Source organism: Pseudomonas sp. A214, assembly GCF_900156295.1.
Lineage (GTDB): Bacteria > Pseudomonadota > Gammaproteobacteria > Pseudomonadales > Pseudomonadaceae > Aquipseudomonas > Aquipseudomonas rhizophila.
Genome location: NZ_LT707062.1, coordinates 2,010,178 through 2,067,848 on the forward strand (window position 1 = coordinate 2,010,178; position 57,671 = coordinate 2,067,848).

At 61.0% G+C, this 57,671-nt stretch carries 41 protein-coding genes (2 of these 41 only partly in view); 19 read left to right on the top strand and 22 right to left on the bottom strand.

Annotated elements, in window-relative coordinates; translation table 11 throughout:
• Positions 1 to 245: the beginning of a GGDEF/EAL domain-containing response regulator gene (locus tag BW979_RS09070; RefSeq protein ID WP_047230400.1), read on the bottom strand. It extends 2,047 nt beyond the left edge of the window; the window shows 245 of its 2,292 coding nt (coding positions 1-245); it begins with the start codon at positions 243 to 245; its stop codon lies off the left edge, out of view.
• A 229-nt stretch (positions 246 to 474) separates the two neighbouring features.
• Here BW979_RS09070 and BW979_RS09075 point away from each other — a divergent pair, with 229 nt between their 5' ends.
• From BW979_RS09075 to BW979_RS09090, 4 genes are all read left to right on the top strand, one after another.
• Positions 475 to 1,839 carry an HD domain-containing phosphohydrolase gene (locus tag BW979_RS09075; protein ID WP_047230399.1) on the top strand — a complete coding sequence of 455 codons (1,365 nt, stop codon included), beginning with the start codon at positions 475 to 477 and terminating at the stop codon, positions 1,837 to 1,839.
• Positions 1,840 to 2,003: 164 nt separating this feature from the next.
• A complete protein-coding gene (locus BW979_RS09080; RefSeq protein ID WP_047230398.1) occupies positions 2,004 to 2,420 on the top strand; it encodes an NUDIX hydrolase in 417 nt (138 codons plus the stop codon).
• Positions 2,421 to 2,444: 24 nt separating this feature from the next.
• Positions 2,445 to 3,083: a LysE family translocator gene (locus BW979_RS09085; protein WP_076383650.1), complete on the top strand. Its 639-nt coding sequence runs from the start codon at positions 2,445 to 2,447 to the stop codon at positions 3,081 to 3,083.
• A gap of 2 nt (positions 3,084 to 3,085) precedes the next feature.
• Complete coding sequence (locus BW979_RS09090) at positions 3,086 to 3,628, top strand: GNAT family N-acetyltransferase (RefSeq protein ID WP_076383651.1); 543 nt, start codon at positions 3,086 to 3,088, stop codon at positions 3,626 to 3,628.
• 7 nt (positions 3,629 to 3,635) lie between these two features.
• Here the strand turns inward: BW979_RS09090 and BW979_RS09095 are convergent, their stop codons facing one another.
• Together BW979_RS09095 and metR are read right to left on the bottom strand one after the other, a co-directional pair.
• On the bottom strand, positions 3,636 to 4,883 hold the full coding sequence (locus BW979_RS09095) for a hypothetical protein (protein ID WP_076383652.1): 1,248 nt from the start codon (positions 4,881 to 4,883) through the stop codon (positions 3,636 to 3,638).
• A gap of 150 nt (positions 4,884 to 5,033) precedes the next feature.
• Entirely contained in the window at positions 5,034 to 5,951 is a 918-nt protein-coding gene (gene metR, locus BW979_RS09100) for a transcriptional regulator MetR (RefSeq protein ID WP_047230407.1), read from the bottom strand.
• A 107-nt stretch (positions 5,952 to 6,058) separates the two neighbouring features.
• On the opposite strand from metR, the gene metE reads away from it, so the two are divergent.
• Positions 6,059 to 8,371, top strand: coding sequence for a 5-methyltetrahydropteroyltriglutamate--homocysteine S-methyltransferase (gene metE / locus BW979_RS09105; protein ID WP_076383653.1), 2,313 nt, complete (start codon positions 6,059 to 6,061; stop codon positions 8,369 to 8,371).
• Positions 8,372 to 8,581: 210 nt separating this feature from the next.
• A complete protein-coding gene (locus tag BW979_RS09110) occupies positions 8,582 to 9,601 on the top strand; it encodes an alpha/beta fold hydrolase (protein WP_076383654.1) in 1,020 nt (339 codons plus the stop codon).
• Between the two features lie 178 nt (positions 9,602 to 9,779).
• Here the strand turns inward: BW979_RS09110 and BW979_RS09115 are convergent, their stop codons facing one another.
• Entirely contained in the window at positions 9,780 to 10,661 is an 882-nt protein-coding gene (locus BW979_RS09115; RefSeq protein WP_076383655.1) for a LysR substrate-binding domain-containing protein, read from the bottom strand.
• Between the two features lie 115 nt (positions 10,662 to 10,776).
• Here BW979_RS09115 and BW979_RS09120 point away from each other — a divergent pair, with 115 nt between their 5' ends.
• Together BW979_RS09120 and BW979_RS09125 are read left to right on the top strand one after the other, a co-directional pair.
• Entirely contained in the window at positions 10,777 to 12,414 is a 1,638-nt protein-coding gene (locus BW979_RS09120) for a 5-guanidino-2-oxopentanoate decarboxylase (RefSeq protein WP_076383656.1), read from the top strand.
• A complete protein-coding gene (locus BW979_RS09125) occupies positions 12,411 to 13,859 on the top strand; it encodes an aldehyde dehydrogenase family protein (protein WP_076383657.1) in 1,449 nt (482 codons plus the stop codon). Before BW979_RS09120 ends, BW979_RS09125 begins: the two co-directional genes overlap by 4 nt.
• 153 nt (positions 13,860 to 14,012) lie before the next feature.
• On the opposite strand, the gene BW979_RS09130 is transcribed toward BW979_RS09125, so the two are convergent.
• A complete protein-coding gene (locus BW979_RS09130; RefSeq protein ID WP_047230390.1) occupies positions 14,013 to 14,942 on the bottom strand; it encodes an AraC family transcriptional regulator in 930 nt (309 codons plus the stop codon).
• 326 nt (positions 14,943 to 15,268) lie between these two features.
• On the opposite strand from BW979_RS09130, the gene BW979_RS09135 reads away from it, so the two are divergent.
• Both BW979_RS09135 and BW979_RS09140 read left to right on the top strand, forming a co-directional pair.
• Positions 15,269 to 15,622 carry a putative quinol monooxygenase gene (locus tag BW979_RS09135; protein ID WP_047230389.1) on the top strand — a complete coding sequence of 118 codons (354 nt, stop codon included), beginning with the start codon at positions 15,269 to 15,271 and terminating at the stop codon, positions 15,620 to 15,622.
• 41 nt (positions 15,623 to 15,663) lie between these two features.
• Positions 15,664 to 15,909, top strand: coding sequence for a hypothetical protein (locus tag BW979_RS09140; RefSeq protein ID WP_047230388.1), 246 nt, complete (start codon positions 15,664 to 15,666; stop codon positions 15,907 to 15,909).
• Between the two features lie 117 nt (positions 15,910 to 16,026).
• Here the strand turns inward: BW979_RS09140 and BW979_RS09145 are convergent, their stop codons facing one another.
• The 7 genes from BW979_RS09145 to BW979_RS09175 form a co-directional block, all read right to left on the bottom strand.
• Entirely contained in the window at positions 16,027 to 16,647 is a 621-nt protein-coding gene (locus BW979_RS09145; RefSeq protein WP_076383658.1) for a flavin reductase family protein, read from the bottom strand.
• Positions 16,648 to 16,986: 339 nt separating this feature from the next.
• Entirely contained in the window at positions 16,987 to 17,475 is a 489-nt protein-coding gene (locus tag BW979_RS09150) for a heme utilization protein (protein WP_076383659.1), read from the bottom strand.
• 302 nt (positions 17,476 to 17,777) lie between these two features.
• Positions 17,778 to 19,097, bottom strand: coding sequence for an MFS transporter (locus BW979_RS09155; protein ID WP_047227120.1), 1,320 nt, complete (start codon positions 19,095 to 19,097; stop codon positions 17,778 to 17,780).
• Between the two features lie 297 nt (positions 19,098 to 19,394).
• On the bottom strand, positions 19,395 to 20,540 hold the full coding sequence (locus BW979_RS09160; RefSeq protein ID WP_076383660.1) for a CfaE/CblD family pilus tip adhesin: 1,146 nt from the start codon (positions 20,538 to 20,540) through the stop codon (positions 19,395 to 19,397).
• On the bottom strand, positions 20,537 to 23,224 hold the full coding sequence (locus BW979_RS09165) for a TcfC E-set like domain-containing protein (RefSeq protein WP_076383661.1): 2,688 nt from the start codon (positions 23,222 to 23,224) through the stop codon (positions 20,537 to 20,539). The genes BW979_RS09160 and BW979_RS09165 overlap by 4 nt, the downstream gene beginning before the upstream one ends.
• Before the next feature lie 65 nt (positions 23,225 to 23,289).
• Entirely contained in the window at positions 23,290 to 23,787 is a 498-nt protein-coding gene (locus BW979_RS09170; protein ID WP_047227118.1) for a CS1 type fimbrial major subunit, read from the bottom strand.
• A gap of 88 nt (positions 23,788 to 23,875) precedes the next feature.
• Complete coding sequence (locus BW979_RS09175) at positions 23,876 to 24,631, bottom strand: fimbrial protein TcfA (protein ID WP_076383662.1); 756 nt, start codon at positions 24,629 to 24,631, stop codon at positions 23,876 to 23,878.
• Positions 24,632 to 24,965: 334 nt separating this feature from the next.
• On the opposite strand from BW979_RS09175, the gene BW979_RS09180 reads away from it, so the two are divergent.
• The gene (locus BW979_RS09180; RefSeq protein ID WP_155417167.1) at positions 24,966 to 25,295 is read left to right on the top strand and encodes a hypothetical protein; all 330 of its coding nucleotides are present in this window, start codon (positions 24,966 to 24,968) and stop codon (positions 25,293 to 25,295) included.
• A gap of 118 nt (positions 25,296 to 25,413) precedes the next feature.
• Here BW979_RS09180 and BW979_RS09185 read toward each other — a convergent pair whose 3' ends face one another.
• The 6 genes from BW979_RS09185 to BW979_RS09210 form a co-directional block, all read right to left on the bottom strand.
• Positions 25,414 to 26,754, bottom strand: coding sequence for a sigma-54-dependent transcriptional regulator (locus BW979_RS09185; RefSeq protein WP_076383663.1), 1,341 nt, complete (start codon positions 26,752 to 26,754; stop codon positions 25,414 to 25,416).
• Entirely contained in the window at positions 26,747 to 28,513 is a 1,767-nt protein-coding gene (locus BW979_RS09190) for a sensor histidine kinase (protein WP_076383664.1), read from the bottom strand. Before BW979_RS09190 ends, BW979_RS09185 begins: the two co-directional genes overlap by 8 nt.
• 77 nt (positions 28,514 to 28,590) lie before the next feature.
• Positions 28,591 to 31,404 carry an RHS repeat-associated core domain-containing protein gene (locus tag BW979_RS09195; protein ID WP_076383665.1) on the bottom strand — a complete coding sequence of 938 codons (2,814 nt, stop codon included), beginning with the start codon at positions 31,402 to 31,404 and terminating at the stop codon, positions 28,591 to 28,593.
• 69 nt (positions 31,405 to 31,473) lie between these two features.
• Complete coding sequence (locus BW979_RS09200) at positions 31,474 to 34,281, bottom strand: RHS repeat domain-containing protein (protein WP_076383666.1); 2,808 nt, start codon at positions 34,279 to 34,281, stop codon at positions 31,474 to 31,476.
• A 3-nt stretch (positions 34,282 to 34,284) separates the two neighbouring features.
• A complete protein-coding gene (locus tag BW979_RS09205; protein ID WP_076383667.1) occupies positions 34,285 to 38,742 on the bottom strand; it encodes a SpvB/TcaC N-terminal domain-containing protein in 4,458 nt (1,485 codons plus the stop codon).
• 564 nt (positions 38,743 to 39,306) lie between these two features.
• A complete protein-coding gene (locus BW979_RS09210) occupies positions 39,307 to 40,830 on the bottom strand; it encodes a fumarate hydratase (protein ID WP_047227110.1) in 1,524 nt (507 codons plus the stop codon).
• A gap of 467 nt (positions 40,831 to 41,297) precedes the next feature.
• Between BW979_RS09210 and BW979_RS09215 the strand changes: the two genes are divergently transcribed.
• Genes BW979_RS09215 through BW979_RS09225 form a run of 3 tightly spaced genes read left to right on the top strand, consistent with a single transcriptional unit; the run spans position 41,298 to position 44,110 of the window.
• On the top strand, positions 41,298 to 42,404 hold the full coding sequence (locus BW979_RS09215) for a GGDEF domain-containing protein (RefSeq protein WP_047227128.1): 1,107 nt from the start codon (positions 41,298 to 41,300) through the stop codon (positions 42,402 to 42,404).
• Positions 42,397 to 43,332, top strand: a complete 936-nt coding sequence (locus BW979_RS09220; protein WP_076383668.1) for an iron-sulfur-binding ferredoxin reductase — start codon at positions 42,397 to 42,399, stop codon at positions 43,330 to 43,332. The genes BW979_RS09215 and BW979_RS09220 overlap by 8 nt, the downstream gene beginning before the upstream one ends.
• Positions 43,333 to 43,360: 28 nt before the next feature.
• Positions 43,361 to 44,110 (top strand): enoyl-CoA hydratase-related protein, encoded by a 750-nt coding sequence (locus tag BW979_RS09225; protein ID WP_076383669.1) that lies wholly within the window; start codon positions 43,361 to 43,363, stop codon positions 44,108 to 44,110.
• Between the two features lie 211 nt (positions 44,111 to 44,321).
• On the opposite strand, the gene pyk is transcribed toward BW979_RS09225, so the two are convergent.
• The gene (gene pyk / locus BW979_RS09230) at positions 44,322 to 45,773 is read right to left on the bottom strand and encodes a pyruvate kinase (RefSeq protein WP_047227107.1); all 1,452 of its coding nucleotides are present in this window, start codon (positions 45,771 to 45,773) and stop codon (positions 44,322 to 44,324) included.
• 355 nt (positions 45,774 to 46,128) lie between these two features.
• Here pyk and BW979_RS09235 point away from each other — a divergent pair, with 355 nt between their 5' ends.
• Positions 46,129 to 46,503 (top strand): tetratricopeptide repeat protein, encoded by a 375-nt coding sequence (locus BW979_RS09235; RefSeq protein ID WP_047227106.1) that lies wholly within the window; start codon positions 46,129 to 46,131, stop codon positions 46,501 to 46,503.
• Between the two features lie 294 nt (positions 46,504 to 46,797).
• A complete protein-coding gene (locus BW979_RS09240; RefSeq protein WP_047227105.1) occupies positions 46,798 to 47,157 on the top strand; it encodes a PilZ domain-containing protein in 360 nt (119 codons plus the stop codon).
• 233 nt (positions 47,158 to 47,390) lie between these two features.
• Here BW979_RS09240 and BW979_RS09245 read toward each other — a convergent pair whose 3' ends face one another.
• Positions 47,391 to 47,756: a DUF6124 family protein gene (locus BW979_RS09245; RefSeq protein WP_076383670.1), complete on the bottom strand. Its 366-nt coding sequence runs from the start codon at positions 47,754 to 47,756 to the stop codon at positions 47,391 to 47,393.
• A gap of 383 nt (positions 47,757 to 48,139) precedes the next feature.
• On the opposite strand from BW979_RS09245, the gene BW979_RS27775 reads away from it, so the two are divergent.
• Complete coding sequence (locus BW979_RS27775; RefSeq protein WP_231990613.1) at positions 48,140 to 51,406, top strand: hypothetical protein; 3,267 nt, start codon at positions 48,140 to 48,142, stop codon at positions 51,404 to 51,406.
• A 52-nt stretch (positions 51,407 to 51,458) separates the two neighbouring features.
• On the opposite strand, the gene BW979_RS09255 is transcribed toward BW979_RS27775, so the two are convergent.
• Entirely contained in the window at positions 51,459 to 52,826 is a 1,368-nt protein-coding gene (locus BW979_RS09255; RefSeq protein ID WP_231990620.1) for a Fic family protein, read from the bottom strand.
• 125 nt (positions 52,827 to 52,951) lie between these two features.
• Positions 52,952 to 53,317, bottom strand: coding sequence for a DUF6124 family protein (locus BW979_RS09260; protein WP_076383671.1), 366 nt, complete (start codon positions 53,315 to 53,317; stop codon positions 52,952 to 52,954).
• Positions 53,318 to 54,205: 888 nt separating this feature from the next.
• Between BW979_RS09260 and BW979_RS09265 the strand changes: the two genes are divergently transcribed.
• The gene (locus BW979_RS09265; protein WP_231990614.1) at positions 54,206 to 56,581 is read left to right on the top strand and encodes a hypothetical protein; all 2,376 of its coding nucleotides are present in this window, start codon (positions 54,206 to 54,208) and stop codon (positions 56,579 to 56,581) included.
• A 132-nt stretch (positions 56,582 to 56,713) separates the two neighbouring features.
• Positions 56,714 to 57,671, top strand: partial view of a Tc toxin subunit A gene (locus BW979_RS09270; protein ID WP_076383673.1) — the 5' end (the start) only. It continues 2,675 nt past the right edge of the window; 958 of the gene's 3,633 nt are visible here — the first part of the coding sequence; its start codon is at positions 56,714 to 56,716; its stop codon lies beyond the right edge, outside the window.

The window sequence follows — 57,671 nt, forward strand, 5'->3', positions numbered from 1 at the left end:
GGTTTGCCCTCGGCCAAGGCAGATTCGACCTTATTCAGGGCTTCCATGCCCTGGAAGGCCGAATCGAGCACGAAACTCTGGCTGGCAACCGCCACAGGCGCGCCGAACAGGGCTGCTTCAGCGCTGCTCAGGCTGTCCTCGGGGATAGCATGGGGGCTGAGGATCTTACGAAAATCCTCGTGGATCGTCGGAGTGTCATCGACGATCAGGATCCGCCGGTTGGCCCTTTCCGTCGGCAGGCTCATGGCCGTGCACCGTCGCGATGCTGACTGTTGAACCGTGGATACATCTGATATCCCTTCCGTTGGCATGAGTATTCTGGCCTGTACTTGGCCCTTCATGGTCTACAGCATAGCTGTCTCATTGAGATGCGCTCGGCCGGTCAAGGCAAAATCGTGTCTAAATTCACGCAATCTACTAGCCTCTAATTCGGGGGTAGCGTAGAACAGGTGTCGTTAACAGGAGGGGGGTCCAATGGAAGATCAATCGCAGGATGTACCGGTCAGGAAGCCGACGGTACTGTTGGTCGATGATGAAGAGTCGATTCTCAATAGCCTGCGTCGGTTATTGCGCAGCCAGCCGTACGAAATCCTGCTGGCTGACAGTGGCGCCAAAGCCCTGGAAATCCTCAAGGAGCGGCCGGTCGACCTGGTCATGACCGATGCCCGCATGCCCAACATGGACGGCGCCACTTTGTTGGCGCAGATTCGCAAGCTTTATCCGTCGACCTTGCGCATCCTGCTCACCGGTTATGCCGATGTGGACATGATGACCAAGGCCATCAACGAGGGGCAGTTGTATCGCTACCTCAGCAAACCCTGGAACGACGAGGAACTGGTGCAGGCCCTGCGTCAGGCCCTGGCGCACCAGCACTCCGAAAGCGAGCGCCAGCGCCTCGAAGCGCTGAACCGCGAACAGAACGAACAGCTGCGGATACTCAACACCACCCTGGAAAAACGCGTGGCGTCGCGCACCGCCGAGCTGCAGCAGACCGCCGACATGCTCGACCTGGCCTATGACGAGCTCAAGCGCAGCTATGTGACCGGCACCGAAGTGTTTTCGCTGATCGCCAACCTGCGCCTGCCCAAGGCCAAGCAGACCAACCGGCAGATCATCGAGCTGATCCGGGTCTACAGCAGGCTGCACTTTCTGGACGAGTCCACCGACCGCGACCTGACCATGGCCGCGGCGCTCTACAACATCGGCAAACTGAGCTGGACCGACAACATGATGGTCACGCCCGCCGACATGCTGCACCACACCGAGCTTGATCTCTACCGGGCCTATCCGAAGCAGAGCGAGTCGCTGCTGATGACCCTGGACCCGATGAAAGACGCCGCGCGCATCATCCTCCATCACCAGGAACGTTGGGACGGCAGCGGTTTTCCCGACCATCTGCGAGGCGAGGCCATTCCGTTCGGCTCGCGGCTGTTGAAACTGGCGGTGGACTTCATCGAACTGCAGCGCGGGTTGATCCTGGAGCGGCAGATGAACAGCGACGAGGCGCTGGTCTACATCCGCAAATACGCCGGCAAACTGTACGACCCGGGCATGGTGGAGGACTTCATCAAGGCGTGCGGTGAATACCTGGACGACGTGACCTTGTCGGATCCGACGGTGCAGGTCATGACAACCCGCGACCTGACGGCCGGCATGATCCTGGCGCGCAACCTCAACGCCGACAACGGCATGCTGTTGCTCAACGCCGGCAAGGTGCTGAGCGCGCCTCTGGTGGAAAAGCTCATTGCTTTCGAAGCGATGGAAGGGGCGCGCTACAGCGTGTTCGTCAAAATCCCCGAAGAGGCAGACCCTTCTGTGCCGAAGCCGATGTTGGGGTGATGCAGATCTGACTGAGAGTACAGTCATCCTGTGGGAGCGAGCTTGGCTCCCACAAAAACTGCTCCCACAGTGGTTTTGTGTGGCGTCTGAAGGCGGCGCCGGGCTTTGCTCCCGTCGCTGCGCTCTGTACCCTTGCGAGCATTTTCTGCCCAGGGCATTTCATCATGACCACTCCCATCATCCGCATCGCCGCCGCTCTGTTGATCGGACCGGACGGCCGGACCTTACTGGTGCGCAAGCGCGGCACCCAGGCCTTCATGCAGCCGGGCGGCAAGATCGAGGCCCATGAGCAACCGGTCCAGGCCCTGGCCCGTGAGCTGGACGAAGAGCTTGGGCTGACGATTGATCCGGCACAGGCCCGTTACCTGGGGGCGTTCAGTGCCCCGGCCGCCAACGAGCCGGGTTTTGTCGTGCAGGCTGACGTTTTTTTACTGAGCATCGATGCACCGGTTTCTCCCGCCGCCGAGATTGAAGAAGTGCGCTGGATCGACCCGGCCAGTGACAGCGATCTGCTGCTGGCGCCGTTGACAGGCGAGGTGATCCTGCCGTTTTATCGAGCCAGCCTTCTCGAGACGTGCTGACCCCAGACTCAAGGACTGACGCCCATGATTCCATTGCCGGACCTGCTGATTTTCGCCGCCGCCGCGTTGCTGATGGTGCTCACGCCCGGCCCGAACATGATCTACCTGATTTCCCGTTCGATCTGCCAGGGCCGCAAAGCCGGCGTCACCTCCCTGCTGGGGGTGGTGGCGGGCTTCTTCGTGCACATGTTTGCCGCGGCGGCGGGGCTGACGGCGGTGTTCCTGGCGGTGCCCATGGCCTATGAGGTGTTGAAATGGGCCGGCGCGCTGTACCTGTTGTGGCTGGCCTGGCAGGCAGTCAAGCCCGGCGCACGTTCGCCGTTCCAGGCCCAGCAACTGCCGGCGGACTCGACGCGCAAGCTGATCACCATGGGGTTCCTCACCAGTGCCCTGAATCCAAAGATTGCAGTGTTTTACCTGTCGGTGTTCCCGCAGTTCATCAGTCCGGAACACGGCTCGTTGTTCATCCAGAGCATCATCCTCGGGCTGACCCAGATCAGCGTCAGTTTCAGCGTCAACCTGCTGATTGCCTTGTTCGCCGCCGGCATTGCCTCCTGGTTCGTCCATAACCCCACCTGGTTGGCGGCGCAGCGCTACTTCATGGGGTTTGTGCTCGGCGCGCTGGCGTTGCGCCTGATGCTTGAACAGCGCAGGACGGCGTGAGCATGTGGATTGAGCGTTTGGATGCCAATCACGCCTTGGCCTACCGCGAGCTGATGCTTGAAGCCTACGATCGCCATCCGCAGGCGTTCACTTCCAGTGTGCGGGAGCGGGCGCTGATGCCGTTGAGTTGGTGGGAAGGGCGGTTGACCGGCAAGCTTGATGTGGTGCTGGGTGCGTTCGAAGCAGGAACATTGGCCGGCATCGTTGGCCTGGCTTTCGAACCGAGGGAAAAGGCCCGCCACAAGGCAACACTGTTTGGCATGTATGTGTCGGCCGAATTTCGTCAGCGCGGCTTGGGTTATGAGCTGGTACAAGCTGTACTGGCCGAAGCGCAAAGCCACCCTGCACTGAAACTCATCCAGCTCACCGTTACCGCCGGCAATGAGGCCGCCTTCAAGTTGTACCAGCGCTGCGGTTTCATCCAGTTCGGGCTTGAACCTTTAGCGGTGCGGGTGGGCGAGGATTATTTCGACAAAATCCACATGTGGCGCCAGATATCGATGCCTGAGATCAAGGGCGAAGAGGTCGATTCGCCCTTGTCCTGATAATTGGTCAAGGGTATTTGATCTCTGGCCGTGGACCGGTATAAACGGGCAAATCGGATTCCTCCGCAGGCGCGCTCATGCTTCCTGCTCCACTGTTCAAGCGCACGATTCTTATGTTTCGTATGCCGAAATCGTTGCCGTTACCGCTATCCTGGTCATTGTTTATATACATTCGTACCATCCCTCGTTCGGTGATGGTGAACTCGATTGAAAACAGGTACCAGACTCCATCCTTGGGGACATGACGGGGCACGCCACGCCATTGCGGCATGCCGGTGTCAGGGTAAAGGATCGGGTTGACCAGCCCTGGAATGTGGCTGCTGTCGGCAACATGGGTTCCTTCGAACGTGAATTGGTATTGTCCGGGAATGAAAAGGAAATCCTGATAGAGGATGACCCCGGCGAAGCCGTATGGGGCGCCTTGATCGGTGAAGTTGAAAAACGCGTTTACTGATTGATGGTTCATGACGTGCGGGCGGATAGATCCGGAACGAGCCGCCAGATAGGGAATCCAGCCGTTATAGGAGTCCGCCAGTGAAGTGTAGTGATCCTCCCATTCCACCGGTGCCGTGCCGATGATGATGGAGCTCGTCGTCGATATATTGCTGTTGCGCAACTGATCGACAATCCGGGCACTCACCGGATGGGTGCCGTCGCCGATCTGCTGAAGGTCGGCGGCCGACAACGTGTAAGTGATCGGGTTGGCAGGATGGACATAGGGGATTGTTTTACTCCAAGTCCCCACGGTCAGTGTCACCTCATCAAATTCGCGTGGGTAGCTGCGGGTTAAAGTAAATGTGCCTGGCTGTGCCGGGCTGACGCTGGCCGGATGGCTGACCGTGATCCCGGATGGCGGGTAATGGAACAGCAGGTCCAGGATCGGGGTCGAGTCTTCGTGATTCTGGCTGACCCGGGTCACTCGGTAAAACAGTGTATTGCCGCCGTTCACCAGCCACCCCCATGGCAACTCCATGTCTATGCGGTCGTTCTCCTCGCCTGCCTTGATGACCTTGATCACGGATGTCGGTTTGCCATTGACCCACAGCTCGACAGAATCACCGATATCCATTGGTTCAGAGAGTATCGTCACCGGATCAATCACCATGTACAGGCTGATGGATGGCGAATGAATGGTCAGGGGAATGCCGCCGTGGTAGGCGCCGGTCGGCAGCACGGGTGTCTTCCATCCGGGAATGTACATGGGCAGCAGCTCAAGAGCTGCGTCGGCCTGCGATGAGTTGCGCACGCTGTCCATCTTTCTCCTCGCTACGGTGCCTGAACTGACTCGGGGCTGGCACCATCAGAGCGCGAAAGGAGAAGGGTGTCACCTGTCAGACCTGACAGGTGAGTGTGATATTCAGACAGTTGGTCATTTTGCACACCGAATGAAAAAACACGCTGTGCTTCAGCGCACGGCACTGACGCCGTCGAGGGTCGAAAACGAAGTGTCCTTGGCCGTCAGCAGAAAGTCGCGCATGTAGGGCGCATCGAGCATGTCGGTGCGCACGGCGGCATACAGCGTGGCGAACAAACCTTTCTCTCCCAGTCGCTTGGCCTTCACGTAGCCCCGCGAGCTGTATTCATGCAGTGCCCAATGGGGCATGCCGCAGACGCCACGACCGCTGGCCACCAGTTGCATCATCATCACCGTCAGTTCAGACGTGCGCACCTGGGCCGGTTCGATGTCGGCCGGCTCCAGGAAACGGGTGAAGATGTCCAGGCGATCGCGCTCCACCGGGTAGGTGATCAGGGTTTCGCTGACCAGGTCTTCCGGCACGATGTAGGGTTTGTTCGCCAGTCGGTGCTGGTTGGCCACGGCGAGCATCGCTTCGTAGGTGAACAGCGGCACGTAGGTGATGCCCGCCAGTTCCAGCGGGTCGGAGGTCACCACCAGGTCCAGGTCGCCCCGGGCCAGGGCCGGCAGTGGGGCGAAGGCGAAGCCCGAGGCCAGGTCCAGCTCGACTTCCGGCCAGGCGTCGCGGAACTGGTCGATGGTGGGCATCAGCCACTGAAAGCAACTGTGGCACTCGATGGCCATGTGCAAGCGCCCGGCGGTGCCTCCGGCCAACCGACCGATGTCCCGCTCGGCGCTGCGCAGCAACGGCAGGGTGGCGTCGGCCAGTTGCAGCAGGCGCAGGCCGGCACTGGTGAAACGCACCGGTTTGGTCTTGCGCACGAATAGCTGCATGCCCAGGCGTTCTTCCAGTTCCTTGAACTGGTGGGAAAGGGCGGACTGGGTCAGGTGCAGGCGTTCGGCGGCTTCGACCAGGCTATCGGCTTCGCGCAGGGCGTGCAGGGTCTTGAGGTGGCGGATTTCAAGCACCGTGGGCTCCATGAGTAAAACTCGTGATCAACACGAAAAGGTTGAGTTTGTCTCATGTGGGGCTGGCTGTCGACAATGGCGCCATCTTTTACAGGAGGACACACACCATGGCCCTGGCCCACACCTTAGGTTTTCCCCGCATCGGCGCCGACCGCGAACTGAAAAAAGCCCTCGAAGCCTACTGGAAGGGCGACCTGGCACCGGCCGCGCTGCAAGCGGTGGGCCGTGAACTGCGGGCCCGGCACTGGCAACTGCAGAAAGAGGCCGGCATCGACCTGCTGCCGGTCGGTGATTTCGCCTGGTACGACCAGGTGCTCAGCCACACTTTGACCCTGGGTGCCGTCCCGTCGCGATTCCACAACACCCTCGACGCCCAGGCCAAGCCGACCCTCGACACCCTGTTCGCCATGGCCCGAGGCGCCACCGCTGCCTGCTGCGGAGCTGATCACGGGCAAGCCCAATACGCTCAGGAACTGACCAAGTGGTTCGACACCAACTACCACTATCTGGTCCCGGAGTTTTCCGCCGACCAGCGCTTCGCCCTGAGTTGGGAGCAATTGTTCGAGGAAGTGGACGAGGCCCATGCCCTGGGACATCGGGTCAAACCGGTGATCATCGGCCCTTTGACGTATCTGTGGCTGGGCAAGGCCAAGGGCGAGGACTTCGACAAGCTCGACCTGCTTGAACGTCTGTTGCCGGTCTACGGTGAAATCCTCAATCGCCTCAAGGCCCAGGGCGTGGAATGGGTACAGATCGACGAGCCGATCCTCACTCTCGACCTGCCCCTGGCCTGGAAAAGCGCGTTCGAGCGGGCCTATCACATCCTTCAGTATTCGCCGCTGAAAAAGCTGGTGGCGACCTATTTCAGTGGTCTGGAAGACAACCTCGGCCTGGCGGTGAGCCTGCCGGTGGACGGTTTGCACATCGACGCGGTACGGGCGCCGGAACAACTGGGCCAGGTGCTCGATCGCCTGCCGACCTACAAAATCCTGTCGGTGGGGCTGGTCAATGGTCGCAATGTCTGGCGCTGTGAACTGGAACAGGCGCTGGCGCAATTGCAGCCGGCCCAGGAGCGTTTTGGCGACAACCTCTGGGTCAGCACCTCTTGCTCACTGTTGCACAGCCCCGTGGACCTGGAGCGTGAAGACCGACTGGACCCTGAACTCAAGAGCTGGCTGGCCTTTGCCGTGCAGAAATGCGGTGAAGTGGCGGTACTGCGCGATGCGCTCAACGACCCCCAGGCACCCGGTGTGCAACACGCCTTGGCCGACAGCCGCGACGTGCATGCTCGTCGTGCCGGCTCGACACGCATTCACAAAGCCGAGGTTCAGGCCCGCCTCGCCGCGATAGGGCCACAGGACAGCCAGCGGCGCTCGCCGTTTGCCCAGCGCATGGAGCAGCAGCGCGCCCGGCTGAAACTGCCGGCCTTTCCCACCACCACCATCGGTTCCTTCCCGCAGACTCCGGCGATTCGCCTGGCGCGCCAGGCCTACAAGCAAGGCAAGCTGTCGGTCAACGATTATCAGGACGCCATGCACACTGAGATCCGCCATGCCGTGCAGATCCAGGAACGCCTGGGCCTGGATGTGCTGGTACATGGCGAAGCCGAACGCAACGACATGGTGGAATATTTCGCCGAACAACTGGACGGCTATGCCTTCACCCGTTTCGGCTGGGTCCAGAGCTACGGTTCGCGTTGTGTGAAGCCGGCAATCATCTACGGCGACATCAGCCGGCCGAAAGCGATGACCGTCGACTGGATCCGCTACGCCCAGAGCCTGACCGACAAGGTGATGAAGGGCATGCTCACCGGCCCCGTGACCATGCTGATGTGGTCGTTCCCTCGCGAGGACGTCTCGCGTCAGGTCCAGGCGCAACAACTGGCCCTGGCCCTGCGTGACGAAGTGCAGGACCTGGAAAAGGCCGGGATCAAAATCGTGCAGATCGACGAGGCCGCCTTCCGCGAAGGCTTGCCTCTGCGACGCGGGCAATGGCAGGCGTACCTGGACTGGGCCGTGGAGGCCTTCCGCTTGAGCGCATCGGGTGTAAGCGACGAAACCCAGATCCACACCCACATGTGCTACAGCGAATTCAATGATGTGATCAAGGCCATCGCCGACATGGACGCCGATGTCATCACTATTGAAACCTCGCGTTCGGACATGGAGTTGCTGGAGGCTTTCGAAGCGTTCGAGTATCCCAACGATATCGGCCCGGGTGTCTACGACATCCACTCGCCACGGGTGCCGGACACGGCCGAGATGGTGGCGTTGATGAGCAAGGCGGTGAAGCGGATTGCGGCGGACCGGCTGTGGGTCAACCCCGATTGCGGCCTGAAGACCCGGGCGTGGCCGGAGACAGAGGCGGCGCTGGTGAACATGGTGGCGGCGGCGCGGCAGTTGCGCAGTCAGTTGGCCTGAAGCCCGAATACTCTTACAGGCATGCACCTGACCTGTGGCGAGGGGATAAATCCCCTCGCCACAGGGGGAGTGCTCTGCTTTGCTTCATTTGACCGGGTGGAGCGACCATTTGGCAATCTTCATCAAACTGTCACGCAACTGTGGCAGCGCGCTTGAACAAACTTCATCAGACTCGCGCTCTACTGGGGTTCTGCGTTTTGGTGTTTCTTCATGCGTGTATTTATCTTTCTGGCCGCGTTGTTGTTCGGCCTGCCGTCGATTGCGGCTTCTCGATGTGATGTCAACGTTGCGACCCAACGGGTCGATCTGGATCAGGTCAGTCTGGCGTACCAGAGCATCGGCCGTGCCTCCGACCCGGTGTTGTTGCTGGTGATGGGCTTGGGCGGGCAGTTGATACATTGGCCGGACGAGGTGGTGGCGGCCCTGTGCGAGCAGGGCTTTCGGGTGATTCGCTACGACAACCGCGACGTGGGCTTGTCCGCCTGGCGTCAGGCGCCCGGCAGCGCCAACCTGGCCTTTGAAGCCTTGCGCTACAAGCTGGGCCTGCCCGTGGCCGCTCCCTACACCTTGACCGACATGGCCGACGACGGCTTGGGGTTGATGGACGCGTTGCAGGTGCAAAGCTTTCACGTACTGGGGGTGAGCATGGGCGGGATGATCGCCCAGCACATGGCGGCCATGGCGCCGCAGCGGGTGGAGAGCCTGACTCTGATCATGACCAGCTCGGGTGCCGAAGGCCTGCCGGCACCCAGCGAAACCCTGGTGCAGCTGTTGTCCCGGCGCAGTGCGCCGAATCGTGAAGTGGCCCTGGAACAACAGGCCGATCTGCTGGCCGCCCTGGGCAGTCCGATGGTGGTGGATGATCGTCAAGCACTGTTGCATCAGGCCGCCCAGGCCTATGACCGGGCCTTCAACCCCGAAGGCGTGCAACGCCAGATCATGGCGATCATGGCCGAGCCGAGCCGGGTGGCGCTGCTCAATCAACTGCGCGTGCCGACCCTGGTGGTTCACGGCACCGCCGACCCGTTGTTGCCGGTGATGCACGGTGTGCACCTGGCGGCGCACATCCGTGGCAGCCGCCTGAAGCTGATACCGGGCCTGGCCCACCGGTTTCAAGAAGCGTTCAAGGAACCGTTGCTGGGGGCGGTGTTGCCCTACTTGCAGCAGCATCGCGAAGACACCTCGCATTGGGCGCAGATCGAGCCGGTGCAGGTGCCGAATCTGCTGTAGCTTTTCCCGTGATAAGGGGACTGATCTGTGGCGAGGGGATTTATCCCCGCTGGGTTGCGAAGCGACCCCAAAACTGGCGCCTCGGTATGTCAGGCTGATCATGTTCGATTGCTTGGGGCCTGCTGCGCAGTCCAGCGGGGATAAATCCCCTCGCCACAGGGGGCTTGCGGTGAAACAGCTAGCGCGTCTGCGCCTGCTCCACCAACCACTCCATCAGCGCCTGCAACTGCTCCGACGCTCCGGGCTTGCGCGGATACACCAGGTGATAGGCCAACCCGGTCCTGACCTTCAGTTCGAAGGGCATCACCAGTCGCCCGGCGTTCAGGTCGTCGCCGATCAGCGACCAGTCGCCAATCGCCACGCCCGTGCTTTGGGAGGCCAGGGACATCGCCAGGTCCAGGGTTTCGAAATGCTGGCCTTTGCTGACGTTGCTCAGTTGCACCTGCGCAGCCTCCAGCCAAGCGTTCCAGTCGCGCTCGTCACTGGTGGGATGAAGCAGCAGATGGTGTTGCAGGTCGGCGGGTGAGCGCAGCGGCACCGGACCTTCAAGCAGTGGACGCGAACACACCGGTGTCAGTTGTTCGTCGAACAAGTGCAGGCTCGTCAATGAAGGCGCGGGCGGCGGCCCATAGACCACCGCGGCGTCGAAGGTTTCGCGCTGGAAATCCACGCCGTGGCGGACGGTGGTGGTCAACTCCACCGGTATGTCCGGTCGTACCTTTTGCCATTGCAGCAAACGCGGCATCAGCCAGCGCAGCACGCAGGTCGGCGCCTTGAGTCGCACGCTCTGGCGTTTCTCGCCGATCTGCTCCACCGCTTCCGCGATCAGGCCGAACACCTGTTGCGCCCGTGGCAACCACGCCTGTCCCTGCGGCGTCAGGCTCAGGCCCCGTGCCTGACGCAGGAACAGCGCGTAACCCAAATGCTCCTCCAGCCCGGCGATCTGCCGGCTCACCGCGCCCTGGGTGATGTGCAACTGTTCCGCCGCCCGGGTGAAGTTGCAGCACTGGGCGGTGATCAGAAACGTGTGCAGCGCCGGGAGCGGAGGAAGTCGTTTCATTTGGAATCGAGCCATGATGTAGGGACATGGCTAGTATGACTTTTTATCCATTGTTGCGGCTATGGCCTGGCCGTTCCAATAACGCCATTCCCCGAAAACAAGAAGGTCAGTGGCAATGGCGACGTGCGGCGAAGTATTGGTCAAGTTACTCGAAGGTTATGGCGTGGAGCAGGTGTTCGGGATTCCCGGCGTGCACACCGTCGAGTTGTATCGTGGGCTGGCCCGTTCCAGCATCCGCCATGTGACGCCGCGTCACGAACAGGGCGCCGGCTTCATGGCCGATGGTTACGCCCGCGTCAGCGGCAAGCCCGGTGTGTGCTTCATCATCACCGGCCCCGGCATGACCAACATCACCACCGCCATGGGCCAGGCCTACGCCGATTCGATCCCGATGCTGGTGATCTCCAGCGTGCAGTCCCGCAGCCAGTTGGGCGGCGGGCGCGGCAAACTCCATGAACTGCCGAACCAGAGCGCGTTGGTGAGTGGCGTGGCGGCGTTTTCCCACACGCTGATGTCCGCCGCCGAGTTGCCGGGAGTGCTGGCCCGGGCTTTCGCCTTGTTCCAGGCCGGTCGCCCGCGGCCGGTGCACATTGAAATTCCGTTGGACGTTCTGGTCGAAGACGCCGATGCCTTGCTCGCCACAAGGCCAGTGAACATCAGCCGTGCCGGGGCCGCGCCGAGTGCCGTGGCGCAGATGTCGGCGATGCTGGCGAAGGCCCGCCGGCCGCTGATCCTGGCCGGTGGCGGCGCCATTGATGCCGCCCGCGAACTGACCGAACTGGCTGAATGCCTCGGCGCCCCCGTGGCATTGACCATCAACGCCAAAGGCTTGTTGCCGTCGCGTCATCCTCTGCTGATCGGTTCCACGCAAAGCCTGGTGGCCACCCGCGCACTGGTGGCCGAGGCCGACGTGGTGCTGGCCATCGGCACGGAGTTGGCCGAGACCGACTACGACATCACCTTCGCCGGCGGCTTCGAAATCCCCGGTGCATTGCTGCGCATCGACATCGACCCGGACCAGACCGTGCGCAACTACCCGCCGCACCTGGCGCTGGTGGCCGATGCCCGCAGCGCTAGCCAGGCCTTGCTCGATGGGTTGAAGCAACAATCCCTGACCCAGCGCAACAGCGATTGGGGCCAGGTGCGTGCCGCGCGGTTACGGGCGGATCTGGACCGGGACTGGGACGTCGCGACCCGCGCGCAGACCTTGTTCATCGACACGGTTTTGCAGGCCTTGCCCGACGCGGTATTCGTCGGTGACTCCACACAACCGGTGTACACCGGCAACCTGACCTTCAACCCGGAACATCCACGTCGCTGGTTCAATGCTTCCACCGGCTACGGCACCCTCGGCTATGCCTTGCCGGCGGCCATCGGCGCCTGGCTCGGCGGCATCGATTCGGGTAAGGGGCGCCCGCCCGTGGTGTGCCTGATCGGTGATGGCGGCTTGCAGTTCACCCTGCCGGAGCTGGCCAGCGCCGTGGAAGCAGGCGTGCCAGTGATCGTGCTGCTGTGGAATAACCAGGGTTACGAAGAGATCAAGAAATACATGGTCAACCGCGCCATTGAACCGGTGGGCGTGGACATCTACACCCCGGATTTCATTGGCGTGGCCAAGGCCCTGGGCTGCTTTGCACAGGCGGTCGACGGCGTGGCGCCATTGCGCGCCGCATTGCTGGAGGCCCACGACCGCCAGGGTCCGACCCTGATCGAAATCGATCAGGCGCGCTGGATGGTGGGGGTGGCCCAATGAATTTCCCCACCACCCAGGACGGCCTGTACATCAACGGCCAATGGTCATCGGGCGATCAGCATTTGCGGGTGATCAACCCGGTCACCGAGGCGCTGCTGACCACGGTCAATGGCGGCGATGAGCGCGCCGTCGATCAGGCCTTGAACGCGGCGACCCAGGCTTTGGCGCAATGGTCGAACACCACCGGCGCCGAGCGCGGGGCGCTTCTGCGCCGTATCGCCGCCGGCGTGCGGGCTGCTCGTGAGCGCTTGATGCATCTGCAATCGAGCAATAACGGCAAACCCCTGTTCGAAGCGGCCATCGATGTCGACGACGTGGTCGCCACCTTCGAGTATTACGCCGAACTGGCCGAAGGGCTGGACGCCCGGCAGGACAGCCCACTGGCATTGCCCAGCGATGACTTCAGGGCACGCCTGCGCCGCGAACCCTGCGGTGTGGTGGGCTTGATCGTGCCGTGGAATTTCCCGATGGTCACCACCGCCTGGAAGCTCGCCCCGGCCTTGGCTGCCGGCTGTTGTGTGGTGCTCAAACCTTCGGAGGTGACACCGCTGCCGGAGTTGGAACTGGCGTCGATCATCGCCGAGTGCGGCTTACCCCACGGCGTGTTCAACCTGATCTGCGGCACGGGGCTGGCCGTGGGCGCGCCGCTGGCGACAGATCCGCGCGTGGCGAAGATTTCCTTTACCGGCAGCAATGCGGTGGGGGTGCAGGTGATGCAACGGGCGGCGGAAACGGTGAAGGGCGTGAGCCTGGAATTGGGTGGCAAGTCGTCGCTGCTGGTGCTGGCCGACGCTGATCTGGAGCTGGCGGTGGAGCTGGCCTGTGGTGGCGGTTTCTTCAACGCCGGACAAATGTGCTCGGCCACCAGTCGCGTGCTGGTCGCCGATGAGCTGGCCGACGAGTTCCTGCAACGGCTCAAGACTCGCGCCGAAGCGATTCGCGTGGCTGACCCGTTTGACCCTGACGTGGAGATGGGCGCGCTGGTCAACCAGGCGCAATACCAACGCGTGCTTGGGCATATCGACCGGGGCTTGAGCGCCGGGGCGACGCTGGTGTGCGGCGGACAACGCCCCGCGCATTTGCCGCGCGGCTATTTTCTACAGCCGACAGTCTTCACCGACGTGCCGGTGGACAGCGAGCTGTGGTGCGAAGAAATCTTCGGGCCGGTGCTGTGTGTGCGCCGTTTCACCTCCCTGGAGCAAGCGATTGCCCTGGCCAATGACAGCCGTTTCGGCCTGGTGGCCAGTGTCGTCAGTCGCGATACCGAAGTTGCCGAACAGGTGGCCAATGCACTGCAGGCGGGACTGGTGTGGATCAACGCCCCCCAAGTGATCTTTCCCCAGGCGGCGTGGGGCGGTTACAAGCAGAGCAGCATGGGCCGCGAGTTGGGGCCTTGGGGGCTGGCGGCGTTTCAGGAGATCAAGCATGTGGTGCGGGCGGTTTGAGCGCTAGAAGTGGGCTGTCTTTACTGGCCCCATCGCGAGCAGGCTCGCTCCCACAGTTGATCTGGGTGAACGGAGAATTTGTGTTCAACACAGAGCCCTTGTGGGAGCGAGCCTGCTCGCGATGAGGCCGGCACAGCCAACCCAAAAATCAGCTCAGACGGTCATCCGCAACCGCGCCAGATCCCGCAGCGGCGGCGCGCCGAACAGGCGGCTGTACTCGCGGCTGAACTGCGAAGGGCTTTCATACCCCACCCGATACCCCGCCGCCGAAGCTTCCAGCCCTTCGGCCAGCATCAGTCGCCGGGCTTCCTGAAGGCGCAGTTGTTTCTGGTATTGCAGCGGGCTCATGGCCGTCATGGCCTTGAAGCGGTGATGCAGGGTCGAGACGCTGAGGTTCACTTCCCGGGCCAGGTCATCGATGCGCAACGGTTGCTCGAAATGGCCATTGAGCCATTTGATCGCCTGGCTGATGCGATGGCTCTGACTGTTGGTAATGGCGATTTCGTACAGCCGATAGCCCTGAGGGCTGCGCAGCAGGCGGTACAGAATCTCCCGGCGCACCAGGGGCGCGAGCATGGCGATGTCTTTCGGGCTGTCGAGCAAGCGCGTCAGGCGCAACACGGCGTCGAGCATCGGCGTGTCCAAGCGTTCTACATACAGGCCGCGACCGGTGGGGCGCGTCGGTACGCCGAGGGGGCCTGCGTCGGCAATCAGCGCGGTGATTTCCGCCGGATCGATGTCCAGGCGCAGGGCCAGGATCGGCTGATCGGGCGAGACGCTGGCGATGCAACCACTCAGGGGCATCGAGACCGAGACCACCAGGTAATGGAGCGGATCGTAGTTGAACAACTCATCCGCCAGGCGCACCTGCTTGCTGCCCTGGGCCATGATGCACAGCGCCGGTCGCGCCAGCACCGGTGCGAATTGATGGGCTTGACTGTGGCGCGACAGATTCAGCGAGTCGATGGCCGTGGCGTAGTTGCCGTCTTCACTGGTATTGCGGGCGATGATCGACGCCAGTTCGGCGCGCTGTTGTTCCAGATACGTGTCCAGCGGGACGTGGGCGTGGTCAAGCGGCGACATGCCGGAATCCTCGGGAAAGGGGGAGCGATGAGCAGAGCTTATGTTTGTGCAAGTTGCAGTGGTAGCCACATCCTGTCGAAAGCTTGCCTGATCCTGCACGGTGCATCGATTCACCATGGCTTAATGTGACAAAAACTTGCTTGAAACCTTTTGTTTCAACTTTCCCGGATCCTCGCCGATGGAGGACCGATTGGGTCCCGCTCCCGCGCAGGATTGTGCAATGGGTCGGCAGGAATCGACTAACCAGGCTGGCGTGGTGGCGCTTAACCTTTGATCCTGTCGCAGCCTGTCCCGGGCTGCACAACGGATTACCTGGGAGGTTGAACATGTCTACACAGATCCCCGTCAGTCACATGGCCTTTGTGCGGGCCCGTTCCGGTTGCTCCAAGCCATTGGGTGCACGCCTGAGTACGCTGATCACGCCTTCGCGCCAGGCTCCCGGATGCCTGCATTTTGCCTTGCAGCAATCGCAATGCGACGCCGATCTGTGGCTGGTGTCCGGGCTCTGGGTCAATCAACAGGCGATGGATGCTTATTTCAACTCACCGGCCATGGCGATCTTCGCCGAGCTGGTACAGGACCTGGTGGTGAGCAGCCTGGATTTCCACACCTTCCGGGAAGTGTCCGCCGCCCAGGCGACCGAAGGGTGCCTGGCGAAGGTACACAAACTGGCGGGTTGAAGGTTTAATGAGCGTCATTTTCCATCGCCAGGATGCGCAATATGGCACGTAAAGCCTTTGAAACCTTCGAAGCTGTTTCCGCGGTCGTCCCCAAAGAGGGCGGCGGCTACTACGCGGCGATTGCCACCAAAGCCATTGGTGGTTCCGGTGCGCCGCGTTTTAACAAGGTGCTTGAAGATCAGACGTTCAAGACGGCCACTGATGCCGACTCGGCGGCGGCCATTGAGTTGACCCATCTCAAGGGTGTGGGCGATGAGGGCGAGCTGATCTGGAACCCGCGAGATTAACGTTATGGGAGCAAGGCTTACCCGCGATGCAGTCACCTCGGTTCAAAAGACAGGCTGCGTTGTCTTCATCGCGGGCAAGCCTTGCTCCCACAGATAAAACGCTTTGTCTGTGCACTGCTATTGAGGACGGTGCATCTTGAACAGCGCCTCGGGACCCAGCTGGAAATAATCCGCCGGCCCGCCGCCGCGCAAAATCGGCTCGGCGGCGGCGGTGTCGTATACCCCATCCTTCAACAACCATTTGGCGATATGCACGGCGACCACCTCGCCGAGAATCAGCCAACTGGGCACCAATGCCTTGTCCGCGCGCTGCAACTGGATGATCTGGGTGACCTTGCATTCGAAGGACACCGGGCTTTGCGCCACGCGTGGCACCTGGATCACCCGTGATGACGCTGGCGTCAAACCGGCCAGTTCGAATTCATTGACCTTTGGCGCGACCATGGCGCAGCTCTGGTTCATCTGCTCGGCCAACGGGCGTGTCGCCAGGTTCCAGGCGAATTCGCCGGTCTGTTCGATGTTGTTCAGGCTGTCTTTGCGCCCGACGCTGCAGAAGCCGATGATCGGCGGAATGTAGTTGAAGGCGTTGAAAAAACTGTAGGGCGCCAGGTTCAGGTGCCCTTCGGCGTCCTGGGAGGAAATCCAGCCGATGGGGCGTGGGCCGACGATGGCATTGAACGGGTCGTGGGGCAGGCCGTGGCCGTGGGCGGGTTCGTAGTAGTGGATGTCGTCGGGCATGAGGCGAGGGTCCTGGGGATGGATTTTGAGGATGTTGTGGATAGTGCAGGGGGCGACTGTTTTTGTCAGCACCTGGCAAGCCTGCTCACTCATTTGCTCTTCAGGGTTCACGGAACTTTCGTCTGCCACACAATCCTGTGGGAGCGAGCCTGCTCGCGATGACGGTGTAGCAGGGGACGTAGGGGTTGAATGTGCTGACCTCTTCGCGAGCAGGCTCGCTCCCACAATTTGTTCTTCAGTGAGACCACTTTTGTGTTGGGCTTGAGGCTGACCGTTTTCCTGTACCCCAAAAACAACTAAGCCCGGCCGAAGCCGGGCTGTGAGAGAGCCTCGTTGGGATTAGCTGAGAGAGGCGGTGTTGGTGCGGTCAAAGCCGTCTTCAGCGATAGCGTTCGAGCCAGTGCGGTCGAAGCCGTCTTCAGCGATAGCGTTCGAGCCAGTGCGGTCGAAGCCGTCTTCAGCGATAGCGTTGGAGCCGGTGCGGTCAAAGCCGTCTTCGGCGATAGCGTTGGAGCCGGTGCGGTCAAAGCCGTCTTCAGCGATAGCGTTCGAGCCAGTGCGGTCGAAGCCGTCTTCGGCGATAGCGTTGGAGCCGGTGCGGTCGAAGCCGTCTTCAGCGATAGCGTTCGAGCCAGTGCGGTCAAAGCCGTCTTCGGCGATAGCGTTGGAGCCGGTGCGGTCGAAGCCGTCGGCGGCAACGGTGGCAGCGCCGGTGCGGTCGTAACCGTCAGCGGCAATGGCCGACTGAGTGCGGTCGAAGCCATCGGCGGCGAAGGTGTTGGCGGCCAGTACGGACAGGGTCAGGGCGAGGATCAGTTTGGTTTTCATGGTCGTTCTCCGAAGTGGTTGGCGTTGATCGCCTTGGGTGTGGAATTCATATTACGCTTGTTAAATCGATTAAAAAGCGCAAAAAAACGCTCAAACAAATCGTATTTATCGATTGGTTGCTCGTTGTTACTGATCGGCGATAAATGTCATCACCGGCGTACCCGAACAGCGTTTTGGTGAGGATGAGGATGTAGGGCGGGCATTAACCAGAGATTAATGTCGGATAAATCTTCGGACACGAGGCACAAAAAAAGGGGCGAACCCATTCAGGTTCGCCCCTTTCGTTTTTGTGTGTGCGCAGGTCAGTCGGTCAAGATCCGCGAATGCTTGCGGGTGTCTTTCATGGTGATGTAGACCAGCAGCGACACGGCGATGCACGCCGTCACGTACCAGTAGTAGCCGGTTTCCATGCCGATGCTCTTGAACCACAGGGCGATGTATTCAGCGGTGCCGCCGAAGATCGATACGGTCAAGGCGTACGGCAAACCGACGCCCAGGGCGCGGATCTCTGTGGGGAACAGCTCGGCTTTGACCACGGCGTTGATCGAGGTGTAGCCGCTGACGATGATCAGCGCCGCCATGATCAGGAAGAACGCGCCCCACCAGGTCTGGATGGTGTGCAGGGTGGTCAGGATCGGTACGGTGAACAGCGTCCCCAGGATGCCGAAGGCGATCAGGATCGGCCGCCGACCGACCTTGTCCGACAAACCGCCGATCAAAGGTTGCAGGCACATGAACAGGAACAGGGTGGCGGCGGAAATGGTGGTGGAGTCGGAAATGCTCATGCCGACCGTGTTCACCAGGTATTTCTGCATGTAGGTGGTGTAGGTGTAGAACGCCAGGGTGCCGCCCATGGTCAGGCCGACCACAGTCATCAACTCTTTTGGATGGCGCATCAAGGTGCGCATGGCGCTTTCCTTGGCTTTTTCCTTTTTGGTGAACGACTCGGTTTCTTCCATGCCGCGACGCAGGTACAACGCCACTATCGCGCACAACGCGCCGATGGCGAATGGAATGCGCCAGCCCCAGGCATACAGCTCTTCGGTGGTGAGGAACCGTTGCAACACGATCAGCACGCCGAGGGCGATGAGTTGGCCGGAGATCAGGGTCACGTACTGGAAGCTGGAGAAGAAGCCGCGACGTTCCTTGGTGGCCATCTCGCTCAGATAGGTTGCCGAGGTGCCGTATTCACCGCCCACCGATAGGCCCTGAAGCAAGCGGGCCACTACCAGCAGGATGGGGGCACCGACGCCGATGGTTTCATAGCCGGGGCTCAGGGCGATGATCAGCGAGCCGAAGCACATCAGGTACACCGAGGCCATCAGCGCCGCCTTGCGGCCGGCGCGATCCGCGTACAGGCCCATCAACCAGCCACCGATCGGACGCATCAGGAAGCCCACGGCGAAGATCGCGGCGGTTTTCATCAGTTGCGCGGTGGAGGACCCGGCCGGGAAGAATACTTTGGCGAAGTACAGCGAGAAAGCGGCGTAGACGTACCAGTCATACCACTCGACCATGTTGCCGACCGAACCGCTGAAAATCGACTTGATCCGGCTGGCAGTGGTTCTTTCACGGGCGGGCGCGGCGGCCGACCCGAGGGGAAGGGCGTTGGAGTTATCCATTGAAGGATCCTTCGTTTAATTGTTTTTGTGGAGCGCGTGGGAACGCAGCCTGCCAGGGCTATAGCAGGAGCTGTGCCAGGTGGGAGAAGGCCGGTCTAGAGGGGTTTTGAATGCTGGGTGAGCGGATAGGCGCTCATTTTGGCGGTGGAATGAGCGGGAATCCGCTCATTCTGAAGGTCATCATGCTTGGCTGCTGGCCTCATCGCGAGCAGGCTCGCTCCCACATTGGACCTGCATACACAGAACCCTGTGGGAGCGAGCCTGCTCGCGATGGCGCCAGTACCGACACCCAAAGGCTCAGGGCGACGACGTTGAAGGCGTGAACTCCAGGTTCAGCTCTCCCCGATATTGCCCGGTATTCTTGTCGATCTGCCGGAACTGTGGTGTCTCCAGGGTGATCGGCCAGGGTGTGCACACGACCGGGAAGGGGACGTTGGGCAAGCGCACGGCGCGGATATCGGCATTGTTGATACCGGTAAAGGTCACCGGTTGACCTGAGACATGCTGTGTCTCGCCCAGGTTGGCGGTGCGGGTGCGAACCCGGTATTCGATACGGTTACGTTCGTCCGTCCCCCCGGAGGTGTGCTGCACGAAGAAGCGTCCAGCCATGCCAGGTACGGGGTTTTTGTCGGTGACGCGCATTTCGAAACGCTGGCTGTTGGAGTTGTAGCCGTCGTAGAGGCAGGCATCGACGACAGCCTGGCCGGAGACGATACCGCCGGGGCCATTGATCAACGGGCGGGTGCGCAGGTTCAGGTCCACCTGCGGGGTGCTGATGCCGTGGGCGGGCAGGTAGATCTGCACGTTATTGTGATCGGTCACGTCCAGCTTGAAATCGACGGTGTAGATATGGGCGTCTCCGATTGGCTGCGAGTAGAACCTCCTGAGCTTCATGACCAATTGCGCCGTCCAGATGCCACCGGCAGGCAATTTGGCGAGTTCTGACCGAGGAATCCAGAGGGTGGAGGCCGTACCCGTCGCATCCACTCCCTCGCAATTGCCATGTGATGTCGAGGTCAGCATCCAGGTGCTGGAACCCCACACCCCGCAGGGGCTGTGGATCGGGAGTCTGCGTGTAATGTTGCCTTTGACGGTCAGAACCACGGACAGTCGGCTGCGTTTCTCCGTGAAACGCAGCTTTATCTCGGTGGTGCCATATCTGCCTCCGGTGGTGGTCAGGCACTGGCCTGTTGCTGGATCGGTGTTGGACAGACAGACAAAATGCATTGTCTTATAGCCTGCGCCTGCCACGGGCTGTTCGTGCCAGCCATGGGTCATCCGCGTCCAGATGTAATGATCGGCGGGCGGGGTCGAGCGGTCGAATTGCAGCATCTCGGATTGATAGTGGTTGCTGGGATGGATGTCCCCGAGCGCCGGTAGCGCAGCGAACGCGCCAATCAGTGCGCCAAGGCGACGGGCCCAACGGTGAAAGATCAGATTCATGGCTGGTTTCTCTTGTCTGACGATAACGCGGCGCTGCGGCGCGCGGTCCAGCGTTCCAGTCGGTCGGGGTCGCGCAGGTCTCTGGGCAGAGCGTCCAGGGTGGTGCTCTGGCAGGTCAGCGTGCCGACCTGGCGCAAGCTGCTGCGAGCGGTGGCCGACTGCACGGCGCAGGCATGCACACCGTTCAGGTCCAGGGCGAACAACGGTTGCGGGGGTTTGTTGAGATCGACGACGAAGCTGCCGTCCTCGGCGGTTTCCATCATCGCTGCGTTGAGGATGGCCGCCTGTGCCAGCGGTTGTCCCCGGGCGTCCACCAGGCGTCCGATGTAGGTGTAGCTGAGGCTGGACTCGATGCGCTGTACCGCCAGCTTGCCGGGTGGCAGGAACCAGTCGCGGCTGCCGTTGCCGACATTCACCGAGCTCAGGTTCTGGCGCGAGGCATCGGCATCGCTGATGCGAGTCTGGGAGACCTCGAAGCCATTGATCGGAATCAGCCGTTTCTCGCCGAAGCCGATGCTGGTCTGGGCGCCGTAGCCGCCACTGACCTTGGCCGCGGCGCCGGTGGCGTTTTCCATTGGCGCAGCGACGATGCCGACGGCGGCACCAGGGCCTGTGCCGCCCTGGCCGGGGCCCCAGAAGAAACCTTCGCGCCCCAGTGCCAGGGAGGAAGAGTGGTTGCCGCTGAGCCCAGGGCGTGAATCATGCCGGTCACCGCCGCGCTGTGACATCGCCAGGCTCGTTTCGCCCCAGCTACGTTCGAGTCGCCCGGCCAGTTCGGCGTCCCAGCGGCCCAGGTCGTCGTAACCCAGCCCGGTATTCATCTCGTTGCGACCTTGCTCGCTGTCCCAGACACGGGTATGGGCCAGGCTGGTCCGGACGCTGTCGCTGGCGGCCTGCTCGCGGCGCGCGTCCAGGCCGACACTGGTCTGCCGGAAGCCACCGGATGTCGAGCGCTGGTTATGGGACAGACTGAGGCTCAGGTACAGGCCGTGGTCGGTCGGCCGATTGCCGCTCTGATTGCGAAACGCGCCCACGCGGTGCGTGAGGTGGAACTGGCCCAGGCGATGCCCGCGGGAGAACCCCACCTGCAGGGTGCGGGCCCAGGTGGCGGTGGTCAGTTCGTCGGTCAGGTCCGGCTCGCCGGGCAACGTGTTCCAGTAGTAGGACGGATTCACCTGGGCATAACGGTTGTAGCTATAGCCAGCGGTGAGGGCGCCGCCGGCCAACGGCAGCGATGCGCTGGCCGTCAGCGATTCGTTGCAGCCACTCTGCTGGTAGGTGCGGCGGTTGTGCTCGCAGGACGGGCTGCGCAGCGAGTAGCGATAGAGGTTCCAGGACAGGCCATGGTTGAACGTGAACTGCTGGCTGTTGCCGCTCGCCCCGTCGTTGCCCTCCAGGAGGGCGGCCGACAGCGACCAACTGCTGGCGCCCAGCGTGCCGGCCCAGTCCAGGCGGCTTTCGTTGTAGAACGCGGTGTCCAGCCAGGTGATCGCGCTGGTGAGCGCCAGGTTATCGAGCAGCGGTACCCGCAGGCCGGTCTGGGCCACGGCGGCGGGATCTTGTTCGTACAGGGAATGCTCGGCCGTGCGCCCACCCTGTAAAAACCATTGCACGGTGTCATCCCCCAGGCCGTTGCCGTCGGTGCGGCTGAAGGGCACGGTTTCGGTACGGGTTACCTGGCCGTTTTCGATCACCCGCAGGGTCACCGGATAACTGCCGTTGGGGAAGGTTCGGGTGTCGACGTTCTGCACACCGGCATCCAGATAAGAAGTGGAGAGCAGTTCTTCGCCGCGAAAGGCATCGACGCGGGCGCGTTGGGTCAGGATCAGGGAGATGGGCGTGCCCTGTCCGACGACGTCGCGATTGAGGTAGGCCAGGGTGGTGCCGACACGGGCGCCGTCGATCCGGCCCAAAGGCAGCAGGCTGAAGTTGAAGTTGCCGCCTTCGGCGCTGGACAGGTTGCTCATGTCCATGCGTCCCGCCTGTGCGTAGTGTTCACGGTCGAAGTCTCGCCGGTAGTAGGCGTTGTTGAATTCCAGGTTGCTGTCACTGCCGCGCTTGTTCTGGTTGGCCTGATAGGTCCAGGTGAACCCCAGGTGACTGTTTTCTCCCAGGCCGAGTGCGCCGAGGCCGCTGGCACCCAGGGCGCGGTAACTGTCGGACTGGGCGATATTGATGTTTTGCCGGTGGACGAGGGCATTCTCTGCCTCGCTCGGCGTGTGCAGCCGCAGGGCCGAGGCCTCGTTGGTCGGCAGCCAGTCCTTGCGCAGCAGGACCTGGAGACGGGCGCCGGCCTCATCGAGAATCACGGCCACTGCCTCGGTTTCGAGATAGCCGCAACTCGCCTCGCTGGCCAGGCCGTAGGAGCAGGCCAGCTGGCTATTGCTGGGCAAGGGCTGTGACAGTAATGGCAGCAGTTCCTGAGGCGAGGCCAGTACGCCGGCTTCCACCAGCAGGGCCGCGATGCGCTCAGGTTGCTTGAATTCGATCCGGCCGGGCTGGACCAGCACCGGGTGCACGCCGAGATTGCGGTTGAACAGTTGTAGTTCGAGCTGTTCCACCTGCCCTTCGACCAAGGCTTCGAAGCCGGCCGGCACCTGAGTCAAGGCGTCGGTCGCGGCCCAGGCGCCTTCGGCCAGCGCCCATGAAAGGGAGATGGAGATAGCTGTGAAGTGGCGTTTCATACGTGGCCTTGATGCAGGAAAGGGGGTACGACGACGCCGTACCCCCTTGGGAGGAACGGTTGTGTTTACGGTTGCTGAGTCAGCACCAGGCTGACGATGCCTTCATAGCGGCCAGCGTTTGCGATAGCGCCAACGGTGGTTTGCTTGATCTCCAGCATCTGCTCGATCGAGCCGCTGGTCGGGTCGCCACCGGGGAACAGGTCGGCCGCCGACAAGGCGACGCCGGTGGTGCTCAGCGTTCTGCCACCAAAGGTGACGGACAGGGGAACCGCGGTGGAAGCCGGGTTGGTCATGTTGGCCAGGACGGGGCTGGTGATCAGCCTGATGGTCATGTCCTTATCGGTGTCATTGCTGAAGACCCGCGTGCCCAGACGGGTGGGTTGCAGACCCGCACCCGGCAGGTAGCTCATCTCCATGGAGGGCGGCAGGGCACTGCCATCGGATTGGAGCAACTCCAGCGTCGGATCGACATCGGCATAGACCAGGATGCTTTTCTCAACCGCCAGGGCGGGCATCGAGACCAGTGCGGCCAGTGCCAACGGGGCGAATTTGAGCAGTTTCATGGGGTGTTTCCTCTTTTCTATGGGTGAACAGGAGCCCAGCCATGTGCAGGCACATGGCTCAGATTGAAAAATGTGAGGGGGGAGTGGGTTACGGCAGCACGGCCAAAGTGCGTGGCCGTTTGTCGTCGCTGGTCACAAAGCGCATGAGCAGGTTGCCGCTTGTGCCGGATGCCTGGACAGGGAGCGTGCTGCCCGGATACAAGCTGCGATTGACATCGTTCCAGAGGCAGTCTTTTTCGCCCTTGACGTCGGTGCAGCGTCCGACCTGCAATACACCGATGCGCACGTTGCCGTCATTGCGTAGCGCGTCACCGCTTTGTTGCAAGCCGACGCTCATTTGACGGTCATCGGGCAGCAGCCGCACCAGCGCGCCCCAGATCAGGTTTACGCCGATTCTGGGTTGCGTGCCTTGCGGGTCGTCGTCTTCTGCCGCCAGATCCTGTGGAGCGGCCACTGGCTCGAAATAAACCCGGTAGACGGTTTCCTCGCTGGGCATCGCCTGCGCGATAATCCGTACCGTGCGGCTGGCGCCGGGAGCGAGTACCGTGCGTTGTGGCGACACGACGATACCCTTCGTATCGGCCGCAGACACTGGGCTTTCGTGTTCATCCGGCGTGCCCGGGCGCTGGATCTGGACCACACTGACCTTGATGTACTGCACCTTGTCCGACTTGGAGTGCAGCTGGATCTGTCCAATGCCATCCTGCTCGGCGCCGATCGTGCTGGTCATCGGATAAACCACCAGATTGGCGGTCGCCGGCGACGATAAGCCGAACGCCAGCATCAAAAGCGCCAGCTTGCCCAAGGCAGCCCAACGGTGGGTAAACGTTTGATTCAAATCCATGTCAGACCTCAAGTAAAAAAGCTAAAAACTCAACGTTATTCAATGCGTCTGCTGAAGCGCTCTTGCCTTCGATGAAGGTCGGTGACGAGAGGGAAGAGTCTCACGACTAGAGGCGAGCTATATTTACGACACTTCCTTTTGTGCTACAGATGCTTCTCTGTTCCATGTAGGAAATTTCCAGAGTAGATTCCAGCCCTGACGCTCCGACACGCTTGCTCCCGTGATTTGAGGTGACTTCCCGGGTGTACAGCGTCGGTACGGGCTATGGTGGTGACTCCTGTGAGGCGAAGATGATTGCTGTTTGTCCGAATTATTTTGGTGGGATAGTTACACCATGTCAATAGATTTGGTGGGATATATCCACGTTCGTCTGCGCGAGGAGATTGACCGTTGTGGGTTGTCATTGGCCGCGGCATCCCGTGCCGCTGGTGAATCCAGCCCGCAGCGTTTGAAAGAAGTGGTATCGGGGCGGCAGAAATGCCCGGCCGATCTGGTGGCCAAACTGGTGGTTATCGGCGTGGACGCGCAGTACGTCCTGGTCGGTGAGCGCGCCCAAATCGCCAAACCGCCATTGACGCCTGATGAGGAAATGCTACTGGAGGCCTACCGGGCACTGGACGTGGCCGACCGGAAACGAATGCTCGCCGGCTTGATTTCGGGCTAGCGGGCAGCCTTATCGCGAGCAGGCTCGCTCCCACATTTCGACCTGTGTACACATCACTTCTGTGGGAGCGAGCCTGCTCGCGATGAGGCCAGTTCAGCCGCCACAAAAAACGCCAACCCTACAAAAACATCTCCCGACTCAACCCATGCCGCTGCATCTTTTCATTGAAGGTGCGACGCGGCAGCTGCAATTCCTCGAGCACTGCTTTCACATCGCCCTTGTGCCGCGTCAAGGCGGCGCGCAGGCATTGAGCTTCGAAGGCTTCCTGCTGGGCGGCTAGGGATTGGCCTGGCTCCGTGTCGAGGACGCGGGGTTGATCCAGTCCCAGCAGGTGACGCTCGGCGACGTTGGCCAGTTCACGCACATTGCCGGGCCAGTCGTGGCCGAGCAAATGGCTCAACTGCGCACCGCTCAAGGGCACGGCGGGGCGACCCAGGCGTTCGGCGGCGTTGTGGGTGAAATGATCGAACAACAAAGGAATGTCCTCGCGCCGTTCACGCAATGGCGGCAGGCGTAGCTCGGCGACGTTCAGGCGATAGGCCAGGTCTTCGCGAAAACGTCCGGCGCGGGCTTCGTCGAGCAGGTCGGGCTTGGTGGCGGCGATGATGCGCAGGTCCACATGGATGCTCTGGTTCGAGCCCAGGCGTTCGAGCTTCTGTTCCTGTAGCACCCGCAGCAACTTGACCTGTTGAGCCAGGGGCATGCTCTCGATTTCATCGAGAAACAGCGTGCCGCCGTCGGCGTATTCGAGCTTGCCGATGCGCTTGCCCTGGGCGCCAGTGAAGGCGCCGCTTTCATGGCCGAACAGTTCAGCCTCGAACAGCGGTTCGGGAATGGCCGCACAGTTCAATGCCACGAAGGGTTTGTCTGCCCTGGGACCGAAGTCGTGCAGGCAACGGGCGACCAGCTCCTTGCCGCTGCCGGTTTCGCCGCGGATCAACACGTTGACCGGCAGTGTCGCCAGGTCCAGCACCTGGCGACGCAGGTTTTGCAGCGCCCGTGAAACCCCAAGCAGTGTCCCATCGAGCTTGTCCTTGACGTCGGCCTGCTCGTGCAGACGACGGTTCTCCAATACCAGCGTGCGCTTGTCCAACGCCCGGCGCAGGCTGCCGAGCAGGGTTTCGGGCGTGAAGGGTTTCTCCAGGAAATCGTAGGCGCCGTCGCGCATGGCTTCCACGGCCATCGGCACGTCGCCGTGGCCGGTCAACAGGATCACCGGCAGGTCCGGGTCGCGTCGGCGCACTTCGGCCAGCAGCTCCAGGCCGCTGAGCCCGGGCATGCGCACATCGCTGACAATCACCCCCGGGAAATGTCCTGGCAATTGCGCCAGGCATTCTTCGGCGCGACTGAACAACTGCACTTCAAAACCCGACAGGCTCAACCATTGCTCCACGGCGCTGCGAATGCTGGCCTCGTCGTCGACGACGATGACCTTTTTCAATGTGCAAGGGTTAAGCATGCAACTGCGCCTCCTGATCGATCGGCAAGGTCACGCAGAACTGTGCGCCGTTTTCATGGTTGTCCGCCGTCAGTCGTCCACCCGATTCATGAATGATTGCAAAGGAAACCGCCAGGCCCAAACCCAGGCCGTCGCCCACTGCCTTGGTGGTGAAGAACGGATCGAACACCTGGCTCAGGTGTTCCTCGGCGATCCCGGTGCCGCTGTCACTGACCGTCAGGCGCCACAATTGCTCATCGGCTTCCAGGCGCACTTCCAGGCGTTTGAGCGGCTGGCCGGCCATGGCATCGAGCGCGTTGCGCAGCAGGTTGATCAGCACCTGTTCCAGACGGATTGCATCGCCACTCACCCACGCCGGGCGGGTCAGGTGCAGCACCGTACTGACCTGTTCGTCCCGCAGGCGTGTGTCCAGCAGTTGCAGTGCCTGATCCACCACCACCGCCAGGTCGAGGCGTTCGCGCAGGCCGCTGGGGCTTTTGCGGGCGAAGGTTTTCAGGTGGCCGGTGAGTGCAGCCATGCGGGTCAGCATGTCGTCCAGGGGTTTGATGGCTTTGTAGGCATCATCGACCCGGCCATGGTCCAGCAACAGGCGCAGGGTTGCCAGTTGCATGCGCTGGGCCGTCAGCGGCTGGTTGATTTCATGGGCCAGGGCCGCCGACATCTGTCCCAGGGCTGCGAGTTTGGCCGATTGCACCAGTCCGTCCTGGGCGGTGCGCAAATCCCGGGTACGTTCTTCTACCAGCCGTTCGAGTTCTTCACGACTGCGCTGGCGCAGCTTTGCCAGGCGCCAGCGCTGGTTGAGAAACAGCAACAGAAACACCAGGGCCAGCCATAGCCCGGCGGCGGCGAGCCCGGCGTTGCGACGGTCTTCGAAGGCGATCTGCGGGCGGCGCAGCAAGTGCAGCGTCCAGCCTTCGGTGGTCAATGGCAGGGACTCCCACAGGTAATCCACGGCACCGTCGGGGGCCTCGACCCGGGCCAGATGACTGTTGTCGTCAAAGCGTCGCAGCGGCTTGACGGCCAAGGGTTGCAGCGGTTGCTTGTCGTATTGGCGAGTGGCCTTGAGCTCGGCGTGGTCGCTGTCGGTCAACGGCTGCAAGTGGCGATAACGCCAGCCCTCTCGGTTGGCGATGAAAATGATGCCCCGGGCATCGCTGACCAGCAGGGTGTCGCTGCCCTGCCGCCATTCGCGTTCCAGCTCGGGAAACTCCAGCTTCACGACCATCGCCCCCAGGAACTCACCGTTGTCGTCGGTCACTGCGCTGGACAGGAAGTAGCCCGGAATGCCACTGGTCACACCCACCGCATAAAACCGTCCGGTGCCCTGGGTGCGGGTCTGGAGGAAATACGGCCGAAAGCCATAATTGTGTCCGACATAACTGCTGGGCAGACGCCAGTTGCTGGCCGCGACGGCCAGGCCGGTGTGGTCGAGCAATTCCAGTGTGGAAGACTTTGCGGCGCCGTTGATCTGTTCCAGTTTGCGATTCAGCGCGTCCTGTTGCGCGGTGCTGACCGGCCCCTTGAGGGCCGAGCGCAACTCGGGGTCCAGCGCCAGCACGGCGGGCAGGGCGCGGTAGCGCTCGATCAGGGTATGCAGGGAGTTGGCGTACAACGCCAGTTGCTGGTTCGCACGGCTGGCATCCTCTTCCAGTGCCTGGCGTTCGGCGTGCCGCACGGCCAGGGTTGCGGCAATGATGGCGCCGCTGAGGATCAGCAGGGTGTACAACGACAGACGCAAGGGACGAGGCATTGCCGGCATGTGACTGTTTCAAGGACTGGGCAGGGACAGGCACGATAGCATGCCGTCTGCCCGCGGTGATGCGCCTCGCTCCGGCGTTATCGGAGCATGCTTTGTGTCTTCCTCAAGCGGCCGATGGTTGCTTCCATCTCCCTTCTCAGGCTTTGAGGCGTGTCGCCACTGGACTGGCCGATTACTTTGCTGAGCGGTCGGTAGGTATTGACTGCGTCAAGTTCCGCCTCGGCAAACAGCGTCTCGATGTGGGCCATTTGTGCGTTCAATATTTCCACCATGCCGTTGATGTGCGCATCTGCCCGAGCGATTTTCTCCTCGGTCAGTTCATGGCTTGCGGCGCCAATTTCATGAATGATCTCAATGGTTCCCAAAACAATGCTGGTCACGGCTCCTATTTCGCTGGAGGCCACGGTTCCTGTCGCTTTCAGCGCGATCTTGGTGCCAGTGCTGGTCACTTCCTTTCCCGCTTTCAGGACGTTTTTCTGGGTGGGCGCGCTGACGGCGTGGGCCAGATCCCGGGCTTTTGCCTTGGCATAGTGAAAGAGGTCAAGATTCTTGTATTCGCCTTTCTTGACGATTTTTTCAGGGTCCAGTTTCCGGCTCTTGAAGTTGACCGCTGCGCTCAGGCTCAATCGTTCCAGCGCATAATCCAGGCCAACGCTCACCGCTTTGCTGGTGACGAACCCCAGCGCGGCGCCCATGACGATGCCGGGTGGTCCCGCCACGCTGCCCAGCGCCGCGGCGCCGAAGCCTACCGCGAGTCCCGTTCCGTAGCTGACAACCTGTGCACCGACGTGACTACCCACACGTACCGCAGAGGCCTGGGCGTGCGCTGTTGCCGAGCGATGGCTGGCCAGTTGAGTTTGCGCTTCGCTGGCTCTGCGTGAAGTCAGCTTCATGATGTCCGTGAACTTTTTGATCTCCCTGTCCAGCCGGTTATAGTTTTTCCAGCGTTGCCAATAGGCTGCGCTCTGCGCTTTTCTAGCGTCTCTCTGCGCCGGGGTCTCTAGTATCAACCCTTGGTAGTCGGTCAACGTCATCGGGTTATTGCCGACAAATCCATACAGATTCAACCCATCCACATCCCCCGCCGGGTCCGCACTGACCCAGCGCTGCAACCACGGGGCGTAGTAACGTGCGCCGTAGTAATACAGCCCGCTGCTGTCCATTTCCTTGCCTGAATAACGAAGGGTCTTGTAGTCGACTTCAATTCTGGAACGAGCGGCGTGCCAGGCGGTGCCGCCAAAGGGGTAGTAGTGCTCGAGGCTGATCAAGGCGCCGTGACGGTCCAGCTCCAAGGTGCTGGAACCCAAATGATCGTCGAGGGTGTAGCGCAATTGGTCGGCTTCGATGTCGCTTGGCTGGCCGGCTTCCCAATGCAGGCAACGAACACTGCCATGGGCCAATGCACAGGTGACCACGTGCAGTTGTTCGCCGTGGCTGCTGGTGCGGATTTCAAGGCCTGGCAAATATCGCGTTTCGTGGCGAGTGCTGGCGGTGGTGTGGGTCTTGCTGACCCGTTCGCCCTGGCTGTAGAGGCAGGTTTCGTCATCGTTCAGCAACCCGTTGTCGCGTTTGAGCAACGTGACTTTAGTGAGCTGGTCGCGGGCGTCCCACACCAGCGACTGCGTGCCGCGTTGCAGGTACAGCTGGTTGCCATGGGCATCGAACAGCGCGTCGAAATCCGGCTCCGGATCGCCTTCGGTCCACTGCACGCCTCGGTTGCTGTGAGGGTCGATGCGCAGTGTCCGGGTGTGGTTGTTGCCGTCGCGAACATGGCGCAGTCGGGTCAGGTTGTGGCTGGTGTCGTAGTCATACAGCTGGGTGTAGTTGAAACGGTGGCCGGGGTCGATGGGGACGATCGGCTCGGGTAAGCCGGGATGCAGATGAGGTGTCTCGCCCTCGAAACCGCTGGCGCTGATCAAACGGTAGAGCGAGTCGTAGGTGAAGTCGCGATGACCGTCTACGCGCTGGTTGGCAAAGTACAGGGGGGCGACGGTATGGTCTTCGATACGCAGCACATTGCCCATGGGGTCATGGAAGTACGTCAGGTTCTGGAGCAGGGCTTGTCCGGGTTTTCCGGTCTTGAGGCTGCTCAGTTGATCGTTGGCCGGGTCATAGGTCCAGCGGCTGGTCAAGCCGTTGGCCGTATCCTGGCGCTCGATCTGGCCCGCGGCGTTGTAGCGGGCGTCCAGCAGAATGGGTTGTGGCGTGTCCTGGTCCCTGAGTTGCAGGTCCACCTGTTTGAGTTGCCCGCCGATGTCCAGCCGCAAGTAATGCCGGTGGCCGGCGGCGTCGGTCCGGCTCACGGGCGTGCCAAGGGCGTCGAGGGTCTGCTCGCAGATGTGGGGGATGGCATCGGCAAAACGGCGGACCTGGCGTAACGGCTCGCCCGTCAACCCGTAACTGTCCAGATGCACCGTGCCGGAGGGATCGCTCTGCTCAAGCAATTGCCCGCGCAGGTTGTAATCGGCATCAGCCATGGCATCGGCGTAGATGAAGGTGTCGACTTCAGCCTGGCCGTTTTCCTCCAGGGCTATCGGGCGCAACTGAGGGTCATAAGTCACGCGCCAATGATGGGCGCGTTGATCCCAGCGCTGGCGGGATTCACCCGCCAGCCCCGGTAATGTCAGGCGCCATCCGGCATCGACGCTGTCGGTATGCAGCGGCTGACCGGTGAGGCTATGCAGCGTTGTCAGATTGGGTTTGGGCGCCTGACCGAAAAGGCGAGGGTCCCACTGCTCGACGAGGTGGCCGATGCTCTTGTGGTGCTGGCGCGATATCAGCGCGACGGCGGGCGTCGAGGCCTGGTTGCGCAAGTAAGTGGTTTGCCGCACAGGCAAGCCACGGCCATCCACGGCAACGACGTCTGGAGTGCGCAAATGCACGGTACTCATGGGGCTCTGGCCTCCAGAGGGGTGTTGTCAGTCTGAACCTTGATGCAACGAGGAACCGAGCTGCCTGGATCACGTGGTCATCCATTTCGGGCGGCCCTTGCCATGGCCGACAGGATGCGCATGCCAACTCGCCCACAAATTGTCCGTCGTGCCCATTTCCTTGTAAGCGGTGATTCCCTGCTGCGCGGCCTTGATGTTGGCCAGGGTGGCTTGGGTTCTTTTGCGCAAGGCGGCGCGACTGATCGGTGCCAGGGCTTCCTTGGACGTCATGAAGTTAACGTTGGGCAGCAGGTCTGCGGGGGAGATGACATCGGAGCCTAACGCATCGAAAGCATTTTCGGTCCAGGCAGCGCGTTGCTCCACAGCCGTTTTCCAGTCGGCGAGCAGCGTTTCGATTTTGCCGATCTTGACGGGGTCGAGGCGGTTTTTGATGTCTTCGCCCTCGATGGCCCGGGCGAACATATTGAGTGTGCCGCCGATGATCGGGATCCACGACCCCATCACCCGGTTCATCACGAAGCTGGGGTTGAGGACTGAGTTGAGCGCCGGGTGGATCACCTCATCTTTCATCTGCCGCCAATTCTTGATGTCTTTAACCGCACCCTCGATACCGAGTCTGCGATCGATCGCCTCAACGGATATTTTTGAGGTCTGCGGTATGAGCGCGCCCACCAACCCTGCGCTATTCACGAACGGATCGGCGATCTCGCCGGCCACATCGCCGCCGACGTTGCCACCGATCAGTCCACCCGTGGTGGTGTAGGGCGTTGTGAAAGGGGCATCAGGCAGCACCAGGTCGACCACCTCGCCGCCCAGCACGCCTGTCTCATAGCCGAAGACGCCTTTGACCAGCTCTCCCCCCAGATTCCCCATCAGGCTTCTAAACACGCCTTTTTGCTGGATGATGTTGTGAAGCTGCCCGAGCAGTTGGCTGGACTCTCCACTGAGTTCGGAGAGAAAGCCTGAATAAAGCACGATCACGCTCTCGGCTTTTGCCTGCCCGTCCGTATCCACATAACGCAGTGGATTGTTGGCCACGAACGCATACCTGTTCAGCCCGTCCACATCCCCTGCCGGGTCGGCACTGACCCAACGCTGCAGCCACGGCGCGTAGTAACGTGCGCCGTAGTAATACAGCCCGCTGATGTCCATTTCCTTGCCCGAATAGCGCACGGTCTTGTAACTGACCTCTACGCCGGGACGGGCTATCAGCCACGCCGTGGCGCCGAACGGGTAATAGCCTTCGTGACTGATCAGTTGCGCATGCTGATCGAGCTCCATCATGTTTGAGCCTGAGTGGTCCTCCAGGCTGTAGCGCAACTGATCGGTGTCGATATCTGCCGGCTTGCCCGTTACCCAATGCAAGCAGCGGACGTTGATCAAGCCCGTGTCGAGGATGATGATGTGCAGTTCTTCGCCATTGTCCCGGGTGCGGATCTCCAGGCCCGGGAGATAGCGCACGTCCTGAAAATGGTCGCGCTTGGCGGTATGGGTTTCGTGACGTTTGTAGACCCGGGTCCCTTGGCTATAGCGGTAATGTTCCTGGTCATTGGCGGCGTTTTCGCGGTCGATCAGGGTGACCATTTCCAGTTGGTCCCGAGCGTTCCATTGCAGGTTCTGCCCAGGCTGCAATGCCAGGAGATTGCCATGGCGATCGAACAGTGTGTCGAATGACGGGGCAGGATCTCCAGGCTGGTATCGCACCCCTCGATTGCTGCCCGGGTCGATGAACATCTGCCGGGTGTAGCCGGCACCCTCACGCACATGGGTGAGCTTGGTCAGATTGCCGCCCTCGTCATATTCATAGGTTTGCAGGTAGTTGAGCCGGTTGTTGGGGTCGGTTGGCTGGGGCAGGCCAGGTATATCCGAGGGCGGGCCATCGTCGTAACCGCTGGCACTGGTCAACCGATAGAGCGAGTCGTAGCTGAAGGCACGATGGCCATCGACTCGTTGGTTGGCGAAATGGGTAGGCGTATAGGTATGGTCCAGAATGCGGGTGATGTTGCCCATCGGGTCGTGGACATATTCGAAGTCCACCAGTGCGGTGGCCGGGGCTTTTTGTGAACGTTGTCTGAGCAGGCGAGCGGTGGCCGGGTCATAGCTCCAGTGGCTGATGACGCTGTTGCCTGCGTGCTGTTCGATGATTTGCCCGGCGGCATTGTATTGGGCATCGTGCAACACCGTCTGCCAGTCGGTTTGCCCCTTGAGTCGCAACTGCACCTGCTTGAGCTGCCCGGCCAGATCGTAGCGCGACTGTTGCTGGTGTTCACCGGCATCGGTCTGCTCAAGCACAGCCCCCGAAGGCCCGAAGAGACGACGGCTGGTAAACGCCTTGCTGTCGTGAAAAATACGCGTCTCACAGAGCGGCAGGCCGACCAGGCCATAGCTGTCCAGAAGCACAGTACCCGAGGGGTCGACCTGCTCGAGCAACCGACCGCGCAGGTTGTGATCGGCATCGGCCGTGGCGTCGGCGTAGGTGAAGGTGTCGACGTCGGCCTGGCCGTTTTCTTCCAGGGCCACCGGACGCAGTTGGGGGTCGTAGGCAATACGCCAATGACTGCCGCGTTCATCCCAGCGTTGCAAGGTTTCACCCGCCAGGCCCGGTAATGCCAGGCGCCATCCGCCATCGACGCTGCGGGTACGCAGCGGCTGACCGGTGAGGTTGTAGTCGTTGCGCAGGTTGGCCGTGTCCGTACCGTAGAAACGTGGGTCCCATCGGGCGATAAGGCGCCCGGCGACGTCATACGCCTGGGCCGTGACCAGCGTTTGGGTGTCGTCGTTCGGCGATCGGCGCCAGTAGTCCACTCGCCTGACCGAGCCTGCTCGTGCGTCAAGTACCGACAGGACCGGTGTACGGCCATGAGTTAGCCTGCTCACTCGTCAGCTTCCCGGGTCCGTGTCGTTGTAGTCGTGGTCGCACAAGTACCAGGGATGATGCACATGCCAGGCTTCATAGCCCTTGGCATTGATGACCTTGACCAGGCGTCCTGGTGGATCGTAGAACTGCTGGTCGTGGTAGCCGTGCAGACGCAGCGAGGCGTCGTTGATGTAGCGCCAGGCGTCGGCGAAATACGGCCGATAGACCCGCGTGACCAGACCCTTGTTGTTGTACTCGACCCGTTCGCTGACGCGCCAGCGCGGGTCGGCCAAGTGCTGCAACGGTTGCCCGCCCTGTAGCTCCAGCGAGCCGTCCTCGGCCACGGCATAGGCCTCCCCGGGTTCGATCCGCTGCTTGGTTTGCAAGGTGCGGCCGAATCCGTCGATGGCGCTGAGGGTGATGCGGACCTGTTGCAATGGATCGTCCGGGTAGCGATCGGCGCTCAGCACGACGCTGTGCACCGGCTCCCGGGCCGTGGCCTGGATCAGCGTCCACAACTGTTCTTCGGCGGCGCTGCGTTCGGCCAGCCGCGCCAGGTGAATGCGTGCCCTGGCGCGGACATGGCCGCTGGGCATCAAGTAGCGGGCGCTGATCCACTCGTTGCGCTGCGTAGGGGAGACTTGGGCGAGGTCAAGCGCGCCCATCCAGCTGAACTCGTCGGTGCGCACGGCACTGGCGATTCTGCCCAGGGTGGCTTCGGGGTGTTCGATGGCATAAGCCGGTGTCAGGTCGTCGGGCAGCTCGTAGGTGTCGATGGCATCGAAGCCTGCCGGCAGGCCATTTTCGCTGCCGAAAAACGTAATGCCCAAAGGCACGCCGTCGGGGCCATACAGCGCTTGCTGCACGTTGTCGTTGGCGTCGATGATGCTCTGCGGCAACAGCGAGTGATAGTCGTATTCGATCTGGGTCGTACAGCCGTCCGGCAGGGTAATGGCGGTGGTCATCAGGTGATAGGCATCGTACGTCAGGGTCGTAACACCATGACTCTGGGTTTCTTGCAGGGCGTGGATCTGGAAGAAGCCATCAAGCGAGTGGTAGGTGGCAAAACCGCTCTTTTTCGACCAGAGGTTTTCGGCGGTGTCTTCGTCCGGATCTTCAGGCAGAAACAGCGGCATGGGCTCAAAGCCGATTTCTTCCAGTTGCCCGCGGATGTCGAACGGCGGTGGCACGGCGTCGTAGGCGTCCAGTGCCTGCTTGTCGAACTCGGCCGTCTCCAGCGGGCCGAGCAACGCCTGGAAGGCAATATCGCCTTGGTCGTCACGCAGGTAGTTCTGTTCCTCAAGCGCAACCAATTGCCGTGCGGCTTGCCATTGCGGGGAGTCGTGATGTGCGAGGAAGGTTTCATAGCTGATCTGGCGAGGGTTGAGGCCTTGCGGCAGTTCGCCCTTGGGGCGATGCAAAGCGTTGGCTCGACTGCGCCAGGGCAGGCCCAGGCGCTGACGCCACCCGGTTTCGTCGAACAGGTGCAGGTGCTCGGCCCGGCTCTCGACAAGGTGGAACACCTGCTGCTGCTCATCATGGGCATCGAGCCACCAGGTGTTCTCGTCTTCATCGTCGAAGGGAGGCGGATCGAGCGGCGTAAGGCGTCGGGCGTAATGGACGATGAAGCCGTGAACAAGCTGGCCGTAGAGATTCCATTTCAGATTGATGCCGTGCTGGCTTTGCGGGTCATTGGTAAAACCGTCGTATTGATGGCTGAGCGCCTCCAGTTCCAGTACCAGCAGGCTTTTGTGATGGGGATGGTGCTGGCGCAGCAGATAGCGTTGTTGCGTCACGGTGTAGGGCCGGGCCGTATCGTCCGATTCGGCGGGATGGATTTCTGTGCGTAACACCTGGCCGCCCAAGGCATAAGCCATATCCCGGGCGGTCTCAGGGTCGGGCACGATAATCTCGTCGGCCTCGTCGCCTTCATGAAAACAGCTCAACAGCGCCGGGCCAAGCGGCACGGCGTCATCGTCGCCGTCGAAACAGTCCTTCAGAGGCTGGTTGACGGTTCGGCCGGTGTGGAACCAGGTCTTGACCAGTACCGGCGCGGTAAAGCCGCTTTGCACTTCAGCGTCGGGCAACTCGCTGTCCACCTGGTACAACCGAGCGAAGCCCCGGAACTCACGGTGATAGCCGTCGTAGTCGCCCTCGAAATAAGTGAAGCGCTGGGTCAGGCAATTGCCGGTGATTTCATCCAGCTGTTGCTGACGTGCCAACAACGGCAGGGCCATGGGCAGATAACAGTCCAATTGCTCGCCCTGCGCCCGGCGCTGTTGTTTTTCATCCAGCCAGTATTGCGCACTGCTGCGATAGGTCAGGGTGGTGCTGCAGCCCATGTTGTTATGGGTGGCGTTGAGCAGATAGGGCCGCGCCGCGACGAAGTCATAACGCCAATGCCTGGGCTTCATATCGGGGGACATGTGAGGCACGCTCAGAATCAGACTGGCGCAACCCAGCCCCTGCAGATCGGCCAGGCTGACCTGGCACAGATTGTCGTACCGCACGCCCACCGGCCATGGCACCTTGACGGGTGTTTGCTCAAGGCCGTTGCCGCCGTGGTTGAGGTAAATATCGAAACAGTCGCTGTTAAGGTAGATCAGCGCGGGCGCTCCAGCTCCGTCCAGATCGGCGATCCGCACCCGGTCAGCGTCGAATTGGCCGTAGCTGAAGGGCAGGGCGCTCATGACAAAACCTTCGCCGAAACGCCCGTGACCCAGGTTCGGCCAGCACTTGATTTCATCGAAGCGAATCCGGCACAGCTCGGTGCTGTCGCTGCCCAGCAAATTGCCGAACAACACCAGTTCGCTGCGCGAGTCGCTGAACAATGGCAGGGGGCTGTCCGGTTCATGGGGCACATTCACCCCCGGTGCGAACCCCTGCTCGCGGAGATTGGGGTACAACCGAACGCTTTTGGGCCCGACCATGGCCAGTGAGCGTAAACCGTCGCCGGTCAAATCGCCCAGTTGCGCGGCGGGGTGCAGGAACTCCGTCGGAAAACGATCAAACGGGGTGAAGGTCGACCAGCTACGGTCCGGGTTGAGGGTATGGAAGCCGCTCATGCCGGGTTGGGCAATGACCCAATTGAGGCGGCCGCTGCCGGTCAGGTCAGTCAGCACCTGCATCACGGCCGGGTTTTGGCTGGCGACCGGGATACTGTCCAGGCGAGACCACGGGCCATAACCGATGGCATCGTCATCGGGCCCGGCGCGCTCAGGCTCGCGGTAGTACCAGGCATCGGTGTAACGGCACAGAAACCCCGGCAGACCTTCGCCATACAGGTCCACGCATTGGTAATGCCGGTTGCCTTCGAGGGCGGGCATTGTCTCCAGATCGAAGAATTTTTCGGGTGTCAGGTTGAGGTCGAAATCGGTGTACTGCAATTCCACCGGAGGGCTGTAATCGACACCGCCTTCAGCGTCCCAGTCCTGATAGTGGGCGGCTGTCAGCAGGCTGTAACCTAGCGCAGTGGCGGTGTATTCCAGCACCAGCCGCCGGACCAGGGCAGGTTCAGTATCGGCCGCGGCAGGGAAGTGGTGGAACATCAACACCTGATGACACAAACGCCGCGTGCCGACCTCAAAACCGTATCGATAGGTGTGAAACGGGTCGCTGCGTAGCAGCCAGGGCGCCTCTTCGGGGGCTTGCCAGGAAGGTTGTTGCGCAAGATCGAGGGTGCGTTGCCCATAATCGAACAGCAGATGAAAGTGCCAGTTGCGCTGGGCCGGGTCGGGCTCTTCGAAGCAGTACAGGGTGTCACTGGCGCTGGCGTTGCCATAGCACACCCGCCGCAGGTAGCGCTGGGCGCGATAGTCGTGGGGGCCGTCCAGCGCGCCGGGGTCGGCTTGGTACTCATAATAGATGTGCTCGCCTGCCGGGCTGACTTCTTCGAGCAACAACCATTCGGCGATGCGTGGTGGTTTTGGGGGATCGGGCTCGGGTTCGGCTTCAGGTTCGGCAATGCGCGACGCTTCGGTTTTACCGTAGCAATACACATGGCCGTTGCTGCCCTGGACACGCCAGAAGGGTGCCTGGCCGTCGGTGGGTGTCCACAGCTCATAAATATCGAAGCTGCTTTCAGTCCTGGGGTAATAACGCACCACCGAGCACGTTGCACTGCCGGGGCCCGCCAGGGGGCGAATGAGCGGTTCGGCGTTGAATTCGGGCCAGCGGTCAACCCCATCGGCGTCGACCATGACATCCTCATCAGCGTAGTGCGGCACACCTCTGCTGGTTTTGCGCGTGATGCTGGCGATGGAAAGCTGCATGCCGATGCCGAAGATGCCGTTGCCGCCCTGGCTGCTGTAATTCAAGGTCAGCGCCGGCGTCAGGTGGCGGGCGGCGGACAGGGGTAACGGCAGTTCAAAAGAACTTGCCCCTCGCGTACCGACAGGGCCGAGGCTGTTACCGAGGGTGGCGATAGAAGCACTGCCGGCGATGGTCGGGGTCACGATCTGGAGGGGCGCTTGTTCTGCCATCGGGATCATCTCTGTTAGCCGACGCCAGGGCGAATACCCGGCATGACTTCAGGATGACAAGAGATGGTCCTTGGGTAACCTGTCAGATCTGACAGGTAGGCGGGCATGCCGATGAACGGCTCTACTCACGCCCGGCGGGGAGCATTGTGTGGGAGGCTTGGCTGAACATAGGTCGGGGTCCACTGAAGATCCAGTGTGGGAGCAAAGCTTGCTCGCGATGACTGAGGCACATCCAACATGGATGCAAGCTGACCCACCGCTATCGCGAGCAAGCTTTGCTCCCACAGAGGAGGCTTGGCTTGACATAGGCTTGGTCCCCCAATAGAGGCCTGGCTGAACATAGGTTTGGCCCCCCAGAAGAGGTTTGGCTGAACATAGGTTGGGGTCCACTGAAGATCCAGTGTGGGAGCAAAGCTTGCTCGCGATGACTGAGGCACATCCAACATGGATGCAAGCTGACCCACCGCTATCGCGAGCAGGCTCGCTCCCACAGGTTTTTTGCTGATAAAAAAAGGCCGGTGGGTTTGTCGCCCACCGGCCTTTTTTACGGCGTCAACGTGCGTGTTACTGTACTTCTACCGCCAGGCTGTCGCTGATTTTCTTCTGCCAGATCGCCGGGCCGGTGATGTGTACCGACTCGCCTTTGCTATCGACCGCAACGGTCACGGGCATGTCCTTGACCTCGAACTCGTAGATCGCTTCCATCCCCAGTTCGGCGAACGCCAGAACCTTGGACTTTTTGATCGCCTGAGCCACCAGGTAAGCGGCGCCGCCGACGGCCATCAGGTAGACCGCCTTGTTGTCCCTGATCGCTTCGATAGCGGTCGGGCCGCGTTCGGACTTGCCGATCATACCCAGCAGGCCGGTCTGCTCGAGGATCTGGCGGGTGAACTTGTCCATCCGCGTGGCGGTGGTCGGGCCGGCTGGGCCTACCACTTCGTCGCCTACCGGGTCGACCGGGCCGACGTAGTAGATGAAGCGGCCCTTGAGGTCCACCGGCAAGGTTTCACCCTTGTTCAGCATCTCGACCATGCGCTTGTGCGCCGCGTCGCGACCGGTGAGCATCTTGCCGTTGAGCAGGACGGTTTCGCCCGGTTTCCAGCTCTGCACGTCTTCAGGTGTCAGGGTGTCGAGGTTCACGCGGCGCGCCGATGGACCGGCTTCCCAGACGATTTCCGGGTAAGCGTCCAACGGTGGTGCCTCCAGCGACGCCGGGCCGGTGCCGTCCAGCACGAAGTGGGCGTGGCGGGTGGCGGCGCAGTTGGGGATCATGCACACCGGCAGGGACGCGGCGTGGGTCGGGTAGTCCATGATCTTCACGTCGAGCACGGTGGTCAGGCCACCCAGGCCCTGGGCGCCGATGCCCAGTTGGTTGACCTTCTCGAACAGCTCCAGGCGCATCTCTTCGATGCGGTTCTGCGGGCCGCGGGCCTTGAGTTCGTGAATGTCGATGGACTCCATCAACACTTCCTTGGCCATGACGGCGGCTTTTTCCGCAGTGCCGCCGATGCCGATACCCAGCATGCCCGGTGGGCACCAGCCGGCGCCCATGGTCGGTACGGTTTTCAATACCCAGTCCACGATGGAGTCGGACGGGTTGAGCATGGCCATCTTGGACTTGTTCTCGGAACCGCCGCCCTTGGCCGCCACGTCCACTTCCACGGTGTTACCCGGAACGATGGAGTAGTGGATCACCGCGGGGGTGTTGTCCTTGGTGTTTTTACGCGCACCAGCCGGGTCGGCGAGGATCGACGCGCGCAGGACGTTTTCCGGCAGGTTGTAGGCGCGACGCACGCCCTCGTTGATCATGTCGTCCAGGCTCATGGTCGCGCCATCCCAACGCACGTCCATGCCCACGCGCACGAACACGGTCACGATGCCGGTGTCCTGGCAGATCGGCCGATGGCCGGTGGCGCACATGCGCGAGTTGATCAGGATCTGCGCCATGGAGTCACGGGCCGCTGGCGATTCTTCGCGCAGGTAGGCTTCGTGCATCGCCTGGATGAAATCCACGGGGTGGTAGTAGGAAATGAACTGCAGGGCGTCGGCAACGCTCTGAATCAGGTCATCTTGCTTGATCACGGTCATGAGTCGCGCTCCTCTCTAAAGACGGGAACATTCAATAAGGTGCCGTCCGTTTGGGGGCATCGGTCGACGGACGGCACCTCTTAAGGCACGCCGGGCATGCTGGCGCGACACTAAAAAGGCGCGGCAGTATATCGCAGGCGAGCACCCTGTGGGAGCGAGCTGCCTTTGTGGCGAGGGGATTTATCCCCGCTGGGCTGCGCAGCAGCCCTGAAAGTCAGTCACCTCGGTGTGTCAGGTTGTTTGCCTTCAGTCATTTTCGGGCTGCTTCGCAGCCCAACGGGGATAAATCCCCTCACCACAAGAGGACCAGCCAGTCTCGAACAACTGCGTCAATTTAGGCCATTGCTTTGACGCCATTTTTCTGCTCCAGAATTGAATGGTCATTTGCCCTGCACGCCACTAAAGTGGCGTCTGGCCTGTAGCGTAGGACGCCTCCTGTCAGTTCCTTTCCCATGGTGAGTCAACGATTGACCCATAACGCCATTCAACGTCTTTTGCTGAAACGCTTCGCCTTGGCGGCCGCGACTTACGCGCTGGCACTGGTGTTGTTGTGGTTGGCATATTTCAGTGGTCATTACCTCGATTCGTTGCGCGATGTCATCATCGGCAGCGTGTTGGTGGTGTTGTGCCAGGCAGGGCTGTTCGCGCTGTTTATCACCGACCGCAATCTGCGGTTCGCCGACCCCAGTCTTACTGAAATACAGGTACTGATCGGCCTGGGCTGGCAGACCTGGATGATGGCGCATCTGGACCAGGCTCGGGGCGTGTTCCTGGTGTTCTATGTGCTGATCCTGCTGTTCGGGCTGTTCCACTTGTCCCGTCGGGCTTTCGTGCGCTGCGCGATGCTGGTGTTTTTCAGTTTCACCGCCATTACCCTCTGGGACGGTTACTTCTTCAGGCTTCCTGACCCCACGCTGGCCGCGTTACAGGTGTGCGTGCTATTTATCGTGCTGGTGTGGCTGGTGCTCTATGCCAGTTACGTACAGAACTCGCGCCAACGCATGCGTCAGCGGCGGTTTGCCTTGCAGGCACATCAGGACACCCTGCGCGGCATGATGCGTCAGCTCGAAGATCTGGTGGCCACGGATGAACTGACCGGCTTATTCAACCGCCGGCACTTCCTGCGCCTGGCGTCCCGTGAGCTCAACACACTCCGGCCCAATGTTGCGCATGGCCTGGCCCTGATCGACCTCGACCATTTCAAACGCATCAATGACCTGCACGGCCACGCCGCCGGTGATCAGGTGCTTCAGGCGTTCGCCAGCATCGCCACGGCCTGCCTGCGCGAAGGTGATGTGCTGGCCCGTTACGGTGGCGAAGAGTTCGTCATGCTGCTGCCGGCCTGCGACCCCTCGCGGCTGACGGCCTGTTGCGAGCGGCTGCGCCTGGCATTTACTGAAGTCGAGTTGATCGGCTTGCAGATCGGCTCCCTCAGCCTGTCGGTGGGCATGACGATGCTGGAGACCGGCGACGACCTGGACAACGCATTGCAGCGCGCCGACCAGGCCTTGTACCGTGCCAAGCGAGACGGCCGCAATCAGTGCGCCGCTGCCTGGGAGAATGTCGATGCCTGAAGTAAAAGTCGCCGACCGGCAGTGGACGGTGGCGGCGGGCAGCAATCTGTTGGACACGTTGAATCAGGGCGGCGTGGCCGTGCCCTACAGTTGTCGCGCCGGCAGCTGCCATGCGTGTCTGGTGCAGTGCGTGAACGGTGACGTGCGCGACAGTCGGCCCGACGCCTTGAGCCCCGCGCAGCGCGAGCAAGGCTGGCGGCTGGCGTGTCAGTGCCAGGTGATCGAGGATGTGCAGATCCACACCTTTGACCCGCAACGCGACGGCCGTGCCGCCCAGGTGACCGCCGCGGATTGGCTGAGCCCCGACGTGCTGCGCTTGCGCATTATTCCTGAGCGGGCGCTGCGTTATCGGGCGGGCCAGCACCTGGTGTTGTGGGCCGGCGATGTCGCCCGGCCGTATTCCCTGGCGAGCCTGCCCGAAGAAGACCGCTTCCTGGAGTTTCATCTCGATTGCCGCGAGCCCGGCCAGTTCATCAATGCGGCGCGACAGATGAAAGTGGGCGACCCGATTTTTCTCGGTGAATTGCGCGGCGGCGCCCTGCATTACGATCCCGAGTGGCACGATAAGCCGCTGTGGCTACTGGCGGCCGGCACTGGCCTGGCACCGTTGTTCGGTCTTTTGCGCTCAGCCCTGCATCAGCATCACCAAGGCACCATTCGTCTTATTCACGTAGCCCATGATGCCGCCGGGCACTATCTGGCCAAACCCCTGGCAGCGCTGGCGGCCAAGCATCAACACCTCACCGTGGAGCTGCTGACCACGGCCGAGGCGCCGTCTGCGTTGGCGCAACTGCGGCTTGTTTCCCGGCAAACCCAGGCCTTACTCTGCGGCCATCCCGACCGGGTCGAGGCCTTTGCCAAGCGCCTCTACCTGGCTGGCCTGCCGCGTAATCAACTGCTGGCCGATGTCTTCCTGACCCGTGGTTGAGCGCTGATCTTCAGACGCGAGACCGACCATGACCGATACCCTGCTGCTTGAGCGCGAACGCGGCCTGTTGACCCTGCGCCTCAATCGCCCGGAAAAGAAAAACGCCCTGACCCGGGCCATGTACAGCCAATTGGCCCAAGCCCTGGCGATGGCTGACGCCGACCCGCAGATCAGTGCGGTGCTGATCTGCGGGTCCCATGACTGCTTCACCGCCGGCAACGATATTGTCGACTTTCTCGAACAGCCGCCGGCCGATCTCGACAACCCGGTATTCGAATTCATGCTCAGCCTGCTCGATTGCCGCAAACCGGTGATCGCCGCCGTGGCCGGGCCGGCGGTAGGCATCGGCACCACGTTGCTGTTGCATTGCGACCTGGTCTACGTCAGCCGGGACGCGCGGCTGCGAACGCCGTTCGTCAGCCTGGGATTGTGCCCGGAATTCGGCTCCAGCCTGATTCTGCCGAGGCTGCTCGGCCAGGCCAGGGCTGCGCAGTTGCTGCTGTTGGGCGAGGGCTTGAGCGGCGAACAGGCGGCAGCCTGGGGCATCGCCACCGAGGCGCTGGACAGTGGCGAGGCGGCGTTGGCCAAGGCGCGGGACGTGGCACTGCGCTTCGAATCGCTGCCGGCTGAAGCGGTGCGCATCAGCAAACAACTGATGAAGGCCCCGGATCGGGAACAACTGCGCGCCGTGATCGAAGAGGAGGGCAGGCTGTTCACCCAGCGACTGCGCTCGCCAGAGGCGGTGGCGGCGCTGTCGGAGTTTATCAACAGGCATTAGTTTTGTAGCGCATGGGCTGGCGCTATCGCGAGCAGGCTCGCTCCCACATGGAGTTTTGTGTTGGACGCATGATTCATTCACACCACCGATCCCCTGTGGGAGCGAGCCTGCTCGCGATAGCGTCAGCCCAGGCAACACCTTTTTCAGATGGCAAAAACCAAAAAGCCCCACCATTCACATGGTAGGGCTTTTGTTTTCAGCAACCGGTCACTCAGACCATCGGGTCGCCAACGTGCAGGATTTTCATCCCGTTGGTGCCGCCGATGGTGTGGTAGCTGTCGCCCTTGGTCAGGATGACCCAGTCGCCGGTTTGCACCACGCCGCGCTTGACCAGTTCATCCACCGCCGCCTGGCTGACTTCGCCCGGTTGCAGGGCGGCCGGGTCGAATGGCACGGTGTAGACACCACGGAACATGGCCGCGCGAGCCTGGGTTTCGCGGTGCGGGGAGAACGCGTAGATCGGCACCGAGGAGCGGATGCGCGACATGATCAGCGGCGTGTAGCCACTTTCGGTCAGGGCGATGATCGCCTTCACGCCCGGGAAGTGGTTGGCGGTGTACATCGTCGCCAGGGCGATACTCTCGTCGCAGCGCTCGAAGGTCTTGCCGATCCGGTGGCTGGAGGTCTTGCTGGTGGGGTGCTTTTCAGCGCCGATGCAGATGCGTGCCATGGCCTGCACCGCTTCAAGCGGGTAGAGGCCGGCGGCGCTTTCGGCCGAGAGCATCACGGCGTCGGTGTAGTCGAGCACGGCGTTGGCTACGTCGGACACTTCGGCGCGGGTCGGCATCGGGTTCTGGATCATCGACTCCATCATCTGGGTCGCGACGATCACCGCTTTGTTGTGACGGCGTGCATGCAGAATGATCTTCTTCTGGATGCCCACCAGCTCCGCGTCACCGATTTCCACGCCCAGGTCGCCACGGGCCACCATCACGGCATCGGAAGCTTTGATCAGGCCGTCGAGGGTTTCGTCGTCGGCCACGGCTTCGGCGCGTTCGATCTTGGCCACCAGCCAGGCGGTGCCGCCGGCTTCGTCGCGCAGTTGACGGGCGTATTCCATGTCAGCAGCGTCGCGGGGGAAGGACACGGCCAGGTAGTCGACTTCCATTTCCGCGGCCAGCTTGATGTCGGCCTTGTCTTTTTCGGTCAGGGCCGGCGCCGTCAGGCCACCGCCACGACGGTTGATGCCTTTGTGGTCCGACAGCGGGCCGCCGATGGTCACGGTGCAGTTCAGTTCGGTGGCCGTGGCGGTGTCGACCCGCATCACCACGCGACCGTCGTCGAGCAGCAGCTCGTCGCCCACGCCGCAATCCTTGACCAGGTCCGGGTAGTCGATACCGACCACCTGCTGGTTGCCTTCGGTCAGCGGATGGCTGGTGGAGAAGGTGAAAGTGTCACCAATCTTCAACTCGATGCGCTTGTTGGCGAATTTGGCGATACGGATCTTCGGGCCTTGCAGGTCACCCAGCAGGGCGACAAAACGGCCATGCTTGGCAGCAAGGTCACGCACCAGCTTGGCACGAGCCTTGTGCTCGTCGGGGGTGCCGTGAGAGAAATTCAGACGGGCAACGTCCAGGCCAGCCAGAATCAGCTGTTCGAGAACTTCCGGCGAGTTACTGGCCGGGCCAAGGGTAGCGACGATTTTGGTGCGACGGACGGACATGCAAGACTCCTCAGGTTCAAGCGCCAGCGAAGGCTACTATGCTCTTTGGGTGTAGTCATTGTTCATATGCACTACTTTTTCGTTTCTTTTCGAAATGAACATTCCTGAAAATTTTTGCGCCTCTACGGCTTCACATTCCTTCTGTGGCGAGGGGATTTATCCCCGCTGGGCTGCGAAGCAGCCCCAAGATGGCAGATGCACATTAACCTGACACACCCAGGTGGCTGGCTTGGGGGCTGCTGCGCAGCCCAGCGGGGATAAATCCCCTCGCCACAAGAGCACTGCCAAGCTGCGTTTTCGGGTTGAAGATTTCCCCACCCAGGTCGATACAGAGCTCAAGACAGGAGAACCTCCCATGCGATTCGTGCTTTTTGTTGCCCTGGCCCTGAGCATCACGGGCTGCACCCGTTGGTCGATGAACCACCACATGAACCTGGCCTACAAGGCTTACGAGCGGGGCAATTGCGAGCAGGTGATGCTCGAGTTGTCCAAGGTCGACCGCGCCAGCCGTGCCCGGCGCTACATGCAGCCGGAAGTCTCGATGATGCGCGGCCAATGCCTGGAACGACAGAAGCTGTTTGTCGATGCGGCGCAAACCTACCAGTTCATCATGACCCAATACCCTAACAGCGAATACGCCTTCCGCGCCCGGGCCCGGCTGGAAACCTTGCAGAGCCTGGGTCATTACCCGCTCCGCAGCGCCCCGGTAATCCGCCCCACCGCGCTCTGATACCGTCCGTCAATATCATGGCCAGGGGCAATGCCTGGCCACCCCCACCTTGTACGATTGCACAGGATGAAACTATCGTCCCGGGGCTGGCTGTCGCCAAACCTTGAGCTATATTTTGTACAAGAAGTGATTAGAGCCAGGTCTCTAATTCAAGAGGCACCTGTGACCGGCAGAAGTAGAGCCAAGGCGCTTGCAAGCGTCTGGCACCGGGATCGGGGAGAGCGGGCCTGTTCGTGCCCGTTCCGAAGTATCGATAGCCCCTGGTAGAGGGGCGTTCAAAAAGCGATACAGGACATGTACAAAAAGAGGCGAATCGAGCGGCATCAGCTGCCGTATTTCCTGCGCGTGTTCAACGGTATGAACGACAAGCCCATCGGCTTTCTGGGCAACGTCTCTGAGGATGGCCTGATGCTGATCAGCCATTTGCCGCTGATGGTCGGCGCGGACTTTAATCTGCATCTCAAGATCCCTAGCGATGACGGACCGCAGATGGACATCGAATTGAAGGCCAGTTGCCTGTGGTGCCACGAAGATGTGACGCCGCAGCATTTCGACGCCGGTTTCAGCCTCAAGTGGGCGCCGCCGGAGTACGGGCAATTGGTGAGTGCGTTGCAGCAGTATTTCAGTTTTCATCCGTTGCCGGAGTCGGCTTGAAACCGCCTCTGCAGGAATCGGCCTGACTTTTGCGGGGTTGCCTCAATCCAACTTGTGGGAGCGGGCTTGTTCACGAAAACGGTGGATCAGCTTGCATCAATGCTGAATGTGCCGACTGACCCAGTGTGGGAGCGAGCCTGCTCGCGATAGCGATCTCAAGTACGCCATCGCGAGCAGGCTCGCTCCCACAGGTTCTTCATCGCATCTACGACATTATTCAGTCGGCTTAACCTTCAGCGTTGAACCTTCGTCTCGTTATCCAGCAACTTCTCCAGCAACAACACGCCCATCTCGCCCATCTGGTGAATCGCCAGGGCCAGGTTGCGTGGGGCGCCTTCCAGGTCTTCCGATAAATCCAGAATCAGCGTGCTTACCGAGCAGAAGGTTTCGTAGGTGTGGGCGAGCATGCCTTCGGGGTCGGCGTCGGGGGCGACGATGAAGTAGTCGAGTTGTCGTTCGGGTTTGTCCGGTTTGTCCGCGTTGGGCTTGAGGTAGTGGTCCAGGGCTTTTTGCGCGGCTTCGTCGAGCTTTTTGGTGTCGAGGGTTTTGTGAGCGGGTTGTGAATCGGTTTTCGGGGGATTGGGAGTTGGCTTGATCATATTCACTTCTCTTTGATAGCGCTGCCACCCGGTTCGCGACTAAACGATGGGTGGCGGCTGGACGCAGGTTAGTCGACCGGTGAGAAGTGAAACCGGCGCGCCCGAGAGCGCCCTGCGAACAGCCACCATCAAGTGCGGGGATAGGGGAGCCCGACTGGATGACGCTTGTGCACATCACTTCATTACCGGGCGACTAAACCCGATCGCTGGTTGTCAGCGACGCGAATCAAATTACGGGGCAAGGCCAAGGCGCACAAGCCGGCGGATTCTGGCGGATCTGTAGTCCGTTGCGCAAGGCGCTGTAGTCACCCGAATTTTCTTGCACCGGGGCCCCCGCCACTCGTCGGTACTGTCAGAACTAACAGGTGTTTAGGTAACCTGATTTGGCATTTACTGCGCTTAAGAAGGCTCTTGGCGTTTCTAACCAGTGCCTTTTTTTGCTTCAGTTAATAGTTGAGGAGTTAGTCATGGGCGCTGGCGACGACTTAGAAGAAAGCGAGCCAAAAGATGCTTCGCAGGGAGATGATAACGAGGGGGCGGTCAGTCACATTGACGATGCTCCTGATTCCGAGGATGTGTCATTTCCTGGTTCCTTAACGGGAGAAGTGTTTCTAGAGGCGATTGGTGGTTCTCTTTGGGCGAATTTTACTGCCTTGTATGCATGGTCGGCAGACGGCAGGTCTTTTCAATTGACGAGGCCGAAATACAGCGCGAAAGATAACGGTCGTAACAAGGGTAATGTTTACATCAAACTTAAGTCGGCAGCCGATACGGGTTGGCGCGAGCTAACTAGCGATAACGGGATTCAAGACGGGAAATGGCATGAAATAAACGCGACTTTAGAGGTGCAGGGAAATGCCCGTTTAGTAGAGGTATGGTTTGAGTACGTGTATGACATATACCTCGGGGACGATCCTCATATCTATGCTGATAAAACCTATAGGTTTGTGCCCAGCGCTCCTACCATCACAGGCCCGTCGGGTGAGATCGCCACGGCATCAATCACTGTTACAGGGTACGGTGGCATACATGGTGCCGGCTGGATCACTGTTCATAATGCTGACGGCGATGGTCTTTTGCGTGCTGCCGAAATCAAGATCGATGGTAGCTGGACCGCCATATTCGACATGCCGAGCGGGTTGGATACTCTGACCTATTACGCGATACAAAAAGTAGATACCGCGACATCCGCTAAATCGAATCAGAAGACCATTTACCGGGCCTCGACGACACTGACAGAGCCCGCAGCGAACGCCATCGTGCGCGCCGACGAGCTTGTCTTCAAGGGGCGAGGAGCTCCAGGCAATCAAATTTGGGCGGTTTTCCCTAACGCCGGCACTGAGCTGTCTGAAAGAGTCTCCGTCAACACCGAGAAAACGTGGGAGGCCCGGGGCAAGCTCCTGGCCAATGGACCCTGGTTAGCACAGGCTGCCTATCAGTCGGGGAGCGGACCCATTAGATATACCGAGGAACACCGTTCCTTCACTGTTTTGGGTAAACCGAGCATCACCCGGTCCACAGCCAATAAGGAGATGAGTTTCACGGTATATGGAAGAGATGGAATAGAGGGCGCCAGCGTCGAAGTGAGGCTCGATGTTATCGGTAGACCGGTCGGCCAAGGCACAGTAGCGTCGAATGGCTCCTGGAATGCCAGGGTTGAAGTACCGCCAGGGACGATTTCGTTGGTGGCGGAACAAACCTATCAAACCGTCCCGTCGGGACTGAGCACTGCCCAGGCGTTTAAAGTGCGCCCCCCCAAGTTGACCGACGTCACCGTCACCACGCCGACGGACACCTCGGTGAAGTTCGAAGGCAGCGGCTACACCGGTTCAACCGTCCAGATCACGGTCGTCAGCGGGCCCGATGCCCCTGCGCCGGGCCCTGTACCGGTGAATGGAGGCAGCTGGAACACAACCGCAACAAATTGGCCATTTGGTTCTTACAGCGTGAAGGCTGTCCAGCGGTTTCCCGACGGTGACAATGGCTGGATTGACTCGCAGCCGTACACGTTCCCGGTCAACCTGAGACTTCCAGACCCGACCGATATCACCTACACACCGGTCTACCGGCCCGTGTTCTCGGGTAAAGGTTTCAACGGTGCGACGGTGAAGATTCTGAATCCCGACGACTCCCCAGCGGCCCCCGAAAGAACGGTGTCCGGCGGTGTGTGGTCGAGCCCCGCCTCAGCGGAGTGGGGGCCGACGTTCAAGCGCCAGGTTAAAATCAGACAATTCAAGGATGGTCAGGAATCGCCAACCTGGCAGGAAATCGAGGTCACCATCCCACCGCTGGCACCGGTCATGCACGTGCCCGTGGAAAATGGTCTCTCGCCCAACCTCAGTGGCACCTGCTGGCCGGAGGCGGTGCTGACACTCACATTCAGTGACAGCGCCACCGAACACCCCGTCGAGAACAACAATGGCACCTGGAGTTTCCGGCGCACCGAGCCGTTTGCCCCCGAGGTCACCCACACCGCGACCCTGATCCAGACCGCCGCCCAGCAACCCTCACCGCCAGCGCAAAGGACCTTCACGGTTGCCACACCCATGCGCAAACCGGTGATCACGTATCCCGCTCCCAGTGCCGAGGTCGGTCGCGTGCTGACCGTCCGTGGGCGTGACGGCATGGCCGAGGCGTCGATGCAAGTGCGTGACGCGCAATTTCAAACGGAGCTGGGCGAACCCAAAGTGCTGACCGCCGACGGCGAATGGTCCGTCGAGCTGCCCGTGCTGGAGTTTCGTCCCTACACCATCGACGCGCAACAGACCCTGCGTGGGGAGCCGTCCGAGCGCAGTGAAACCCTGAGGTTCGAGGTGGTGGTGTTGCCACCGGAGTTTGACGTGCCGCAGCCGGGCGGCAACCTGCCGCGCAGCATGACGTTGTCTGGCAAAGGCATGCAGGGCGGTCGGGTTGATATCTGGCTCCAGGGCGCAAGTGAGCCGTTGATCGAAGATGTTTTTGTGGGCGCCGACGGCTGGAGCGCTGACGTGACCCTGCCGGTAGGCGAAACCACGATTGTGGCCCGGCAACGCTTCGAAGGTCGGCCCTCCAAGGACACTGCGCCGCTGACCTTCAACGTCGTGCCTGCAGCCCCGTTCATTGAAACCCCGGCCACCGACGAGCCCATCGGCCGGCGTGTGGTGGTGTCGGGTTTCGGTGTGCCGGGCGATACCGTGACGGTAAAACTGGGTGACGCCACGCATGCGGTGCTGGGCAGTAGCCCGGTGCTGGAGGATCGCACCTGGTCGGTGACGGTGGAGTTCGATCTACCCGGCGGCCTCTACGGCCTGATGGCCGTGGCGTCGAGCGAGGGTTTTGATTCCGCCGATTCGCCGGTGCGGTCGGTGGTGCTGGGCACCTATCAACCTTCCATCGACGTGCCCGTGACTGGAGGTTGGGTCGACAACCCGGTTCGCTTCGAAGGCGAGGGAAGACCGGGTGTTGGGCGAGTGGTGAGCTGGTTCAATCCGGATCAAGTCTGGGCTTCGGATCTCAACGTCGAAGCGGGTGGTTGGCAGGGAGGGGCATCGCAATCGCTGGCCGCTGGCGGCCACTGGTGCCGGTTCAGGCAGATCATCACCGACACGGCAGACGGCGCGACGGCCTCCGATTGGGTCGAGAGCGGGCGCTTTGAGGTTCGGCCTCATTAGTTGCCAGGCGGTCTCGTTATCCAGCAGCAACACATTGAGTCACCGCCACAACTCAACCCATTTGGAAATGCAGGTTCGCAAAGATCAATCCGGCGAAGCGTGCAGGCAGACCCACTTCTACCGTGCGGGATTTGGGGGTACTGCTGACCACTATCCCCGCTTCGATCAAGCGGCCCAGTTCTTCCGTTGCAAGCCGATCCTTCAAACCCGTGAACACCTTGAACTCTGCACGCGGCATCGCACCTTGGGTGAGAAGAGCCAACACCGCAGCTGCACTGGTGGGTCTGATACCGGCACGGCGAAGGTCGGGATCGGTTGAAAACACATGAACAACCTGCTCGCGCAGCCTGGCTGGGTTTAGCGACGTCGTCATGTATTCAATCTGGTCGTGGCAGACATCGAGCATGAACTCGATGAAGTTGAAGTAGTGACGCTGTGAGAGTTGTCCGCGCCCGTCATAGTCACCCTCGCGAGGGCGATCAGCCAAGGCCAGGAAGCGATAGTACTCATCTTGCCGGCGAGCCAGGCCACGAGACAGTGACCAGAGGAAAGGTTTTAGCCCAAGGTGAACAAGTTGCAGATGGGTGAGCATCCGAATCACTCGACCATTACCATCAAGGAAGGGGTGGACAAGCGCCACTCGGTGATGGGCTGCCAGGGCAGCGATCAATTGGCGCCGCGGATCCTTTATTCGTCCGTAATGCTGTTGCAGATGCTCAAGCATGGGCAATACAGCTGCGGCAGCTGGAGCGACATGTGCGCCAACCTGGACTTGCTCATTCTCTTCTGCCCGCAATCTGCCTGCTTCCATCATACGACCATCGCCTAAGGTCAGTTCCTCGATTGAAGCGTCCTTGAACAGCCGACGATGGATGGTCGCGATCAACTTGGGATCGAACATAGCGCAGAAGCTATCTGTTGGGCGCATTCGAAGCACCCGCTCCATCACCTCCTGCTGCGTCATGTGTTGCACGGCAAGCTCTTTGAGCTCCTTTCTTTCTCGTTTCGGTATTGTGCGCGCAGCCTGCAGGTCAGCGATCTCAGTTCGATGCCCTTCGATCAGATTCGAGTAGTAGGTATTGGTGATGCGCAACAGGCCCGCCAATTGCTTCGATGTCTCATCGGCGAGCCGTCCGGCAAGAAATTCTGCCTTACGCGGCAACTGATCGGCGGCCTGAATGATCGAGTCGGGCAGGTTTTCTGGCAGTACTGGGTCAAGGTACGTTTTCGAGATAATCATTTTTTTTGCTTCCAGAGAACACAAACGGCTATTTGTTTGGTGATTTCTGCGGAAATTTCTGCGGAAAATAAAACGGCTGATAGCGCCCGTATTTGCTTGGTTTAGTGATGTCGTACGATAGATGATTTCCGGTGCTTTTGCGGATTTTTGTGCGGAAACCCAAGATTGTTTAATCAGCACGTTCCCCAATTGGGACACTTGGAGCTGCCGAGTGCAACGAGGCTGCGATCTTTTTCCAGACGATTGAGTCCTGAACGAAAGATCGTCCGAACGCGGCCCGAGCCTTCGGCAGCTTCAGAGCTGCCTTAGCGCTGAACCTTCGTCTCGTTATCCAGCAACTTCTCCAGCAACAACACGCCCATCTCGCCCATCTGGTGAATCGCCAGGGCCAGGTTGCGTGGGGCGCCTTCCAGATCTTCCGATAAATCCAGAATCAGCGTGCTTACCGAGCAGAAGGTTTCGTAGGTGTGGGCGAGCATGCCTTCGGGGTCGGCGTCGGGGGCGACGATGAAGTAGTCGAGTTGTCGTTCGGGTTTGTCCGGTTTGTCCGCGTTGGGCTTGAGGTAGTGGTCCAGGGCTTTTTGCGCGGCTTTGTCGAGCTTTTTGGTGTCGAGGGTTTTGTGAGCGGGTTGTGAATCGGTTTTCGGGGGATTGGGTGTTGGCTTGATCATGATCGGTCTCCGTAGTGGGGCCGCCACCCGGCTCGCGACTAAACGAATGAAGGGAGGCGGCTGGACGCAGGTTAGTCGACCGGCGGAGACACGAAATCCGGCGCGCCCGAGGGCGCCCTGCGTACAGCCACCATCAAGTATGGGATAGGGAAAACCCCTCGAGATGACGCTTGTGCACATCGTGTCGAACCGCCGGGCGACTAAACCCGATCGCTGGTTGTCAGCGACACGAATCAAATTACGGGGCAAGGCCAAGGCGCACAAGCCGGCGGATTCTGGCGGATCTGTAGTCCGTTGCGCAAGGCGCTGTAGTCACCCGTATTTTCTGGCGCCGGCTCCCCCGCCACTCGTCGGTACTGTCAGAACTAACAGGTGTTTAGATTCGCGAGATGGATATTCAATGAGCCCATGACCGAACTAGTCATATCGCCAGCCTGTTAACCAGAAACTACGGAGTGCGTCATGGACACTGACGACGATACTGAAAACGACGAGTCTGGCGAAAACACACAGGACATGGAGACTCATGATCCTGCGTTTCAAATCTTGTCTCCGTCGGGTTATATCCCAGAATCAACATTTCTTGTTTCAGGTGTCGGCGCCAGACCCGGCATTGGCGTAATGATTCTGGATGCCAGCACGGCCGAGAGCCTGGGCGCGGGTTACGATGTCAATAGTGACGGTAGCTGGACGGTGCACGCCGCCATGCGAAACGAGTCGGACTTAAGGTACGTCGCCGCCCAAACTGCACATGGAATAACGCGGCCAAAGACCGTTGTCAGGCGTCCAACCACCCTCACCAAGCCCCAATCGGCCGGTTTTTTGAATCCCGCTCAGGTTGTTTTCGGAGGGGTTTGCTTTCCGGGTGAAACTCCGATTGATCCCGGCATGGGCATCAGAGTACTCGACGGCACAACTGAATTGGCTTCGATGACTGCCGTAGGGCCAGAGACAACATGGGAAGTCAGGCCATCGGTGCCATTGTCCAGTAAAACTTATACTGTGCGGGCCGAATACAAAGTGCAGAGCAGCCCGGTTCTCAGTTACACCAATTACTTATCTTTCGAAGTGATGGGGCCACCGGTCATCACCGCGTCCACCGCCATTCAAGAGATGGGTTTCACTGTATACGGAACACACGGGAGGCCGGGCGCCAGCGTCGAAGTACGGCTCGATGTCATCGGTGATCCGGTCGGTCCTCCAGGCAGGGTAGAGGCGAACGGTTCCTGGAATGTCGACGTGCAAGTGCGGCCAGGGACGATTTCGTTGGTGGCGGAGCAAACCTATCAGACCATCCCGTCGGGACTGAGCACTGCCCAGGCGTTTAAAGTGCGCCCCCCCAAGTTGACCGCCGTCACCGTCACCACGCCGACAGACACCTCGGTGAAGTTCGAAGGCAGCGGCTACACCGGTTCAACCGTCCAGATCACGGTCGTCAGCGGGCCTGATGCCCCAGCGCCAGGCCCTGTGCCGGTGAACGGAGGCAGCTGGAACACAACCGCAACAAATTGGCCATTTGGTTCTTACAGCGTGAAGGCTGTCCAGCGGTTTCCCGACGGTGACAATGGCTGGATTGACTCGCAGCCGTACACGTTCCCGGTCAACCTGAGACTTCCAGACCCGACCGATATCACCTACACACCGGTCTACCGGCCCGTGTTCTCGGGTAAAGGTTTCAACGGTGCGACGGTGAAGATTCTGAATCCCGACGACTCACCAGCGGCCCCCGAAAGGACGGTGTCCGGCGGTGTGTGGTCGAGCCCCGCCTCGGCGGAGTGGGGGCCGACGTTCGAGCGCCAGGTTAAAATCAGACAATTCAAGGATGGTCAGGAATCGCCAACCTGGCAGGAAATCGAGGTCACCATCCCACCGCTGGCACCGGTCATGAACGTGCCCGTGGAAAATGGTCTCTCGCCCAACCTCAGTGGCACTTGCTGGCCGGAGGCGGTGCTGACACTCACATTCAGTGACAGCGCCACCGAACACCCCGTCGAGAACAACAATGGCACCTGGAGTTTCCGGCGCACCGAGCCGTTTGCCCCCGAGGTCACCCACACCGCGACCCTGATCCAGACCGCCGCCCAGCAACCCTCACCGCCAGCGCAAAGGACCTTCACGGTTGCCACACCCATGCGCAAACCGGTGATCACGTATCCCGCTCCCAGTGCCGAGGTCGGTCGCGTGCTGACCGTCCGTGGGCGTGACGGCATGGCCGAGGCGTCGATGCAAGTGCGTGACGCGCAATTTCAAACGGAGCTGGGCGAACCCAAAGTGCTGACCGCCGACGGCGAATGGTCCGTCGAGTTGCCCGTGCTGGAGTTTCGTCCCTACACCATCGACGCGCAACAGACCCTGCGTGGGGAGCCGTCCGAGCGCAGTGAAACCCTGAGGTTCGAGGTGGTGGTGTTGCCACCGGAGTTTGACGTGCCGCAGCCGGGCGGCAACCTGCCGCGCAGCATGACGTTGTCTGGCACAGGCATGCAGGGCGGGTGGGTTGATATCTGGCTCCAGGGTGCAAGCGAGCCGTTGATCGAAGATGTTTTTGTGGGCGCCGATGGCTGGAGTGCTGACGTGACCCTACCGGTAGGCGAAACCACGATTGTGGCCCGGCAACGCTTCGAAGGTCGGCCCTCCAAGGACACTGCGCCGCTGACCTTCAACGTCGTGCCTGCTGCCCCGTTCATTGAAACCCCGGCCACCGACGAGCCCATCGGCCGGCGTGTGGTGGTGTCGGGTTTCGGTGTGCCGGGCGATACCGTGACGGTAAAACTGGGAGACGCCACGCATGCGGTGCTGGGCAGTAGCCCGGTGCTGGAGGATCGCACCTGGTCGGTGACGGTGGAGTTCGATCAACCCGGCGGCCTCTACGGCCTGATGGCCGTGGCGTCGAGCGAGGGTTTTGATTCCGCCGATTCGCCGGCGCGGTCGGTGGTACTGGGCACCTATCAGCCTTCCATCGACGTGCCCGTGGTCGGAGGTTGGGTCGACAACCCGGTTCGCTTCGAAGGCGAGGGAAGACCAGGTGTTGGGCAAGTGGTGAGCTGGTTCAATCCGGATCAGGTCTGGGCTTCGGATCTCAACGTCGAAGCGGGTGGTTGGCAGGGCGGGGCGTCGCAATCGCTGGCCGCTGGCGGCCACTGGTGCCGGTTCAGGCAGACCATCACCGACACGGCAGACGGCGCGACGGCCTCCGATTGGATCGAGAGCGGGCGCTTTGAAGTCCAGCCGCCCAGCAGCCCTAACCAGGCGCCCAACTCCCGATAGACGGTCATGAAACCTGTCGGTTCTGACAGTAGACGGCTTGGGCTCGCAAGCGCCAAATCACGTTAAGCAAACACTCGGCCTGACGGCTTCGTCGGGCCGCTTCGGGCCGTTATCGAATTCGAGGACTCGTCCATGGCTGACTCCCGCCCCGCTTTACAGCTGCTGAATCAGGTGTTCAGTGACCAACAACTCACCCACTACGCAACGCTGCACACGTACCTCGAAGAGGGCGGTTCGATCTTTACGCTGGTGGAAAAGGGCGTGCAGGGATTGGTGAGGGACTTTGGCGTGAGCGCCGATGACGCTCGTCAGCTGTTACGGCGCCTCAACAGCATGGCCATTTACCTGCGGCGTCAGTTCATCGAGCACACCCTGTACGGTTCGGCAAAAGAGCAGCGGCGGGCAAGCAGTGGTTTGCTGTCGATGGTTCAAGGCCCCAGTTTCGAGCTCTTGTTCAATCCTCAGTTCGACAGCTTGTGCCCACCCCAGGCCCTGGAGTCTTTCGCATCACCCGTGGCGTATTTGATTGAGTTGATGCGGTGGATCGAGCAACGCATCGAAGCGGTTTCAAGCGACGCAAGCAAGTTGCCCTTGCATGACCGGCGCAAAGACCTGAAGCCGCTGAGCATCGATTTCAACGCAGTGCATCAATCGGTGTCGTCGGTGGACATCATCGTCCCGGTGCTGGAAAAGTTTATCGGTTTGCTTCCGGAGGAACTGGAACAGGCCATGATCGAGGCGCGTTATCCCAACGGGCTGCCGTACTTCCAACATTGGGTCACGGTGGACACCGTTGCCCGCCACCATGGCCTGTCGGTGGGCAGTTTTGCCCAAAGCGTGAGCCCGTCCTTTCCGTATTTTTTCCAGACCCAGGCCTGGTACAGCGATGTGGGCCCGGCCCTGGCCCATGCGTCGCGGCTGGGGCCTTATCAGCGGCGGTTGCTGACGGAGCCGCCCGTAGAGTTTGAGGGAGAAGGGGAGGGAGGCGAATACGAACACATGATTTTTTATATGCAGAACTTCGGCGCCGACGCGCTGAATTGGCAGGACCTCATCGAGGTGCCGTTCTTCGGCGAACGGACCAAGCTCG

What these genes read in the sequence shown, in the direction of transcription:
- BW979_RS09110 (WP_076383654.1), top strand. Translation starts at nt 8,582, where the DNA reads ATGCGTGTATTTATCTTTCTGGCCGCGTTGTTGTTCGGCCTGCCGTCG.
- BW979_RS09125 (WP_076383657.1), top strand. Translation starts at nt 12,411, where the DNA reads ATGAATTTCCCCACCACCCAGGACGGCCTGTACATCAACGGCCAATGG.
- BW979_RS09145 (WP_076383658.1), bottom strand. Translation starts at nt 16,647, where the DNA reads ATGCCCGACGACATCCACTACTACGAACCCGCCCACGGCCACGGCCTG.
- BW979_RS09090 (WP_076383651.1), top strand. Translation starts at nt 3,086, where the DNA reads ATGTGGATTGAGCGTTTGGATGCCAATCACGCCTTGGCCTACCGCGAG.
- BW979_RS09205 (WP_076383667.1), bottom strand. Translation starts at nt 38,742, where the DNA reads ATGGCAGAACAAGCGCCCCTCCAGATCGTGACCCCGACCATCGCCGGC.
- BW979_RS09130 (WP_047230390.1), bottom strand. Translation starts at nt 14,942, where the DNA reads ATGTCGCCGCTTGACCACGCCCACGTCCCGCTGGACACGTATCTGGAA.
- BW979_RS09245 (WP_076383670.1), bottom strand. Translation starts at nt 47,756, where the DNA reads ATGATCAAGCCAACTCCCAATCCCCCGAAAACCGATTCACAACCCGCT.
- BW979_RS09135 (WP_047230389.1), top strand. Translation starts at nt 15,269, where the DNA reads ATGTCTACACAGATCCCCGTCAGTCACATGGCCTTTGTGCGGGCCCGT.
- BW979_RS09235 (WP_047227106.1), top strand. Translation starts at nt 46,129, where the DNA reads ATGCGATTCGTGCTTTTTGTTGCCCTGGCCCTGAGCATCACGGGCTGC.
- BW979_RS09195 (WP_076383665.1), bottom strand. Translation starts at nt 31,404, where the DNA reads ATGAGTACCGTGCATTTGCGCACTCCAGACGTCGTTGCCGTGGATGGC.
- BW979_RS09185 (WP_076383663.1), bottom strand. Translation starts at nt 26,754, where the DNA reads ATGCTTAACCCTTGCACATTGAAAAAGGTCATCGTCGTCGACGACGAG.
- BW979_RS09140 (WP_047230388.1), top strand. Translation starts at nt 15,664, where the DNA reads ATGGCACGTAAAGCCTTTGAAACCTTCGAAGCTGTTTCCGCGGTCGTC.
- BW979_RS09080 (WP_047230398.1), top strand. Translation starts at nt 2,004, where the DNA reads ATGACCACTCCCATCATCCGCATCGCCGCCGCTCTGTTGATCGGACCG.
- BW979_RS09225 (WP_076383669.1), top strand. Translation starts at nt 43,361, where the DNA reads ATGACCGATACCCTGCTGCTTGAGCGCGAACGCGGCCTGTTGACCCTG.
- BW979_RS09150 (WP_076383659.1), bottom strand. Translation starts at nt 17,475, where the DNA reads ATGAAAACCAAACTGATCCTCGCCCTGACCCTGTCCGTACTGGCCGCC.
- BW979_RS09190 (WP_076383664.1), bottom strand. Translation starts at nt 28,513, where the DNA reads ATGCCGGCAATGCCTCGTCCCTTGCGTCTGTCGTTGTACACCCTGCTG.
- BW979_RS09265 (WP_231990614.1), top strand. Translation starts at nt 54,206, where the DNA reads ATGGGCATCAGAGTACTCGACGGCACAACTGAATTGGCTTCGATGACT.
- BW979_RS09155 (WP_047227120.1), bottom strand. Translation starts at nt 19,097, where the DNA reads ATGGATAACTCCAACGCCCTTCCCCTCGGGTCGGCCGCCGCGCCCGCC.
- BW979_RS09085 (WP_076383650.1), top strand. Translation starts at nt 2,445, where the DNA reads ATGATTCCATTGCCGGACCTGCTGATTTTCGCCGCCGCCGCGTTGCTG.
- BW979_RS09120 (WP_076383656.1), top strand. Translation starts at nt 10,777, where the DNA reads ATGGCGACGTGCGGCGAAGTATTGGTCAAGTTACTCGAAGGTTATGGC.
- BW979_RS09170 (WP_047227118.1), bottom strand. Translation starts at nt 23,787, where the DNA reads ATGAAACTGCTCAAATTCGCCCCGTTGGCACTGGCCGCACTGGTCTCG.
- BW979_RS09240 (WP_047227105.1), top strand. Translation starts at nt 46,798, where the DNA reads ATGTACAAAAAGAGGCGAATCGAGCGGCATCAGCTGCCGTATTTCCTG.
- metE (WP_076383653.1), top strand. Translation starts at nt 6,059, where the DNA reads ATGGCCCTGGCCCACACCTTAGGTTTTCCCCGCATCGGCGCCGACCGC.
- pyk (WP_047227107.1), bottom strand. Translation starts at nt 45,773, where the DNA reads ATGTCCGTCCGTCGCACCAAAATCGTCGCTACCCTTGGCCCGGCCAGT.
- BW979_RS09160 (WP_076383660.1), bottom strand. Translation starts at nt 20,540, where the DNA reads ATGAATCTGATCTTTCACCGTTGGGCCCGTCGCCTTGGCGCACTGATT.
- BW979_RS09210 (WP_047227110.1), bottom strand. Translation starts at nt 40,830, where the DNA reads ATGACCGTGATCAAGCAAGATGACCTGATTCAGAGCGTTGCCGACGCC.
- BW979_RS09260 (WP_076383671.1), bottom strand. Translation starts at nt 53,317, where the DNA reads ATGATCAAGCCAACACCCAATCCCCCGAAAACCGATTCACAACCCGCT.
- BW979_RS09175 (WP_076383662.1), bottom strand. Translation starts at nt 24,631, where the DNA reads ATGGATTTGAATCAAACGTTTACCCACCGTTGGGCTGCCTTGGGCAAG.
- BW979_RS09075 (WP_047230399.1), top strand. Translation starts at nt 475, where the DNA reads ATGGAAGATCAATCGCAGGATGTACCGGTCAGGAAGCCGACGGTACTG.
- BW979_RS09165 (WP_076383661.1), bottom strand. Translation starts at nt 23,224, where the DNA reads ATGAAACGCCACTTCACAGCTATCTCCATCTCCCTTTCATGGGCGCTG.
- BW979_RS09180 (WP_155417167.1), top strand. Translation starts at nt 24,966, where the DNA reads ATGTCAATAGATTTGGTGGGATATATCCACGTTCGTCTGCGCGAGGAG.
- BW979_RS09115 (WP_076383655.1), bottom strand. Translation starts at nt 10,661, where the DNA reads ATGAAACGACTTCCTCCGCTCCCGGCGCTGCACACGTTTCTGATCACC.
- BW979_RS09095 (WP_076383652.1), bottom strand. Translation starts at nt 4,883, where the DNA reads ATGGACAGCGTGCGCAACTCATCGCAGGCCGACGCAGCTCTTGAGCTG.
- BW979_RS09220 (WP_076383668.1), top strand. Translation starts at nt 42,397, where the DNA reads ATGCCTGAAGTAAAAGTCGCCGACCGGCAGTGGACGGTGGCGGCGGGC.